This is a genomic window from Achromobacter sp. JUb104, assembly GCF_024806975.1.
In the GTDB taxonomy this organism is placed as follows: Bacteria; Pseudomonadota; Gammaproteobacteria; order Burkholderiales; family Burkholderiaceae_B; genus Achromobacter; species Achromobacter spanius.
Genome location: NZ_JANUEY010000003.1, coordinates 628,725 through 685,628, shown reverse-complemented (window position 1 = coordinate 685,628; position 56,904 = coordinate 628,725). Strand labels below are relative to the sequence as shown.

Below are 56,904 nucleotides of genomic sequence, written 5' to 3'. Positions count from 1 at the left end.
TTGGGCATGGCGGCGGGCTTGTTGGTGACCTTCGCCTATATGACCTACACGCATCCGTGGCTGCGCGAATCGGTGCTGGGCATCTCGCGCATACAACCGGTGGATTTGTGGTGGGGCATACAGCCGATCGCGGCGGGCGTGTTCGGCGCGCCGGTGGCTTTCCTGACGATCATCGTGGTGTCTTTGCTGACCCCGCCACCCGACAGCGCGACGGTGGCGCTGGTGGATTATCTGCGCCGCCCCGGTGCGACCCGGCCGCCGGCCGAAAGTACCTAGGAAGCACCTGGGACGCGGCTAAGGAAATCCTAGGGCGCCTGGCAGGCGTTCGCCTGCCGGTTCTCGGGGTCGATGCAAGCCTGCCAGACCTTGTCGGGCAGGGCTTGCAACAGGGTATGGATCTGTCCGGGCGCCCATAGCCATTGCACGCCGCCAGGGTGCTGGCCCGCCGCCTCCCAAACCTTCCGGCGCTGCGCGTTGCTTAGCGTGAAGCGGCCGTTCGGGCCGCTGTTGCCCTGCGCAAGCACGGCGGTGGGATCCCGGCGGGCGGCGTAGACCTCGCGGCCATCGCCCTTGGGCTGCACGATGGCCCAGTCATAGTGATACGACTCCAGCGCCGGCGCCGCCCAGTTCGGGCCGGGCAGCACCAGGATGGAATATTCCGATGCGCGCTCGGGGTAGGGCAAGCCCAGCACCACCTTATCGTTGTCCCAATCCAGCCGTTGGCGCAGAGTGCGCTGGCCCGGCTTGCCTTGCGTGTCGAACTCCCTGACCTCGATCACGTCGCCTTGTCTTTCCAAGTAGGAAATCGTGCGCAGCAGGCGGCCTGCCGAATCGTGCACGTAGCGCATCAGCGGCTGCGAGGGCTTGTCGCAGGCGTTGGCCCCCTGTTCGGCCAGCCAGCCGTGGCGGTCATAGCGCAGGCAGAAATGCTGCGTGGGGTTGGCTCGGCCCGCTGCATTGCGTGACCGCAGTTCATAGCCGGCAAGCCGCCCCGCGTCGTCGTAAAGAAAGCGGGTTTCGTTGTCCGGCATGGGCAGCGAGGACTGCCCGGATTCCGTCACCTCGTGCACGGCGCGGGCGCTGTATTCGGCGATGCCGCAGACGTGCCTGACGCCATCCGGGCCGCGCTCGAACCGCAGCAGGGTAGGGCCGATGGTGGCGCCCGGTTCGGCGGCGTACACGGACCAGTCCACCGCTTCGGCCCAGGCGTAGGGCGTGGCGCGTTGGCCGGTTCGTACGTTAACGGGGGGCTCCCACGTCTTGATGCGCGAGCCATCCAGCGCCAGCAGCGTGTTGGTGTCGTCCAGACGCACGTCGGCGACCACGGTTTCCCGTTGGCCGGATGCCGCCATGGGCTGGCATAGCGCATGCGCCCAGGTGGAGACAAGCGGTAGCGTGGCCACGGCCAGCAGGCGCAGGGCGGACTTAATACGCGGCATTGTGCAAATAGACGATCAGGCCCCAGAGTTCACTGCTGACGCCGCCCAGGCGCAAGGCGCCGTGATCGGCCTGCATCAACAGGAAGGGGTAAGCCTTGCGTTCCAGCTTGCCGGGCGGGGGCAGCCGGTAGGGTGTGAAATGTTCGCCCGATAGCAGGTACGTACTGGTCATGTCGCCCACGTCCACGTGCAGGTACCAGACGGTCAGGTCGGTGACATCCAGGGCTGGATCCGTCTCGGGGTAACGCCCGCCCTGGCCCGCTGGAATGCCGCTGTTCAAGACGCCCAGGAGCACGCGGCGCGGCCCGGTTTGGGCAGTGTAGGTGCCGTCCGTGCCGCGCCGCGCGAAGGTCTGGCGGATGAAACCGGCAGCCCGGGAACCCGGCACGACCGTGCGCGCGAACATCTCGTCCAACTGGGCGTCGCTAAGCGGGCGGCGCGTGGCGGACAGCGTGTCGAGATCCTGCGTGAAGTCCTTCAGCCACGAGCGGTAGCGGGCCAGCTCGGCGGCGCGGTTGAAGTCCTGTGCGGCAGCGTTGGCGTTGGCGTTGGCGTTGGTGGCGTCGGCGTTGGCGGCCGGCAGGTAGCCCAGGCAAGCCAGCCCGGCCAGGCAAGCCAGGCAAAGCCAGGCCGCCTGCCTGCGCCACGACGCGGGCCACCCAAACCGCCCGGTGCGCGCCGTCAATGCGAGACCGATTTCGAAAACACGTTCATCACCACCACGCCGGCGATGATGAGGCCGATGCCGATCAGCGCGGGCGTGTCCAGATGCTGCTTGAACAACACGGCGCCCACGATGGAGATCAGCACGATGCCCACGCCCGACCAGATGGCGTAGGCAATGCCGACCGGAATTTCGCGCAGCGTCAGCGACAGGAAGTAGAACGAGATCAGGTAGCCGAACACGGTGATGATGGACGGCATCAGGCGGGTGAAGCCTTCCGAGCCCTTCAGGGCGCTGGTGGCGAAGATCTCGGCGATGATCGCCACACCCAGGTATAGCCATTTCATTTGCGCGATCCTTCGGATTGCCGCAGCAGCACCAGCAGCGCACCGGCGCCGCCTTCGCGTTCGGGCGCTTCGGAAAACGCCAGCACCTCGTTCTTCTGCACCAGCCAGGTGCGCGCCTTGTCTTTCAGCACGGGTTCCAGGCCTTCAGAGCCATAGCCCTTGCCATGCACGATACGCACGCAGCGGATGCCGTGGTCCTGGCATTCATCCAGGAACGACAGCAGCGCATGGCGCGCCTGCTCCACGCGCAAGCCGTGCAGGTCCAGTTCGGCGCCCGCGCGCCATTGACCGCGCCGCAGATTGCGGGCGGTGTCGGGCGCGGCGTCGCTGCGCACGAAAGCGGTGCCGCCTTCGGAAAGCAGATGGGTGATTTCGCCGCCGTCGGACACTCCGATATCGGCGCGTGACGGCGTTTCGCCCAGCGCGTTGGCCCGACGCAGCGCAGGCGCGGGTTCCGCGACGGGCTTGTGTTCCACCCGGGCGGCCTGCTTGATCGGCGTGACGGACTTCATGGTGCGCTGAAACGCCGCCATGTCGTCCATGGGGGCGGTTTCAGGCTTCTTCAGTACGGCAACCCGCTTGGCGAGCGCTTCGCGTTCGCGCTCGGCTTGCAGGTCTTTCTTCAGGCGTTTCAGGTCGGCCAGGCCGACCTTACTGCCCCGCATTCTCCAACCACCGTTGCGCGTCCAGGGCGGCCATGCAGCCCGTGCCGGCGCTGGTGATGGCTTGGCGGTAGACGTGGTCTTGCACGTCGCCGGCGGCAAACACGCCCGGAACGGAGGTCATCGTGGCCATGCCGGACAAGCCGCTCTTGGTGACGATGTAGCCGTCTTTCATTTCCAGTTGGCCCTGGAAGATTTCCGTGTTCGGCTGATGGCCGATGGCGATGAAGGCGCCCGTGACGGGCATGTCTTCGGTAGCGCCAGTGTCCACGTGGCGTACGCGCACGCCGGTTACACCGCTGTTGTCGCCCAGCACTTCTTCCAGGGTGTGGAAGAGCTTGAGTTCCATGTTGCCGTTCTCGACCTTGGACATCAGCTTGTCGACCAGGATGGGTTCGGCGCGGAACTTGTCGCGGCGGTGGATCAGGGTGACCTTGCGGCAGATGTTCGACAGGTACAGGGCTTCTTCGACGGCGGTGTTGCCGCCGCCCACCACGACCACGTCCTGGTTGCGGTAGAAGAAACCGTCGCAGGTGGCGCAGCCCGACACGCCGCGGCCCATGAAGGCCTCTTCGGAGGGCAGGCCCAGGTACTTGGCCGATGCGCCGGTGGCGATGATGAGGGCGTCGCAGGTGTAGATCTTGCCCGTGTCGCCGGTCAGCGTGAAGGGGCGCTTGGACAGATCAACCTTGGCGATGTGGTCGAACAGCATTTCGGTGTTGAAGCGTTCGGCATGCTTCTGGAAACGCTGCATCAGGTCGGGGCCCTGGACGCCATCCGCGTCGGCGGGCCAGTTATCGACGTCCGTGGTGGTCATCAACTGGCCGCCTTGGGCCAGGCCGGTCACCAGGACGGGGCTCAGGTTGGCGCGTGCCGCATAGACGGCCGCCGTGTAACCGGCGGGGCCGGAACCGAGTATCAAAACTTTAGCGTGGGTGGGCGTGGACATGGGCGGGTATCTTTAGGTTAACGCCCAATTATAATGAGCCGCATGCCGCGTATCTCGACTGCTTCCCCGCGCGCCTCGCGCAACACCCGCAACGGTCCTTCGCCGCTACAAACGCGTATCTCCGCGTTGCTGCGCGAAGCCCGCTGGATCCTATTTGCCGCCCTGGCGGCCTGGCTCACCCTGGTGCTGGCCACCTGGAGCGCGTCCGACCCTGGCTGGTCGCACTCCGTGCCCGGCGACGTCGTGCGCAACCATGGCGGCCGGCTGGGCGCCTACTTAGCGGACATCCTGCTCTATCTCTTCGGTTTTTCGGCCTGGTGGTGGGTCATCCTGCTGCTGCACCGGGTTCGGGCAGGCTACCGGCGCTTGGCCAGCCAGCTTAAAGTAACTAATGGTAAACAGCCGGAAGTGCTGCCGCGTGTCCATTGGGAAGAGGGCATCGGCTTTTTCCTGCTGCTGGTAGGGTCGCTGGGCATGGAAGCCCTGCGCCTGGCCAGCCACGGCACGCATCTGCCCGGCGCGTCCGAGACCGCCAGCGGCGCGGGCGGCGTCATCGGCCACATGTTGGCCGATCTGATCAGCCGCAGCATCGGCTTCACCGGCAGCACGCTGGCCTTTCTGGTGATGTTGGCCATCGGCCTTAGCCTGTTCTTCTCGTTTTCGTGGCTGGCCGTGGCCGAGCGCGTGGGCGCATGGCTGGAAGGCCTGGTGCGCCGCGTTCGCGATTCCTACGCCGCGCGCGAAGACCGCAAGGTGGGCCAGGTGGCGAAGGCCGTGCGCACCGAACAGGTGGTGGCCAAGCAGGAAAAGCTGGTGCACGAGCAGCCGGTGCGGATCGAACCCGCCATTACCGTCGTGCCGAAGTCCGAACGGGTGGAAAAGGAAAAGCAGCAGTCGCTGTTCTTTGCGCCTTCCGGTGGGGCCGAGGGCGACCTTCCCGCCATCAGCCTGCTGGATCCGCCGCTTACCAACCAGGAAACCGTCTCCGCCGAGACCATCGAATTCACGTCGCGCCTGATTGAAAAGAAGCTGGCCGACTTTGGCGTGTCCGTCACCGTGGTGGCGGCCCAGGCGGGCCCCGTCATCACGCGCTATGAAATCGAACCGGCCACCGGGGTCAAGGGCAGCCAGATCGTGAACCTGGCCAAGGACCTGGCGCGCGCGCTAAGCCTGGTCAGCATCCGGGTGGTGGAAACCATTCCGGGCAAGAACCTGATGGGCCTTGAACTGCCCAACCCGCGCCGCCAGATGGTGCGTTTGTCCGAAATTCTGGGGTCGCAGACCTATCACGCCAGCCATTCGGTGGTGACCATGGCGCTGGGCAAGGACATCGCCGGCAACCCCGTGGTGGCTGACCTGGCCAAGATGCCCCACCTGCTGGTGGCCGGTACCACCGGTTCCGGTAAGTCGGTGGGGATCAACGCCATGATCCTGTCGCTGCTCTACAAGGCCGATGCTTCGCACACCCGCCTGATCCTGATTGACCCGAAGATGCTGGAAATGAGCGTCTACGAAGGGATTCCGCACCTGCTGGCGCCGGTTGTCACCGACATGCGTCAGGCGTCCAACGCGCTGAACTGGTGCGTGGGCGAAATGGAAAAGCGCTATCGCCTGATGAGCAAGATGGGCGTGCGCAACCTGGCGGGCTACAACACCAAGATCCGCGACGCCATCAAGCGCGAGGAACCCATCCCCAATCCGTTTTCTCTGACGCCCGACCAGCCCGAGCCGCTGGCGCCGTTGCCCACCATCGTGGTGGTGATCGACGAGTTGGCTGACCTGATGATGGTGGTGGGCAAGAAGATCGAAGAATTGATCGCCCGCCTGGCGCAGAAGGCGCGCGCCGCCGGCATTCACTTGATCTTGGCCACCCAACGCCCCAGCGTGGACGTCATTACCGGCCTGATCAAGGCCAACATCCCGACGCGCATCGCGTTCCAGGTGTCGTCCAAGATTGATTCCCGCACCATTCTTGACCAGATGGGCGCCGAAACCCTGCTGGGCCAGGGCGACATGCTCTACATGCCGCCGGGCACCGGGCTGCCGGTGCGGGTGCACGGTGCGTTCTGCAGCGACGACGAAGTGCACCGCGTGGTGGAAAACCTGAAGGCGCAGGGCGAGCCGAACTATATCGAAGGGCTGCTGGAAGGCGGCGTCGAAGGCGACAACGGCGAAGGCGCCAGCAGCGTCACCGGCATCGGTGGCGACGCGGAGTCCGACCCGATGTACGACCAGGCCTGCGAAGTGGTGCTCAAGCACCGCCGCGCGTCGATTTCGCTGGTGCAGCGCCACCTGCGCATTGGTTACAACCGCGCGGCCCGGTTACTCGAGCAGATGGAGCAATCAGGTATGGTGTCGGCGATGCAGTCCAATGGCAATCGCGAGATCCTGGTCCCCGCTGCCGCTGCCCGAGAGGAAGCATGATGAAGACGTTTCGCCGCCTGGCCGTTGTAGCCGCCCTGAGCCTGGCGCCCGCGCTGTCGTTCGCCGCCAGCGCGCAAGAGCAGTTGAAGTCGTTTGTGGCCACGGTCACGTCGGCCACCGGTTCGTTCTCGCAGTACACGGTGAACAACCAGGGCCGCACGCAGCCCGCGCAAACCGGCGTGTTCTCGTTTCAGCGTCCGGGAAAATTCAAGTGGGCGGTGCAGAAGCCCTATGAGCAACTGGTGGTGTCCGACGGGCGCGTGCTGTTCCAGTTTGACCCCGACCTGGCGCAAGTCACCGAACGCAAGGTCGACGCCGCCATCGGCACGTCGCCCGCCGCGATCCTGTTCGGTTCGGGCTCGCTTGAGCAGTCGTTCGATGTGTCGGCCTTGCCGTCCAAGGACGGCGTAGACTGGCTGCGCGCTAAGCCGCGCACGGCAGACGCCGGCTTTTCGCGCGTGGATATCGGCATGAAGGACAACTTGCCGGTGCGCGTAGAATTGTTGGATTCGTTCGGCCAGACCACGCGCGTGGACCTATCGGCGATTAACGCCAACCCCACGCTACCCGCCAAGGAATTCCAATTCACGGCCCCCCAAGGCGTAGATGTCGTGAAAATGTAGGATGGGTGAAGCGCGGGAGATTGGTCGCAAGAACCCCGGGGTCGAACGCGCGTAACCCATCAGGCGATGGTGGAGGTATGGTGGGACCGCAGAAGAATTTTGGGGCGTTGTTTGATGGGTTACGCGCGTTGGACGCTTGCGTTCTTGCCCCCGCCCTCCCGCGCTTCACCCATCCTACGACAAGCTGGCGTTAGCCGCTTACGGCCGCTTATACGCCACGCAATCAATCTCCACCTTGGCGTCCACCATCAGGCTGGACTGCACGCAGGCGCGGGCGGGTGGGTTTTCGCCGAAGTATTCCTTGAACACCTTGTTGAACGACGGGAAATCGCGAGCGTCGTCCAGCCAGACGCCGCAACGCACCACGTGTTCCGGGCCGTAGCCGGCTTCCTTCAGAATGGCCAGCAGTTGCTGGATCGCCTTGTGGCACTGCGCGACGGTGCCGCCTTCAATCACTTCCCCGTTTTCCATCGGCACCTGGCCGGACACATGCAGCCAGCCGTCGGCGGCGACCGCGCGCGCAAATGGCATGTGCAAACCGCCTTGGCCGGTGCCGCCGGCGACGCCGTAGCGGGTGATGCCGTTGTTGTCGGGGGTGGGGGCGTTGCTCATGAGTGCACTCCTTAAATTTGGGTGGATGCGGAAGAATAGGGCGATGCGGCGGCAAAACTGGCGCGCAGGTCGCCGTTGCGTGGCAGCCAGCGGCCGGCGCGCTCGCCGGTGGATTGCCCGTGCCGATAGGACAGCGCGCCGTTGACCCACACGGCTTCGATGCCGGCTGCGGTTTGCACGGGGGCGGCGAAGGTGGCGCGGTCAATGACGGTGTCCGGGTTGAACAGCACCAAATCGGCGTGATAGCCCTCGCGCACCAGGCCGCGCTCGGCCAGGCCGAAGCGGGCGGCGGACAGGCCCGTCATCTTGTGCACGGCCTGGATCAGCGGCAGCAAGCCCACGTCGCGGCTGTAGTGGCCCAACACACGCGGGAACGCGCCCCACAGGCGCGGATGCGGCATCGGGTCGTTGGGCAGGCCGTCGGAGCCCACCATCGTCAGCGGATGCGACAGCACGCGGCGCACGTCGTCCTCGTGCATGTTGTGATAGACGGCGCCGGCCGGTTGCAGCCGGCGCGCGGCGTCCATCAAGGACACGCCCCAGTCGGCCGCGATGTCGGCCAGCTTGCGGCGGGCTTGTTCGGGATGCGGCACCGACCACGTGATGTCGATATCGAATTCGTCGGTGACCTGCTTCAAGTCCAGCGTGGACGAGCTGGCGGAATAGGGATAGCAGTCGCAGCCCACGTGCTGCATGCGGCCGGCGTTCTCCAGCGTGAACAGCACTTCCTTCGTGCGGCCCCAGTTGCCCGCGCCCGCGCATTTCAGGTGCGACACCACCACCGGCACGCGGGCGTGCTGGGCAATGTCGAAGGCTTCCTGCATGGCATCTAGAATGGCCGCGAATTCCGAGCGCAGATGCGTCGTGTACAGCGCGCCGAATTCGTCCAGCGCCTCGGCCAGCAGCTTGACCTCGTCCGTGTCCGCCTCGATGGCGGAGGCGTAGGCCAAGCCCGTGCTCAGGCCGATGGCGCCATGCGCCAGCGCCTCGCGCAGTTGCTCGCGCATGGCCAGGACTTCGTCGCGGGTGGCGACGCGGTCCAGGCGGTCCATGTGGTTGCTGCGCAGCGCGGTATGGCCCACCAACGCGGCCACGTTGACCGCGGGCTGGGCCGCTTCGATCGCGCGCGTGTAGTCGCTAAAGCTGGGGTAGGCGAAGTCGTCGCGGCTACCCAGCAGGTTCATCGGGTCGGGCGGTTCGGCGCGCAGCGACACGGGCGACGCGCTGATGCCGCAGTTGCCCACCACCACGGTCGTCACGCCCTGCGACAGCTTGGGCAGCATGCCTGGTGTGCGGATGACGTTGGTGTCGTCGTGCGTATGCACGTCGATAAAGCCGGGGGCCAGGGCAAGGTCGGTGCCGTCGATGATCTGGCGGGCTTGCGCGCCGGGCAGCGCGCCGATGGCGGCAATGCGGCCGTCGGCCAGCGCCACGCTGGCGCGGTATTCGGGGCCGCCCGTGCCGTCCAGGACACGGACGTTGCCGATAAGGGTGTCGTACATCTTGGGTTCCAGGTTCAGTCGCCCAGCGGTAAACGGTTGGGGCCGCCGCGATGCTCGTCCAGCGCCAGCTTGATGCGGCGCAGCCGTTCGCGGTTTTCCTCTTGGTTCAGCATGGCCAGTTCGGTTGATAGCAAATCAATGGCCAGCATCATCGCGTAGCGCGATGCCGAGGGTTTGTAGATGAAGTCGGTTTCGTCCGTGCGGATGGGCAGCACCACGTCGGCCAGCTTGGCCAGCTCGGACGTGGCGTCGGTGATGGCGACGATGCGGGCGCGATATTGCTTCACAATGCGCGCCGCCCCGATGATCTCCGGCGTCAGGCCCGACGCCGACAGCACCAGCACGACATCGCGCTCGTCCAGCGTGGCGGCGACCATGCGCAGCAGCACGGCATCGCTGTACACGGCGATGGGGTAGCCCAGCCGCACCAGCCGCGATTGCACTTCCTGCGCCAGCACGGCGGACGCGCCGCCCATGCCGAACACGTAGATCATCCGCGCGCCATCCACGATGGAGGCCGCCTGTTCGAAAAGCTGTTCGGTAAACGTGGGCAGGTGCGCGCGCAGCGTGCTTTCGATGTCAGCGTAAATGCGCGCGTAGAAGGTGCTTTCCTCGGCCGGTGCGCTGGGGTCCAGAAAGCGGCTGCCCACCGTGCTGGCCTGCGCCAGTTTCATTTTCAGGTCGCGGGTGTCATCGCAGCCCACCGTGCGCGCAAAGCGGGAAATCGTGGCGATGCTGACGCCGGCCTTCGTGGCCAGTTGGTCCACGGTGGCGCTGGCGCCCCAGATGATGTCGTCCAGGATGGCGTCGGCCACCTTGCGTTCGGTCACGCTCAATGCGTCCCGCCGACTGCGTATCTGGAAGACGATGTCGCGGATGATGTTCATGTGGGATTCCTGGGTCGGATCGGGTCGGGGCAGTGGCGCTAGGCCGCCAGCTCGGGGGCGTCAAGGCGCGTACAGGCCACAAAGTGGCCCGGACCCACTTCCACCGCTTGCGCCTCGATGGTGGCGCAGGCGTCGGTGGCGTGGGGGCAGCGTGTGCGGAACACGCAGCCGGACGGCGGATTGATCGGGCTGGGGATGTCGCCCTTGAGCAGAATACGCGAACGCGGCGCACGCGGATCCGGCACGGGCGCGGCCGACAGCAGTGCGCGAGTATAGGGGTGGCGCGGGCGTGCGTAGACTTCGCTGGTGGGCCCGCGCTCCATGACGCGGCCCAGATACATCACAACCACTTCATCGCACAGGTAGTCCACCACGGCCAGGTCGTGAGCCACGAACAGCATCGTCAGGCCCAGGTCGCGTTGCAGGTCTTGCAGCAGGTTCAGCACCTGCGCCTGCACCGACACATCCAGCGCCGACACGGGTTCGTCCGCCACGATGAAATCGGGCTCCACCGCCAGGGCGCGCGCAATGCCGATGCGCTGGCGCTGCCCGCCCGAGAATTCATGCGGATAGCGCCGGCTGTGGTCCGCGTTCAGGCCCACGCGCTCCAGCAGTTCGCCGATGCGGGCCGAACGGCGGTGCTGCGCCAGCTTGTGCGTGTCCAGCGCTTCGCCCAGGATCTCGGCCACCGTCATGCGGGGGTTGAGGCTGGCGTAGGGGTCCTGGAACACAATCTGCATGCGGCGGCGCCACGGCAGCATCTGCTTTTCGTTCAGGTGCGTGATGTCCTGGCCGTCGAACAACAGGCGGCCGGCGGTGGGCTTGAACAGGCGCAACAAGGCGCGGCCCGTCGTGGTCTTGCCGGAGCCTGATTCACCGACCAGGCCGACGATGGTATTGCGGGGCACGTCGAAGCTGACGCCGTCGACTGCGCGCACGACGGGCGCATGACGCGCTTGCGACGTGGGGAAGTGGACTTTCAGATCTTCAATGCGGACCAGCGGGTCTTCGGCCCGCACGGTGGCTTGGGGGCTAGTCATATCGGGTTCACCTTGATGCAGCGCGCGCGGTGTTCGGCCTGCACGGCCACCAATTCGGGCACGGCGGCGCGGCAATCGTCGGCCGCCATGTCGCAGCGCGGCGCGAATGTGCAGCCGGCCGGTAGCGACAGCACGCTGGGCACGTTGCCCGGAATGGCGCGCAGGCGCTCACCGGAAGCCAGCAGCGCCGCCGTGGGCAGACAGGACAAGAGGCCGCGGGTATACGGATGCGTGGGCTTTTCAAACAGGTCGTACACGCCCGCATCTTCCACCACGCGCCCGGCGTACATGACCGCGACGCGATGCGCAATCTCGGCCACCACGCCCAGGTTGTGCGTGATGAACAGAATGCTCATGTTCATCTCTTTTTGCAGCCGGCGCAGCAGGTCCAGGATTTGCGCCTGCACGGTGACGTCCAGCGCGGTGGTGGGTTCGTCGGCGATCAGCACCGCCGGGTTGCAGGCCAGGGCCAGCGCAATCATCACGCGCTGGCGCATGCCGCCCGACATCTGGTGCGGGTATTCATTGACGCGCCGATCGGCGGCGGGAATCTCCACGCGCTCAAGCATTTCGCGGGCACGCTTGATGGCCGCCGCGTACGACCCGCCCTCATGCTGCAACACGGCTTCGGCGATCTGGTCGCCCACGGTGTACAGCGGGTTCAGGCTGGTCATGGGCTCCTGGAAGATCATGGCGATTTCGGCGCCGCGTATCTTCTGCAGGGTGGCGGACGACGCATGGGCCAGATCGTGCTGCACGCCCTGGCGGTCGCGGAACAGGATCTTGCCCGCTTCGATGCGGCCCGCCGGCTTGGGCAACAGGCCCATGATGGACAGGCTGGTCACGGATTTGCCGGAGCCGGATTCGCCCACGATGGCCAGCGTTTCACCGCGGGCCAGGTCGAAGGTGACGCCGTCCACGGACTTGGCGATGCCGTCGCGGCTGTGGAACCAGGTCTTGAGACCTTCCACGGACAGCACGACGTCTCGGGTGCTTGCCGTCATGATTACAGCTCCTTGCGCAGGCGCGGGTCGAGTACGTCGCGTAGTCCGTCGCCCACCAATTGCAGCGACAGCACGGACAGCACAATGGCAATGCCGGGAAAAACCATGATCCAGTCGGCCGAGCCCATGTACTGCTGGCCGGCGTTGATCATGGTGCCCCAGGTAGGAATGTCGGGCGAAACGCCCACGCCCAGGAACGACAGGCCGGCTTCGGCCAGGATCGCGTAGGCGAAGATGAACGTGCCTTGCACCAGAATGGGCGACACCAGGTTGCGCAACACGTGCACGGTAACGATGCGCCAGGTGGGCACGCCCAGCGCGCGGGCGGCTTCCACGAAAGGCAGTTCGCGGATCACGAGCGTCGAGGCGCGCACGATGCGGGCCAGGCGCGGCGTGTAGACGATGCCCAGCGCGATCACCACGTTGATCAGCGACGGCCCCAGCGCCGCCACCAGCGAGATCGCCAGCAGGATGTCGGGAAAGGCCATCATGGCGTCGATCAGGCGCGACACGAACTTGTCGGCCGATCGGAAGAAGCCCGCGATGAGGCCCAGTGCAATGCCCAGCACGCTGGAGACGATCACCACGGAAAAGCCCACCATCAGCGACAGGCGGCCGCCGTAGATGACGCGGCTGAAAACGTCGCGGCCGAAGTCGTCGGTGCCGAACCAGTGGGCGGCGCCCGGCGCTTTCAGCCGGTTCATGATGGACAGCTTGAAGGGGTCGTACGGGCTGACCCACGGCGCCAGCAGCGCGGCGGCCACCAGCACGATGATCACGATCAGGCTCAACAGCACGGTCTTGCGCGACACCAGCAGGCGCAGCACCTGCCAGCGGTCGCCGCTGCCCGAGGATTGGGGAGAAGTTGCAATAGCCATATCAGTAGCGCACCCGGGGGTCGACCAGCAGGTAGAGCAGGTCGATGATCAGATTGATCAGGACGTAGATGGCCGCGATGATCAGCAGCGCGCCCTGGATGACGGGATAGTCGCGGCGCAGCACGGCGGACACCACCAGGCTGCCCACGCCGGGCAGGCCGAACACGGTTTCGGTCACGACGGCGCCGCTGATCAAGAGCGCGGTGGTCAGGCCAAGCACGGTCAGGATGGGGATCAGCGCGTTGCGCACGGCGTGCTTCAAGATGACCTTGCTTTCCGGCAGGCCCTTGGCCCGCGCGGTGCGCACGTAATCGTCGCGCAGCACGTCCAGCATGCTGGCGCGGATGAAGCGGGTGATCAGCGCGGAATTCACCAGCCCCAGCACCACGGCGGGCAGGATCAGGTGCGACAGGCGCGTGGCCAGCGATGCGTCCGGGCCGCCATAGCCCGACACCGGCAGCCAGCCCAGCTTCACCGAGAAAATCTGCATCAGCAGCAGGCCGAGCCAGAAGCTGGGCACGCTGGAGGTAAACATCGAAAACGACAGCACCGACTGGTCCAGCGTGGTGCCGCGCTTGACCGCGGACAGAATGCCCACGGGCAGCGCGATGGCGCTGGCGATCAGCAGCGACATCAAGGTCAGCAGTATCGTGGGTTCGGCGCGATCGGCCAGCGCCGACAGCACGGGCTTGTTCATGAAGATGGACTGGCCCAGGTCACCCTGCACCAGCTTGCCCAGCCACGACACATACTGCAGCGCCATGGGCTGGTCCAGCCCCAACTGCGCGCGCAGCGCGGCGATGTCCTGCTGGCTGGCCTGCGGCCCCAGCATCACCGCGGCCGGGTCACCGGGCGTGACGCGAATAATGACGAACACAATGGTCGCGACGATAAACATCACAGCCACCAGCCCGACCAAGCGGTTTAAAAGATAACGCAACACGATAAAGTCCTAAAAAGCGTCATTCGGCACGGCGACTCGTTCGGCACGGCGGCTCGTTCGGCACGTCGATTCGTTCGGCACGTCGGCTCGTAGGATGGGTGGAGCGCGGCAGGCCAAGGGCAAGAACTCCATCGCCTGCCGCGCGTAACCCATCAAGCGGTCGTCAACGCCAAACGGTTCGGCCACACGGTCAACGAATCGGCCCTTTCGAACCGGTCCGGTACAGCATCACGTTCCAATGATGGGCTGCGCGCGGCAGGCAATCGGGTTCTTGCCCAAGGCATGCCGCGCTTCACCCATCCTACTTGGGGCTTTTCCAGGCGTTCCAGAAGAACGGCCAGGGGGCGGGCTTGGTGCCTTGCAGCGACGGCGAGCGGGCGGATTGGGAGTTGAAGTCACCGACCTTCACGAACGGCACCTCGTCATACACGGCTTGCTGCACGTCGGCCCAGCGCTTGATCCGTTCTTCCTGCGTGCGGGCCTGGTTGAAGGCGTCCATGACTTGAGCGCGACGTGGCGTATCCCACCAGCCCGGTGCATCTTTCGACGGGAAGTCGATCAGCGCGGGTTCCGGCAGGAACACACTGTGGGTGATGAAGATGTCCCACACGGCGGGGTCCTGGCGGCGTTGCGTCAGCGTGGCCCAGTCCACCACCTGCATGTCCACCGTGAAGCCGGCGGCCTTCAGGTATTCGGCGGCCACCAGCGCCATCTTGTAATGGAACTCGTACTGCTGGCTGGTCAGGATGCGGATCTTCTTGTCGGCCACGTTGGCGCCGTCCAGCAGCTTCTTGGCGGCGGCGGAGTCGGCCTTGTTGTAGACCTTGCCGCCCAGCGACGTGGCCCACGGGTAGCCTTCCGGATACAGGTCGCCGTTCAGCTTGTAGAAGTCCTTGTTGCCGAAGGCGGCGAACAGCATGTCTTCTTCGTTCAGCGCCAACTGCACGGCCTGGCGCACGGCCAGGTTGGACATGATGCCTTGCTTGGTGTTGAGCACCAGGCGCGGCCAGCCGAAGGGCTTCAGCATCACCGGGTCGGAACGGCCACCCTTGAGCTTGTCCAGCGCTTCCACGGGCAGCGAGTCGACGTAGTCGAACTGGCCGGCGGCGGCGGCTTCGGAACGGGTGTTGGCGTTGCTGACCGGCACGAAGCGGATTTCGTCCAGGTATTGCTTGCGCGCGCCGCCATAACCGTCGGGCTCGCCCTCGCGTTGCTTGTAGCCCTCGAAGCGCACCAGTTGGATGTACTGGTCGGGCATGCGGGCCTTCAACTGGTACGGGCCCGTGCCGACGAATTCGCTCAGTACCGGCGCGATCTTGCTCTTGGGCATGATGACGGCCGCGGCGTTGTTCATGGCCAGCAGCGCGGTCAGCGGCGCATAGGGTTGCTTCAGCGTGATGCGGATGGTGTTGGCGTCAGGCGCTTCGATGCTGCTGATGACCTTGGCCGCGCCCTTGCCGCGCGTGGCGGTTTCGGTCCAGCGCTTCAGGGACGCCAGCACGTCCGACGAATCCATCTTCGACCCATCATGGAAGGTGATGCCCTGGCGCAGCGCGATCGTGTAGACCAGGCCATCGGGGGTGACTTCCGGCATCTTCTCGGCCAGCAGCGGCGTCAGGTTCCACTTGGCGTCGAACGTGTAGAGCGTTTCAAAGAAATGCTGCGTCAGAATGCCCACCAGGTCGGCGGTGCTGCTCATCGGGTCCAACGTCGGGGGTTCACCGATGGTGGCGACGGATATCGTGCCCCCCTTGACCGGCGTGGCACTCAGGGCGGGGGACGTCAATGCGGTCAAGCCAATAGCGCCGGCCGCGAGCAGGCTGGTCAGCCCACTGCCTCGCCGGGAGGGTCGGAAGTTCATGATTCTCTCTCCAGAGGGTCAAAAACAGGTTGTCGCGTGATTGGGTATGCGCCGGGATCCCGGTTTTTTGCAGCAGCCCCCTCGGGCCTGGCGCGATGCGGCGGGCGGGGGGCGGTCAGAAAAAGGTTTCGGCCACGTCGGTGACGCGGTACTGCTCGTCCACCAGCAGCACCTGGCGCCACTTGTCGAATGTCAGGCAGGGGTGGGAAATGTCGAAGGCGATCATGTCGCCGACCTGGATGTCGTCGCCGTCGGCGATCTGCATGAAGGCATGCTGGTCCATCATGGCGGTCAGCTTCCAGGTTTGCGGCGCTGCGGCCGGCGTGTCTTGGTCGGGCCGCGTCAGGCCGGGCCGCGTCAGGCCCGGCCTGAAGTGCAGGGCGGGCGTGGGCAGGCCGGCGTCGAACGCGGCGTCGCGCTTGCCCAGCGCAATGATTGCGCGGCCGGGTTCGGGCAGCGATTGCACATAGGCCCAGACCTGCAAGGCGGGCAAGAGGCCCGGTTCCATCTTTTGCGCTACGGGGTTGTGGGCGTTGATGCGTTCAGCGGCCGAACGGTAGACGCCGACGTCGTGCGACAGGTAGCAACCGGGGCGCAGCACCACTTCCAGCGGCGTGCCGATGTCCAGTTGCGAGAATTCCTCGGCCACCACGTCAAACCAGGCCGAACCCGCGCCAGAGATGACGGCGGGGCCGTTCTTGCGCAGGCGACCCGAGGTGGCCAGACCGCGCAGAGCGTCGGTGGCGCGGCGCAGGAAGGCGCGGATGGCGCTTTCTTCCTGCAACACGCCTTCGTAGACTTCAATGCCGGCCAGCGCCAGGCTAGGCCAGCGGCCGATCTCGTCGACCACGGCCTGCAACTGCGCGTCGTCGCGTACGCCCGTGCGTCCGCCCGTGGGACCCAGCTCGATCAGCACGGGCAGGGTCAGGCCTTGCTCGCCGAAGAACTGGCCCAACTGGGCGGCGTTGGTGGGCGAATCGACAATGCAGAAGAACGTGAATGCGGGGTCTTGCAGCAGGCGCGCAATGATGGCCATGTTGGCGCGGCCCACCAATTGGTTGGCCATCAGCACGCGGCGGATGCCGTGTTGATACGCGGCCAGCACTTGCGGCGCGGTGGCCAGCGTGATGCCCCACGCGCCGTTGTCGATCTGGCGCTTGAACAGGGCGGGGCTCATCGTGGTCTTGCCGTGCGGCGCCAGCTTGACGTGGTACGCCTCCATGAACTGCTGCATCCATTGCAGGTTGTGGCGCACGCGGGCTTCGTACAGCACCGCTACGGGCAGGCTGACATCTTCGTTCAGCAGATTCCAGTTCAGCGCGGCCACACCGGCCGTCGTACAGGACTCGGGGAACGCGCCCAGGCCTTTGCCGTTCACATCCAACAAGGCGGCGGGGGAAGAGGAATTGGTCATGGCGGGCGCTCGAGTCTGGAAAATATTTACGTGAAAGTTTGTTTTTTTCATTATCGTGAAAGAAATTTACAAGCGGCAGCTAGGGCTTACCCGTAGGCTGTGTCAGGGGCAGGTTGGCGCGACAATAGGAAATCCGCGAAACACCGCGCGCCATGAAGGAAAAGCCATGTTGAAAGTCGCTTTGGGCCAGTTCGCCGTCAGCCGAGTCTGGGAAGAAAACGCGCAGGTCTGCATTGACCTGATGGAGCGCGCCAGCGCTGGCGGGGCGGGGCTTTTGGTCTTGCCTGAAGGCATCCTTGCCCGCGACATTACCGACCCGCAAATCGTGCTGAAATCGGCCCAGCCGCTGGACGGCCCGTTCATGACCCGGCTGCTTGAAGCCAGCCGCGGATCGTCGCTTGCCACCATGATGTGCGTGCACGTTCCGACGGGCGAAGGGCGGGTCTGGAATACTTTGGTTACCGTGCAAGACGGCCAGATCGTGTCGCAATACCGCAAGTTGCACCTGTATGACGCCTTCACGATGAAGGAATCCACCAACGTCACGGCCGGCACCGAACTTCCGCCGCTGCTGGACATTGGCGGCCTGCGCGTGGGGCTCATGACCTGCTACGACGTGCGTTTTCCTGAACTGGCGCGCCGCCTGGCGCTGGATGGCGCTGACCTGCTGGTACTGCCGGCGGCCTGGGTGCGCGGCCCGCTGAAGGAAATGCACTGGGAAGTGCTGGTGACGGCACGCGCGCTGGAAAACACCTGCTACGTGGCCGCCACCGGGGAATGCGGTGAACGCAATATCGGTTGCAGCATGGTCGTGGACCCGCTGGGCGTGGTGACGGCGCGCGCGGGCGAGGGGCCGGCGCTGGTGTTTGCCGATATCGACCCGGAACGCCTGGCGCATGCACGCAAGGTGCTGCCGGTGCTGGCCAACCGCCGCTTCGCGCCGCCCGAACTGGCCTAGGCGACGCCGCCCGCTCCCCGGGGCAAAGGCGGCGGTCATGGTGTAATGCTGACTTGTATTTCTTGCCGTCTTCCCCCATCTGCTGCCAATGAGCAACGATCTCTTCGCGGCCGATCCTGCGCATCGGCCCTATGTGCCCCTGGCCGAGCGCCTGCGCCCGCGTTCCTTGTCCGACGTGGTCGGGCAGTCGCACCTGCTGGGCCCTGACAAGCCGCTGCGCGTGGCGTTTGAGTCGGGCCGTCCGCATTCCATGATCTTCTGGGGGCCGCCCGGCGTGGGCAAGACCACGCTGGCGCGCCTGATGGCTGATGGCTTTGATGCGCAGTTCATCGCCATTTCGGCGGTGCTGGGCGGCGTCAAGGACATTCGCGAAGCGGTCACGGTGGCGCAGGTGGCGCAAGGCCAAGGCCGCCGCACCATTCTTTTCGTGGACGAGGTGCATCGCTTCAACAAGGCGCAGCAGGATGCTTTTCTGCCCTACGTCGAAAGCGGGCTGTTCACGTTCATCGGCGCCACTACCGAAAACCCGTCCTTCGAAGTCAATTCGGCGCTGTTGTCGCGGGCGCGCGTGTACGTGTTGCAATCGCTGTCGCCCGAGGAATTGCAGCAACTGGTCGACCGCGCGGTACACGCACTGAACGAAGGGCTGGATGACGGCGAAGCCATTCGCATCGAGCCCGACGCGCGCGAGCAATTGGCCGCCTGGGCCGACGGCGATGCGCGGCGCTTGATCAGCGCGGTGGAAGTCGTGGCGGAATCCGCGCAGTCGGCGGGCCGCGATACCGTGGATGCGGCCTGGCTGGAAATATCGCTGTCGCAGAACCTGCGCCGTTTCGACAAGGGCGGCGACGCGTTCTACGACCAGATCAGCGCGCTGCATAAATCGGTGCGCGGCTCCAATCCCGACGCCGCGCTGTATTGGTTCTGCCGCATGATCGACGGCGGCGCCGATCCCAAATACCTGTCGCGTCGCCTGGTCCGCATGGCGGTGGAAGACATCGGCCTGGCCGACCCGCGCGCGACCGACCTGGCCGTGAACGGCGCCGATATCTACGAGCGCCTGGGCTCGCCCGAAGGCGAGCTCGCGCTGGCGCAAGCGGTGGTCTACATGGCATGTGCCGCCAAGTCCAACGCCGTCTACAACGCCTACAACCAGGCGCGCCAGTTCGCGGCCGAACATGGCAGCGCGCCGGTGCCCATCCACCTGCGCAACGCTCCCACCAAACTGATGAAGCAGTTGGGCCACGGCAAGGCCTACCGCTATGCTCACGACGAGCCGCACGGCTACGCCGCCGGCGAACAATATTTCCCTGATGGACTCAAGCCTTCCTTCTATCGGCCGACCGATCGCGGCCTGGAGGCTAAAATCCAGCAAAAGTTGGCATTCCTGCGCGAGCTGGACGCACTGGAACGCGCCAAGAACCGGTAACGGGCCACGCCCATTGCCTTCACTAGAACCTCAACCGACATCAACATGCTAGACCCGATACTGCTGCGCAAAGACCTGCAAACCGTCGTCGACCGCCTCAAGAGCCGTGGCGTGTCCTTCGACACGGAACGGTTCAACGACCTGGAGTCTCGCCGCAAGGCCGTCCAGACCGAAACCGAGTCCCTGCAAGCCCGCCGCAACGCGCTGGCCAAGCAGATCGGTCAGTTGAAGGCCAAGGGCGAAGACGCCAGCGCCGTCATGGCGGAATCGCAGGCGGTGCCTGTCCGCCTGAAGCAGTTGGAAGAAGAGCTGGCCGCCTTGCAGGCGCCGCTTAACGACCTGCTGATGTCGGTGCCGAACTTGCCGCACGCCAGTGTGCCCTTGGGCGAATCCGCCGACGACAACGTCGAAGTCCGTCGCTGGTTGCCGGGCGAAGCGGGTGCTGACGGCAACCCGCCGGCGCTTGCGTTCGAGGCGCGCGACCACGTCGCCATCGGCGAACCGCTGGGCCTGGATTTCGACATGGCCGCCAAGCTGTCGGGCGCGCGCTTCTCGTTCATGCGCGGCCCCATTGCCCGCCTGCACCGCGCGCTGTCGCAGTTCATGCTGGACTTGCAAACGGGCACGCACGGCTATACCGAGTGCTATACGCCTTACATCGTCAACGCGTCCACCTTGTACGGCACGGGCCAGTTGCCCAAGTTCAAGGACGACATGTTCGCCGTGTCCAAGGGCGGCGGCGATGACGATCCCAAGGTTGATGCCGCGGGCAACCCTTACGTGCGTGAAGACCAATACCTGATCTCCACGTCGGAAATCACGCTGACCAGCGTGGCGCGCGACACCATCCAGGCCGCCGCAGACCTGCCGCTCAAGCTCACCGCGCATACGCCGTGCTTCCGTTCCGAAGCCGGCAGCGGTGGCCGCGACACCCGCGGCATGATCCGCCAGCATCAGTTCGACAAGGTCGAAATGGTGCAGATCACGCAGCCGGACCAGTCTTACGAAGCCCTTGAAGACATGGTCGGCCACGCCGAGCGCGTCCTGCAATTGTTGGGCCTGCCGTACCGCGTCATGCTGCTGTGCACCGGCGACATGGGTTTTGGTTCTGCCAAGACCTATGACCTGGAAGTGTGGCTGCCGGCGCAAAATACCTGGCGCGAAATTTCCTCGGTGTCCAATTGCGAAACCTTCCAGGCCCGCCGCATGCAGGCGCGTTTCCGCAATGCCCAGGGCAAACCGGAATTCGTGCACACGTTGAATGGTTCGGGTTTGGCAGTGGGCCGCGCGTTGGTCGCCGTGCTGGAAAATCATCAGCAGCCTGACGGCAGCGTATTGATTCCCGAGGCGTTGCAGCCGTATATGGGTGGTTTGACGGTGCTGAAACCCTGAAGCACGCCGCGCGTCCATCGGCCAAATGGCTGATAAGAAAACGGAGCCTTTGGGCTCCGTTTTTTTTTATCATGTCGACATATTGCTGTCGTTTTTGCTCATTATCCTACGCGGGTGAGTGCATGATTTTGATGTGAGCAATTGTGTATTTTTAATAAAAGGGCCGGATAGATGCGGCACAATACACCCGCGTTCTACACGCTTCATTCACTTATATAACAAGGAGTTGTCCATGACTTCAAGAATGATTGGAGATTTTCGTGTGAGATGCTCTGTCGCTCGTGAAGATGAACAGGGCTACCGCGTGCAGATATGGACCCGCCGAGTTGGCGGAACCGCGCCGGAAAAATGCTGGACAGTGCCGGGACAGGCACCGTTCTCAGACTTGCACGAAGCAGAACAGGAAAGCCGTCAATTGTTCCAAGAAATCAATGGTGTGCGTTTTAACGGTGAGCCGGAGTTTGCCCATGCGTCCGCATAATGGTTGGTGGAGGGCGTCCAGTGCGCCCCGCAGATGGATTGATCTTGTTCAGGAATCCCCGCGTTGGGCAGATGGCAAGCCCGCGCAGGTATCCCAAAAATCCGCCGTGGTGGCGGAAAAGCCGGTACGGGTCCCCGCGGCCTGATCGTCATTCCAATGGGGCACCGGACAATGTCCCAACGGAAAAAAAAGGCCACTCGTCAGAGTGGCCTTTGCTTTTAACGATGCCAATCGCCGCGGCCCTTGCCGTGGCCGTGGCCTCGATAATGACCGGGGCCCGGACCGTAATAACGCGGAGGCGGACCGCCGCGCCAGTGCGGGCCGCCACGGTAATAGACCGGAGCGGGGTAGACCACCGGGGGCGCCACATACACGGGCGCCGGGCGGTAATACACGGGCGGTGGCGGCGCCACATAGACAGGGGCGGGCGCCACGTATACCGGGGCTGGATAAACCACGCCGGGCAAGCCGATTGAGATACCCACGTCCACCCGGGCGAGGGCCACGCTGGAAATCAGCAGACCCGCGGCACCGACACCAGCAATTAGCCATTTTTTCATGTTGCACCTGCCTGCTGCGCGACACAGCAAAGTTGAGTATTCGACGCCCCTATTTTCGGGCTTTTCGGTCGCGGATTCGTAAGCGCGGCTCGCTCAATAGCGACAATCCGCAACCGTCCCCGGGCTGGGCAACGCGCGCGTGCTGCGGCGCGGGATAGTACTTGCGCCCTGGTAAACGTAGACCTGAAATCGATTGAAATGAAGTGGAATCAGATGAAGTCAGACCGGTGCGTTACAGACGGTCACCATCATCGCGGCCTGCGCGGCCCGGATTGGATCAGATCGATTGTGCGCCTCGGAATTCCACCACCCATACCCAAGGGTTGGCCGCCCAGGCGTGCGAGCCATAGCGTTCGCACCACGTTAATGCAAACGCTGTTTGAAGTGGAACGCCAGGCAAGAGCGCGGAAGATTGGTACAAGGCTTCGGTGCCTTCGGCACGCGCATCGGCTTCGGTCAGACTTTGCAGCCGTTGGATGCGCACACCCACGATAAGCGCGGTGGCGAATGCGTTGCCCGCTTCGTCGGTCAGGGTGATGCTTTCGCCGGTTTTGCCATAGGGGCATCTGACCCAACTGGATGTACGCCGCAATTCTGAAGGGTTATCGCGAACGGGACCCATTGCCACCCAGCGTCCGGAATCGGCGGCGTCCGCATACCAAACCGTCGTGGGCTTGCTGGGTTGCGGCTTCAGAATGCGGCGACTCTGCACTTTCAAGCCCGCCAGGACGGCTTGCTTGAGCGGCTCGCTGAATTGAAGTGACTGCCGTTTCATGCGCTCGCTGTTCTCCTCTCGGCAGAAGTCCGCGTATTACGTCCGCGTACTGCGTTTCGCTTCCAAACCGATGTGTGTCAAATGCACCAGCTAATTCAGATCAGGAGCAGGCAGTATGACGTGTCGTGTTCCCGCTGTCAGGCAGGCTTTGTATTTGTGTTGTCTTTTTGTACAGGCGGTGTTGTTTGTATACTCAAGCAATGACTACTGACCTGCATAATCTCAAGCCCGGGTACTACTGGTACACCATGGCCAATGACCCGCTGGCCGTTATCCACATCCATGAAGACGGCGGTGCATCGCTGATGGGTTCGGACTACCGCATCGGCGCCGAAGGCGTCGCCGACATGGTCCGCCAAGGCGAACGCTTCTTCTGGATCGAACCGCCGCAAGTCTGAACTTTTGGGCTGATACGTGGCCGGCCTTTCGGGCCGGCCGCTTTCGTTCGCCCGGGGAAAATCCATGACCGACCTGCTGTTGAAAAACGTCCGCGTAGCGGCGAACGACGCCGCCGACGCTGTCGACGTATTGGTGCGGGGTGGGCGCATCCTGCAAATACAAGCGGGTATCCAGGCGCCGGCCGACGTCCCTGTTGAGGATGGCGGCGGCGCCTTGTTGTTGCCGGGGCTGGTTGAAGGCCATACTCACCTGGACAAGACCAACTGGGATTCACCTTGGTATGTGAATACGGTTGGCCCCGCCCTGACCGACCGCATTGAAAACGAACGCACCTGGCGCGCCAATACGGGCCACGATGCGGCCAGCCATGCGCGCGCGTTGGCGCTGGCCTTCCTGCGCGAAGGCGCTACCCGCATCCGCAGCCATGTCGATGTGGACACCGACGCGGGCCTGCGTCACCTGGATGGCGTGCATGCCACGCGCGAAGCCTTGGCCGGCCGCGTGGAAATTCAAACCGTGGCCTTTCCGCAGTCGGGGTTGTTGGTGCGACCTGGCACGGCCGACCTGTTGGACCAGGCGTTGGCGCAAGGCGCTGATGTGTTGGGTGGGCTGGACCCGTCCGCCATCGACCGCGATCCCGCCCAATCACTGGGTGTGCTGTTCGGTCTTGCCGAGAAGCATGGCAAGCCGGTCGACATCCATCTGCACGAGCCCGGCGAACTGGGCGCGTTCACGCTGGACCTGATCCTGGACCGCGTCCAGGCGCTGGGCATGCAAGGCAAGGTGGTCATCAGCCACGCCTTCTGCCTGGGCGGCGTTGACGCCAAGCGCCTGGACGGGCTGCTCAAACGCCTGGCGACGCTGGACGTGGCTGTATTGACCACGGCGCCGCCCTCGCGGCCGGTGCCCGGCGTGCGTGCTTGCCGCGAGGCGGGCGTGACGATCTTCGGCGGCAACGACGGCATCCGTGACACCTGGACGCCGTATGGCAGCCCCGACATGCTGGCGCGCGCCATGATGATCGGCCTGCGCAACGACCTGCGCCGCGACGACGAAGTGGAATGGGCGTTTGATTGCGTCACCGGCGCCGCCGCGCGCGCCTGTGGCTTTGCGGACTACGGCCTGACGCCGGGCGCGCGGGCCGACCTGGTGCTGGTCGACGCCAGTTGCGTGGCCGAGGCCGTGGTGACGCGCAAGCCGCGCCGTCTGGTCGTGACCCATGGCGTGGTCGTTGCCCGCAATGGCCAGGACGCCATCGCCTAAGCCTGATCGCGCGTCAAACCCAGCTGCGATTCGGTCAGCGCGACGAACGCCCGCATCAGTTCCGAACGCACACCGGCGCGCTGCCAGATCGCGCCCACTGTGCGCACCGGGCAGGGCGCCGGCAAGGGCCAGCGCGTCACCCGCGCGGCCGGTTCGCCGGTGACGGCCCAGTCCGGCAACACCGCCACCCCCAGTCCCTCGGCCACCAGCTTCGCAATGGAATCGATGCCGTCCAACTCAAAGCGCACGTGTGGCCGCAGGTTGTGCATGCGCAGGTAGTCGTCGGCCATCTTGCCGCCCACCACGCTGCGGTCATAGCGGATGTAGGGCTCGCGCGCGAGGACGGCCAACGGGTCGCGCACCTTCATGTCGGCCGGCGTCACCAACACCAGCGGTTCGTGGCGCAGGTCGCGCCAGTCGCACGTCTTGGGTAATGCAAACAGCGGGTGCACCAGCAACGCGCCATCCAGCTCGCCGGACAGCACCTTGCTGTAGAGCAGGGTGGTGGGCGCGGGCTCGATGTAGATCTCGATATGGGGATGGCGAGCCACCCAGGTGCGCAGCACCGGCGGCATGATGCCGGTCAGCGCCGTGGGCGTGGCGCCCAGGCGCAAGGGGCCGGCCGGAAGCTCCGTGTCGCTGGCCGCCGAGCGCAGGTCGCGCACGTCGCGCAGGATATGTCGGGCGCGTTCAAGAATGCGGATGCCGGCAGGCGTGGGTTTGACCGTGCGGCCAGACCGGGCGATCAGGGCGCTGCCCACGTCGCCCTCCAGCGCGCGCAGTCGCTGCTGCACGGTGGCTGGCGTCAAGCCTTGGTGGCGCGCGGCCTGGGCAATGGAGCCCAGCTCCACCACATGCACATAGGTTTGAAGAAAGCGGGAGTCCACGGCGCTTGCCCCTGGTGAAGATGGATTTTCCGTATTCTAAAGATGGGTGAAGATAATTGTTGTTTTCTTTGGTGGCGGGAAGAATACGTCCAGAGCGATCCGCCCGCGCACAAGGCGCCGGCGTCGCCCGTTGGAACCCCGCCATCAAGGAGCTTGCCGTGCCCATTATTGAATCCATCGACGTTTGCGCCGCTGCGGTGCCCCTGGATAAAGTCACATCGTTTTCGAACCGCAGCGTATCCACTCGCCACTACGGCCTGGTCAAGGTCCGTTCAAGCGACGGCGTGGAAGGCATCGGCTTTTGCTATGTGGGCAGCGCCGGCGGCGCCATCTTCGAAGCAGCCGTGCAAAGCCTGTTGGCGCCGGTGCTGCTGGGCCGCGATTCACACGCCGTTGAAGGCTTGTGGCAAGCCATGTACCAAGAGGCGCTGCTGCAAGGTCGGCAGGGCACGGTGATGCGCGCGCTGAGTGCGCTGGACATCGCACTGTGGGACCTGAACGCCAAGACGGCCGGCCTGCCGCTGCACAAGTTCCTGGGTGCGATGGAACTCGAAACCGTGCCTGCCTACGCCAGCGGCGGCTACTACCTGGACGGCAAGACGCCCCAGCACCTGGGCGAGGAAATGGCCAGCTATGTGGACAAGGGCTTTCGCGCCGTCAAGATGAAGACCGGCCGCCTGTCCCCGCGCGAGGAAGAGGCGCGCTTGAAAGCGGCGCGCGAAGCCGTGGGCCCGGATGTCGAGCTGATGATGGACTGCAACAACGCCTGGCAGGACGTGACCCAGGCCATGCAGTACATCCGCCGCTTCGAACAGTACGAGCCGTATTTCATCGAAGAGCCCTTTGGGCCGGACGATATCGACAGCCACGCCAAGCTGGCGCGGTTGACGCATCTGCCGATCGCCACGGCCGAAATCGGCTATGGCCGCTGGTATCACAAGGAACTGCTCGACAAGGGCGCGGCCGGCATCCTGCAGACCGACGCGGCGGTGTGCGGCGGCATCACCGAGTGGAAGCGCATTGCGGCCACGGCCGCCAGCTACGGCGTGGTGGTTTGCCCGCATTGGTTCCACGACGTGCATGCGCCGCTGGTTGCGGCGACGCCGAACGCGCGCTACGTCGAATTTTTCTGGGATGACCAGGTGTTGAATTTCCGCAAGCTGATCGATCGGCAACTGACTCACAAGCTGGGCCGCGTGGTCTTGCATCAAGAGCCAGGGCTGGGCTTCGGCTTCGAAGAGCGCATGGTCGAAAAGTTTGGCAAGTGGGTCCGCATCAGTCGTTGAACGCCACCCGCAACAGGCGGCGCCTTTTCAAAACAAGCAGCCGGCCCTCGAGGCCGGCGCGAGGAGACAAGCATGCAACGCAGGCAATTCATGACCGGCGCCGCGGCGCTGGGGGCGGCGCTTGTGCTGCCCAACGCGGCGCGGGCGCAGCAGGACATGCCGTCGGGTCCGGTGAAAATCGTGGTGGGCTTTCCGGCGGGCGGCGGCACCGACGTGCTGGCGCGCCTGTTGGGGCAAAAGCTGGGCGTGATGTGGAATATTCCCGTCATCGTGGAGAACCGCGCCGGGGCAGCCGGCGTCATCGCGGCCGAGCAGGTGGCGCGCCAGCCCAACGATGGCAACACGCTGCTGATGGCGCATGTGAACAGCCACGGCATTGCGCCAGGCTTGCAGCCCAAGCTGGCCTATTCCGTGGACCGCGATTTCTCGCCCATCGCGTTGGTGGGCAAGACGCCCACCATCCTGATCGGCGGCGCGTCGCAGCCCGCCAAGACGCTGCCTGACTTGGTCAAGCTGTGCCGCGCGCAGCCAGGAAAGATCGTGTTCGGGTCGGCGGGAGCGGGCTCGGCCCAGCACCTGGCGTTGGAAATTTTCAAGGCGCGCGCCGGCATCGACGTGCTGCATGTGCCGTACAAGGGGTCGGCGCCGCTGATGAACGATCTGTTGGGCGGCCATGTGCAGTACTGCTTCGAAGGCATGACGACGGCCACGCCACTGGTGCAGTCCGGCAAGGTGATCGCGTTGGCGCAGACCTTGCAGCAGCGCTCGAAAAGCCACCCCAATGTGCCGACGGTGGCGGAACAAGGCTATCCGGGCTTCGAGGCCAGCATCTGGTTCGGCATGGTGGGCCCCGGCAAGATGCCCGACTCCATGGTCCAGCGCATGAACCGCGATATCGATCAGGTCTTGGCGATGGCGGACGTGCAGGAAAAGCTGGCGCAGGTGGGCGCGGAAGACGGCGGCGGCAGTGTGCAGCGCTTTGCCGACTTCATGGTCCAGGAACAGCGCAAATACGCCAAGACCATCAAAGACGCGAAGATCATCGTGGAAAGCTGATGCGTGCGGCGCGCGCGGTCGTCGTCCGGCAGCCCAGCAGCGCCGAGCACGGGCGGCCCGAACCGCCATTGCTCGCCGGACGCGACGCGTTTTAGCCTGCGGCCGGGGCCGTGTTCGGCTCCGACCCTTCCCACCCCGCCATCGCCGAGATCGACCGCGCCTTTTCACGCAGCAGACGCGCGGTGTCGGAATCCAGGTCGTCGTCGATGGCGCCCACCGGCCCCATCAGGGTGATGGCCGCTGTCATCTCGCCCAGCATGTCGAAGATGGGCGCGGACAGCGACGTGAAGTGCGGCAGCAGCGCATGGCGGCAGCGGCTGATGTGGTGCTTCTGCACCTCGTCGCGGATGGCCTGCACGTCTTTCGCCGTATAGGAATTGCCGGGGGCGCCGCCCTGGCTTTCGGGAATGGATGACGCCATCTCGCGGTCCAGCAGGTCGCGGGTCAGCGCGTCCGGCAAATGCGCCAGGAAGTTGCGGCCCAGCGCCGACGACAGCAGTGGCATCACCGTGCCCACGCGCAATTCCAGCAAGGGCCGGCTGCGGCTGCCTTCCACCCGATACACGATGGTCGGCCCCTTGTTGCCCCACACCCCCAGGAACACGGTGTGCCCGGTTACCGCCGCCACCTCCGCCATGATGGGCCGCGCCGTGGTGAACACATCGAACTGCTCCAGCGCCGCCAGCCCCAGCCGCAGTGCGTACGGACCCAAGCCGTAGTGGCCCGTGTCGGCATGCTGCTGCACCACGCCCACCTTCTGAAAACTGACCAGGTAGTAGTGCACGTTGGGCACGGTCAGCTCACAGGCGTCGGCAATTTCCTTCAGCGGTAACGGCCGGCCCGTCTTGCGGATCAGGTCCAGGATCCGGAAGCCCACTTCAATGGATTGAATCCCCCTGCGCGCTGCGGTCGGCGTCTTTTCCGTGTTCTTTTCTACCTTGCCGGCGGGCCTTGCCATTGCTGCCTCCAGTGTGTGTTTGGCGGCAGTGTAGCAGCGGCCAACAGGGGCTTGCGGCCGCTTGCCGGACCCGGTTTCGGGTTTCCCCCAGCTTTGTCCGGGCCGGTTTTAAGTTTGATAATAGTTAATGCATACAGCAGTATCAATCTAAAAACACAGGGGAAAGCAAGCATGGAAGCAAACGTGGCAGCAGTGGGGCGGATCGGCGACGCGCCGACGCTAAGCAGGAAAGAGGAACGTCAGGTGGTCGTGGCGTCCACCTTGGGCACCTTGTTCGAGTGGTACGACTTCTTCATCTACGGGACCCTGGCGGTGTTCATGAGCCAGGTGCTGTTCCCGCAGGACAACCCCACCGTGGCACTGCTGGCCGCCTTGGGCGCACTGGCGGTGGGCTTCATCATTCGCCCCTTGGGTGCCGTGATGTTCGGCTACCTGGGTGACAAGTGGGGCCGCAAGTACACCTTCCTGATCACGGTCGTGATGATGGGCGGGGCCACCGTGCTGATCGGCTGCCTGCCCACCTATGAATCGGCCGGCCATTTGTCGTGGATCCTGCTGCTGACGCTGCGCGTGGTGCAGGGTCTTGCCGTGGGCGGCGAGTACGGCGGCGCGGTGATCTATGTGGCCGAGCATTGCGAGCCCAAGCGCCGTGGCTTGCTGACCGGGTGGATCCAGATCACCTCGTCGGCCGGCCTGATCCTGTCGCTGGTTGTCATCCTGTGCACCCAGGCAGCGATGAGCGCTGAGGACTTCCGCCAATGGGGATGGCGCCTGCCGTTCATCCTGTCGATCGTGATGCTGGCGATTTCGATTTACGTGCGCGCCAAGCTGCATGAATCGCCCGTCTTCACGCGCATGAAGCAGCAGAACCGCCTGTCGAAGAATCCCATCAAGGAAACGTTCGGCCAATGGTCCAGCCTGCGCCTGGTGGTGCTGGCGCTGATCGGCGTCACCGCCGGCCAGGGCGCCACCTACTTCACGGGCCAGTTCTACGTCATGATCTTCCTGCAGCAAGCCGTGCAGTTGGATCAGACCAGCGTCTACACGCTGATCCTGATCGGCTTCATCATCGGCGCGCCCACGTTCGTGCTGTTCGGCTGGCTGTCCGACCGTATCGGCCGCAAATGGATCATGATGGCGGGCCTGTTCATTGCCGCCATCGGCTATCACTCGATGTTCGAGGTGCTGCTGAAAGCCGGCAACCCGGCGCTGGCCCAAGCCATGCAGAGCACGCCGGTCCGCGTGCATGCCGATACCAGCGGCGGCGCGTGCGACTTCGGCTTGCAGGCCGCGATGGTCGGCAGCCATGCCGACCACAAGAAGGTGTGCGTGCAGGCCAAGAAATTCCTGGTCGGCAAGGGCATCAACTTTGAATACGCCGCGCCGCTGCCGGGCCAGACCATTGCCATGAGCGTGGGCGGCGTCACCGTCAACGGCTTTGACCGCGCGGGCTATGCGAAGGCCTTGAGCGCGGCCGGCTACCCGGACCGCGCCGACCCAGTCCGCGTCGACCGCGCCACCATCATCCTGATCCTGGTGCTGATGACCGCCGTGGTCGCGATGGTCTATGGCCCGGTGGCGTCCTACCTGGTTGAACTGTTCCCGGCCCGCATCCGCTACACCGCGCTATCCTTCCCGTACCACATCGGCGCGGGTATCTTCGGCGGTATCGTGCCCTTTACCGCCACCTACCTGGCGCAGGCCAGCGGCAATATCTTTGGCGGTTTGATGTATCCGGTCGTCGTGATGGTGGTGGTGGGCATCATCGGCAGCTTGTTCCTGCCGAACACCCGCGCCAAGGCCATCGACGAAGACCCCATCCACTAAAAAAGCGAGGAGAAACATGTCCGTGCAAGCGAGTTTCAAGGCCGCCGTCATCCAGGCGGCGTCCATCCCGACCGACAGCGTCGCCTGCGCCAACAAGGCCGCGTCGCTGATCCGGCAGGCCGCCGAGCAGGGCGCCCGGGTGCTGGTGTTTCCCGAGGCCTTCCTGGGTGGCTACCCCAAGGGCAATTCCTTTGGCGCGCCCATCGGCGTGCGCAAGCCCGAAGGCCGCGACGCCTTCGCCAGCTATCACCGGCAGGCCGTGCGGCTGGATGGCGAAGAGGTCGGCATCGTGGCGCAGGCGGCCGCCGATACCGACAGCTTCGTCGTCATGGGCTGCATCGAAGCCGACGGCGGCACGCTGTACTGCACCGTGCTGTACTTCAATGGCCGGGAAGGCCTGGTCGGCAAGCACCGCAAGCTGATGCCCACGGCGGGCGAACGGCTGATCTGGGGCTTTGGCGACGGCTCCACCATGCCCGTCTTCGATACGCCCTACGGCAAGATCGGCGCGGTCATCTGCTGGGAAAACTACATGCCCATGTTGCGCATGTACATGTACAGCCAGGGCGTGGCGCTGTACTGCGCGCCCACGGCCGACGACCGCGATAGCTGGATTCCCAGCATGCGCCACATTGCGCTGGAAGGCCGCTGCTATGTGCTGACCGCCTGCCAGCACCTGCGTCGCGATGCGTATCCGGAAGACTTCGAATGCTCGCTGGGCAACGCACCCGACACGGTGTTGATGCGCGGCGGCAGCGCCATCATCGACCCCTTGGGCGAAGTGCTGGCCGGCCCGGATTTTTCCGACGAAACCATTCTGTACGCCGACATCAACCCCAACCAGATCCTGCGCGGCAAGTACGACTTTGACGTGTCTGGCCACTACGCGCGCCCGGACGTGTTCCAGCTTCAGGTCGACACCCGCGAAAAGCGGGCGGTTTCCGCCGTGTCCGCCGTGTCCGCCGTGTCCAGCGCCCAGGCGGGCGGCGCGCAGGAGCCTTGAAACATGCATTTTGACTTCAGCGCCTTGCCTTCGCAGACGGTCTACAAGCTGCTGACCTCGACCGTCACCCCCCGCCCGATCGCGTGGGTCACCACGATATCGGGCGACGGGTGCGTCAACGCGGCGCCGTTCAGCTTTTTCAACGTCATGGGGCACCAGCCGCCCACCGTCGCCATCGGCCTGATGCGCCGCGCCAACGGTGAATTGAAAGACACCAGCGCCAACATCATCGAAAACGGCGAGTTCGTGGTGAACCTGGTGCCCGAAGCCCTGATGCAGCAAATGAACCAGACCTGCGCGGACTATCCGCCCGGGGTGGATGAGCTGAGCAAGGCGGGCCTGACGGCGCTGCCCGCCGCGCATGTGCGCCCGCCCTTGATCCAGGGCAGCCCGGTGTCGCTGGAATGCGTCAGCCAGGCCACCATCGTGACCGGCCCGCACCAGGTCGTCGTGATTGGCCGGGTGCTGGGCGCGCACGTGGCCGATGCCTATGTGCAGGACGCCGAGCGCGGCTATGTGAACACCGCCGAGATGGGGCTGGTGGCGCGCATGCACGGCAGCGGGTGGTACGCTCGCAGCACGGATTTGTTCCAGTTGGCGAGGCCCACCGACCCTTAGCCAGTCACTGAAAGGAGAAAAGATGGTTGCTCGTTGGCGCTGGGCGCTTAAGCAATTGACCAAGCGCCTGTGGTTCAGGGCCAGTCTTTTCTCGCTGCTGGGCGTGGCAACCGCCTTGCTTGCCGTCATATTCAAGGGCGCCATTCCCGAAACCCTGCCCGCCCGCATCGGTGCGGACGCGGTGGACAAGATCCTGGGCATCATCGCGTCCAGCATGCTGGCGGTGACCACCTTTTCGCTCAGCACCATGGTGGCGGCCTACGGCGCGGCAAGCAGCGGCGTGACCCCGCGCGCAACCACCCTTGTGATGCAGGACACCACCACGCAGAACGCCTTGGCGACCTTCATCGGCTCGTTTCTGTTCAGCCTGGTGGGCATCATCGCGCTGAGCACGGGCGCCTATGGCGCGCAAGGGCGGGTCTTGCTGTTCGCGGTGACGATCGTGGTGGTGATCCTGATCGTCTACACGCTGCTGCGCTGGATTGATCATCTGTCAAAGCTCGGCCGGGTCGGCGAAACCATCGACCGCGTTGAAACCGCCACCATCGACGCTATCCGGCACCGCGTTCAGTGGCCTTGTCTGGGCGGCACTCCTTATCCGGCATCCGGCGTGCCCCCCGCGTCGGCGCTGGCCGTGGCAAGTGACCAGACGGGCTACGTCCAGCACGTCGACGTGCAGGCCTTGGGCCAGATCGCGCGCGAACATCAGGCCTTGATTTATCTGGATGTGCTGCCCGGCGCCTTTGCCCATGTCGGCATGGTGCTGGCGTGGATCGTGCCCGAATCAAGCAGCGCACCGGCCACGCGCCAGGCTCCCACCGAGGCGATCCTGGGCGCCATCACGATGGGCACCCATCGCACGTTCGAGCACGACCCCCGCTTTGGTTTGTCGGTGCTTTCCGAAATTGCGTCCCGCGCCTTGTCGCCTGCCGTCAATGACCCCGGAACGGCCATTGACGTCATCGGCAGGGGCGTAAGAAGCCTGACCTGCTGGGGGCAGCCCCCTTCGTCGCAACCCGATGCCGAACCCGACTGCCGGCGGGTCTACGTGCAATGCCTGGACGTGGACGATTTGTTCGACGACTTTTTCGGCCCTATCGCCCGAGATGGCGCGGGCTTGCTGGAAGTGGACATGCGCATGACCAAGGCGCTGTTGAGCCTGGCGGAGATCAACCCGACGCTATTCAAGCCGGCCGCTTCCCGGCATGCCGCGCGCTTGCTCGGATACGCAGAGAATGCGCTGGGCCTGGATGAAGACAAGCGCCGGCTTCGCGAGCTGGCTCAGCCCCTGCTGCGCTGAGGACGGGCGTGCCCGAGAGGGGCGCGGCTGTTGGTGTGGCGGACGCGCCCAAAGCGGCGGTCCGGACCCGATTTTGCAAAGTGACGAGCTTGCGCCAATTCGTTCTCCAGTTCCTTGGATGCGGCGTAAATCGCCGCTGCTAGCATCTGCCCGACCACTGCGAGAACCCTCGGTTCACGACTTCTCCGCTGGCACTTTCATCATCTTTGAACACCATATTGGGGGCAGATCCATCCAGGGGCTGGCGGGCGTCTGGCTTGCGTGGGCGGCGGTTTGCGCGGCCGCACGCAACTGCCGAATCCGCATTCGCGCGCCTGTCTGGATGGCTGGACGCGGCATGAATAATCTGAAACTTGGAACCCGCCTGGCGGGGGGATTCGGCATTTTGCTGGCCATGATCATCATCATGTGCCTGGTTGGGCTGGTCAGCCTGGCCAACATCAATGAATCGGTTGAAACCGTGACCCAGCGTTCGCTGATCAAGGAACGCTGGATCAGCGATTGGGCCCGCAATATCCAGGCCGGCGTCACCCGCACCACCGCCATTGCAAAAAGCACCGACGCCAGCCTGGCGGCGTTCTTCACGGAAGAGGCCGCCGCGTCCACGCGGAATTCTTCCGCCTTGCAAAAGCAGATCGAGCCGCTGATACAGACGCCCGAGGAAACGACGTTGTGGCAAGGCATCGGCAAGTCCCGAGGCGATTACCTGCGCACGCGCGACGCCATCTTCAAGGCCAAGCAGAGCGGCGACGTGGACACGGCCAACCGCGTCTTCACCCAGGAATTCCTGCCGGCCACGCGCCAGTTCATTGATCAGATCACCAAGCTGTCCGCCTTGCAGCGCGCCGAGATTGATGCGCGCGCGGCCGACATTCAAAGCGCTTATCGCACGGCCAATTTCTGGATGATCGTCATCGGCTCGGTGGCGCTGATCAGCGGCTTGCTGCTGGCCGTGTTGCTGACGCGCGGCATTACCCGCCCGCTGTCGGCCGCCGTGCGCGTGGCGCGCACCGTGGCCGCCAATGACCTGACCAGCACCGTTACCGTGACATCGCGCGACGAGATCGGCCAGTTGATGCAGGCCCTGGCGTCCATGAACGCCAACCTGGCGGGCACCATCGCCCACATCCGGACCGGTGTGGACAGCATGGCGTCCGCGTCGGGCGAGATCGCGGCGGGCAACACTGACCTGTCCTCGCGCACCGAGAAGCAGGCCGCATCCCTGGAAGAAACCGCGGCATCCATGGAGCAGCTCTCGTCCACGGTGAAGCAGAATGCCGACAGCGCGCGCCAGGCCAACCAGTTGGCCGCCACCGCCTCCGACACCGCGGCCCGTGGCGGCGCGACCGTGTCCGAGGTGGTCAGCACCATGAGCGCGATTTCGTCGAGCTCGGTGAAGATCGCCGACATCGTGTCGGTGATCGATGGCATTGCCTTCCAGACCAACATCCTGGCGCTGAACGCCGCGGTGGAAGCCGCGCGGGCAGGCGAGCAGGGCAAGGGTTTTGCGGTGGTGGCGGCCGAAGTCCGCACACTGGCGCAACGCAGCGCGCAGGCCGCCAAGGAAATCAAGACACTGATCGAAGACACGGTGCAAAAGATCAGCCAGGGTTCCATCAGCGCCGAGCGCGCCGGCACGACGATGCAGGAAATCGTCAGTTCAGTGCAGCGCGTGACCGACATCATGGGCGAAATCGCGGCGGCATCCGCCGAGCAGGCCGACGGCATCGAACAGGTCAACCGGGCGGTGTCGCAAATGGACGAGGTAACGCAGCAGAACGCGGCGCTGGTAGAAGAGGCCGCCGCCGCGGCCGGCTCAATGCAGGATCAGGCCGCCGACCTGACGCGCGCGGTCAGTGCGTTCAAGCTGCTGGGGGGAGGAAGTGTGGGGCGGGCTCCAGAACGGATCGCGATCGGCCACGCGCTTGCTACCGTGGGGCAGTAGGACAGCGGAGGGGAAGTAGTCCAGGCGCAATCTGGGCTACGGCCATGAGCCCATGGCCGGGGTCATAGTCATGGGTCATGGCTTGGCCCATGCCCACCCCGCGCCACAAAGAAAAAAGCCCCTGATTTCTCAGGGGCTTCGTTCTTGAATACTTGGCGGAGAGGGTGGGATTCGAACCCACGGTACGGGGATACCGTACGCCTGATTTCGAGTCAGGTACATTCGACCACTCTGCCACCTCTCCGTGGCTGGGTTCCAAAACGGTGATCACTTATTTGAAGGGTTCCTTTTTGAGGATTTCCCTTCACGTTTCGTTTTCACTTCAAGATCCCTGGTCGGAAGGATCTTCGTTGTTGGAGCAGCGAAGCCCGCAATTCTACAGGAATTTTTTCCTGTGTGTAAAGGGGGTCGAAAAAAATCCTTGAAAGGGTGCATCGCGCACTTCCGGCGGCGCCGATCTTTGTCCAGAATTCGCCCATCCGGGCATCGCGCGCCCAGGCCTACACCCCTACCCAAGGCGGCATCCCGTTTCATGGACCTGATTCTTATCCTCTTGCTTGCCGCCGTGCTGTGCGTGCCCATCACGCAGCGGCTTGGGCTGGGCGCCATTCCGGGTTATCTGATTGCGGGCGTGCTGATCGGGCCATCTTGCTTGAAGCTGGTGACCAATGTCGACACCATGATCAACGTGTCGCAATGGGGCGTGGTGATGATGCTGTTCATCATCGGGCTTGAGCTGTCGCCCAGGCGCCTATGGGCGATGCGCAGCGAGGTCTTCCTGTTGGGAAGCTTGCAGATGCTGGTCTGCGGGTTGCTGCTGGGGCTGGTGTTCGGCGCGGCGCTCAGGCATTTGGCCGGGATGGAGTGGCAGGCGGCGGTGTTGTGCGGGCTGTCGCTTGCCTTGTCGTCGACGGCGGTGGCGCTGCGGCTGTTGGATGAGCGCAGCTTGACCCGCACGCCGCTGGGCCGTTCGGCATTGGGCGTGTTGCTGTTTCAGGACATGGCGGCCATTCCGATGCTGGTGGCGGCGGGCTTGCTGGGGTCTGACGGTACGTCGGCCCCGTCGTTCAAGGAAGCGCTGATCGCCGTGGCGGTGGTGGCGTTGGCCTACCGGCTGCGGCTGCTGGGCTGGGCCGCCAAGGCGCAATTGAATGAACTCTTCACGGCGGCGGCATTGCTGATGGTGGTGGGCGCCGCGCAATTGTTCGATTATGCGGGCCTGTCGGCGGGCTTGGGCGGCTTTCTGGTTGGGGTGTTGATGGCGGAATCCCGCTACCGGCACGATCTGGAAAAGGCCATCGACCCGTTCAAGGGCTTATTGCTGGGCCTGTTCTTCCTGGCGATCGGCATGTCCGTGAACCTGAAGGTGGTGGCTGATCACTGGACGTTCATCATCGGCTGCGTTGCCGCCTTGCTGGCGATCAAAGCCCTGGTCCTCTATGGCTTCGCGCGGTTCATGGGCCTGCCGCGCTACCACCGGCTGCTGTTCGCCATGGTGCTGGCCCAAGGCGGGGAATTCAGCTTCGCCATCTTCAATGAAGCCTGGGACAACCACTTGATCAGCCTGGAGCATCGCGATGTGCTGTCCGTGGTGGTCGCCATATCCATGGGCGTGGTGCCGGTGCTGATCAAGCTGCTGGAACGCGTACCGGAAAACCGTGGCGGCATGGCGGATCTGCCTTCGGCCGCCGATGCGGGGCTGGGGTCGGACTCGTCCGACAAGCCTCCATCCGCTTGACCCCGCCGGACGTGGGGTCATGGCATGATTGCCGTCGGCGCGGGCGGCTACACTTGTCTTCGTTTCGCTTTTCATCCCTATGCCAGACCACAGGAGAATGCTCATGCTCAAAGGAAAAGTTGCCCTTGTCACCGGTTCCACCAGCGGTATCGGCCTGGGGATCGCCACCGCCTTCGCCCAGCAAGGCGCTGATATCGTCCTGAATGGTTTTGGCGATGCCGCCGCGATCGAAAAAGAACGCGCCGGTTTGGCCGAGAAGTACGGCGTGAAAGTGATCTACGACGGCGCCGACCTGTCCAAGGGCGATGCCGTGCGTGGCCTGGTCGACAACGCGGTGCGCCAGTTGGGCAGCATCGACATTCTGGTCAATAACGCCGGCATCCAGCACACCGCGCTGATCGAAGACTTTCCGGTTGAAAAGTGGGACGCGATTCTGGCGCTGAACCTGTCGGCCGTGTTCCATGGCACGGCGGCCGCGCTGCCGCACATGAAGAAGCAGGGCTTTGGCCGCATCATCAACATTGCGTCGGCGCATGGCCTGGTGGCCTCGGCCAACAAGTCGGCCTATGTGGCGGCCAAGCATGGCGTGGTGGGTTTCACCAAGGTCACGGCGCTGGAAACGGCCGGGCAGGGCATCACCGCCAACGCCATCTGCCCGGGCTGGGTCCGCACGCCGCTGGTGGAAAAACAGATCACCGCGCTGGCTGAAAAGAACGGCGTTGACCAGGAAACCGCCGCGCGCGAACTGCTCAGCGAAAAGCAGCCGTCGCTGCAATTCGTGACCCCGGAACAACTCGGCGGCACCGCCGTGTTCCTGGCATCCGACGCCGCGGCGCAAATTACCGGCACGTCGGTTTCGGTCGATGGCGGCTGGACGGCGCGTTAATAGAGGAACTCTGGAATGTTGTTTTTGCTTTCCCCCGCCAAGAAGCTGGACTACGACTCGCCCCTGCATATCGAGACGCACACCCAGCCGCTGTTCGTGGATCAGGCCGCCGGCCTGATCAAGGTGTTGAAGACGAAGTCGGCAGAAGACATCGCTGACTTGATGAGCCTGAGCCCGGCGCTGTCTGAGCTGAATGCGCAGCGTTACGCGCATTGGAAGCGCAGCTTCACCCAGGCGAATTCACGCCAGGCCGTGTTGGCGTTCAATGGCGATGTGTACGAAGGGCTGGATGCGTCCAGCCTGTCGGCCAAGCAACTGGATTGGGCGCAAGAGCACGTGGCCATCCTCAGTGGTTTGTACGGCGTGCTGCGCCCGCTGGATCTGATGCAGCCGTATCGCCTGGAAATGGGCACACGCCTGGAAACGTCCAAGGGCAAGAACCTGTATGAGTATTGGGGGTCGACGATTGCCGATTACCTGAATGAGCGTCAGGAAGGCAAGAAGTCGCCGGTGATCGTCAACCTGGCGTCCGAGGAATATTTCAAGTCGGTTGATTTGAAAACGCTGAAGGCGCGCGTGGTGCAATGCGTGTTCCAGGACTGGAAGAACGGCGCCTGGAAAATCATCAGCTTCCACGCCAAGCGGGCGCGCGGGCTGATGGCGCGCTACGCGATCCAGCATAAGGTTGCCAAGCCGGAAGGCTTGCAGGGCTTTGACCTGGAAGGCTACGCCTACGACGCATCGGTTTCAACGGAAGACAAACTGGTGTTTCGTCGCAAGGTGGGGTGATTGTGATGGGTTCCGCGCGATCGGCTGTGTTTTTGCCGGAGCCGATTCGCGCTGCACCCATCCTGCGTTCGTGGCGAATTGGCACGATCGTGATGGGTTCCGCGCGGTCGGCGGTGTGTTCTTGCCGGGGCCGATTCGCGCTGCACCCATCCTACGTTCGTGGCGAATTGGCACGATCGTGATGGGTTTCGCGCGATCGGCGTTGTGTTTCTTGGCCGGGGCCAACGCGCGCTGCACCCATCCTACCTATCCGTCCGCATCATTTACGCCGCCGCCGCCACGGGCGGGGCATGCGTGGGGTCGGCCAGCGCTTGCAGTTCCTGGCGGATCATGTGCGATGCCTTCAGCATCTGCTTCAACGGATACGCCAATGCCGCCTGTTCGCCGGCCGTGTCGAACTGCGTGGGCAGGGTCGTGGCGATCTGGGGGCGCTTCTCGTCCAGCAGGTCGACCATGCCGTTCAGCGCTAACTGTACGGCTTCAGGCGTTCTAGGTAGCGCCGCCAGAATGGGTATCGCCGCTGTGATCTGCGAGGCCAGCACATGGTTCTGGATCAGCAGGTTGTTCAATTCCGGCACGCTGAGCTGGTGCGATTTGGGTTCGCTCATCATGCGGTAGAACGCTTCGGCGAAATTGCTGAATGCAATGTGCACGTTCTTGCGCGCCAGGCGCCAGGCCAGGTCGGCATCGATGACGGCGGGGGTGTCCGCGGCGGTGGTGGCGTTCGTTGTAGCGTTCGCGGCTGTCGTCGTGGCTGTATTCGTACCCGCAGTCGTACCCGCATTTGCGCCCGTATTGGTGGCGGACCCCGCGTGTGTTTGCATGGCTTCCACGTAGCGCAGCCCGGCCAGCAAATATTCCCGGTTGGCGCGGGTGGCGGCGGCGGCCAGCGGTTTCAGATAGCGCGCTTCCCACCACGGCAGGATGTAGCTGCAGATTAGCGCCAGCGCGCAGCCCAGCAATGTGTCGATGGCGCGTTCGCCAATCACCGCCATCGACACCGTGCCCGGCGACACGAAGTGGAACACCAGCACCACGAAGAGCGTGTTGAAAATGGCGCTGGCCATGTAGTTCAGTTGCACCAGGCTGTTGCCCATGATGCAGGCGCCCAGCAGCACGGCGAACAGGATCTCGGGGCTGTCGGTCAGGTTGAACAGCAGCAGCGCGCAAATGCAGCCGATCAAAGTACCGCCCAACCGCCAGCCATTGCGCTGCCGCGTCAGCGCGAAGCCGGGCTTCATGATGATGACGATGGTCAGCATGATCCAGTAGTTGTGCGCGGAAAATTCCGGCGACAGCCAGCGGCTGGCCAGCGTCATGGCAATGGCGGCGGCCGCCGTCACGCGCAGCGCATAGCGGAAGTGTGGGGAATCCAGCCGCAGGTTGCTGGTCAACAGCCCAAAGCGGAATTCCTGGCGCGAGATAAAGCGCGTCAACGACTTGTTGATGCGCAGCACGTCGGTGGGCTTGGCGTCCGGTGATGCCGCCGTGTGGTCGGCCAGGCGGTCGACGATGCGGGCCGAATTGCGCAGGCGGCGCAGCACCTGGATGATCAGCGCCAGCATCTCGGGTTCGCGCTCGCCCAGGCCTTGCTGCTTGAGCTGTTCAATTTCGTATTCGATGGCGCGCAGTTCCGCCTTGGCGCTGCTGCGGTACTGCACCTGACGGCCACGCGACACGTCCAGCGCGATGCGGTTGAGTTCCAGCGACATCTTCACCAGCGCGTCGCGCATGAACATCAGGCAGTCATTGCCCGCCAGCGTGCGGCGCAGCGCGGCGTAGTCGGTGTGGGTGGCGACCAGCGTGTCCAGCAGTTGCAGCATGTCGACGAACATGTTCCAGATCATCACGCGCTGGCGGTCGCCCACGCCCTTGCCGCGCGGCAGGGCACGCAGCACCATGTCGCGCGCCGCCTGGTGTTTTTCCGTCATGACGGACTGGCGTTGGATCAGGGTGCGATAGGCCTCGTCCAGATCGGCCGTCTCGTCGTAGAAGGCGGCGCGGGCGGCTACGTAGTCTGCGGTGGCGAACAGCGCCACCGACATGGCCTGCTGTTCCTCGCGCAGCCAGAACAAGCGCGAAAATCCCAGGCTGAACACTACATAGAAAAGCGCTCCGCCCAAGGTGGCGACCGCGTGCGCGAATACTTCGTGCGGCTGTAGCGGTGAATGCATCGTCAAGGTCATCAGCAGCAGGCCGGCAAAGCCGATCAGCCCGCCGCGCTTGCCGAACACGGTGAACATCGAATAGACGAAGCACTGCGCAATCACCACCAGCCAGATCAGGATGGGATTGGTGGACGCCAGCCCCGTGATGATGACGGTCACGGTGCCCAGCGCGGCCCCGCCCAGCATTTCATTGGTGCGATGACGCTGCGGCCCGCCCGGTTGGTCGATGATGGCCAGGCACTGCGCACCGAAGGTCGCGACCAGCCCGGTGGTGTAGTTGCCGAACAGCCCGCCCAGCACCAGCACGGGCAACAGCATGCCAACACCCTGGCGCACCCCTCCGAAGAAGTAGTGGCTGTAGAGGAAACGGCGAATGCTGGCAATGCGCAAATCCATGGGGGCGGGTCTGGGTTCGAGGCGACGCAACAAGTATAGAGAGACCGAAGGATTTTTAGGGGTCAGATGGTTACCGGACTTTCCCGCAATTCGCACTGCATCGCGCGCGCAACGGTCGTTTCACGTCGATTTGCTACCTTTGACGCAACGCGGTAAATTCCACCTCTTGCGCCGGTCTGCCTATCCGATACCGGCGCGTTGAGGCGGATGGTACGGGTCACCTCCCCAGCCATCCTGCCGCAGTGATACTTGCTGTTGGCCGCGCCACAAGCGTGTGTTGCCAAAGCTTCCATTTCGACCTCCAGCGTCCCCAAGGGGCGTTTGCACTGCGTTCTGTCGAGCGTGTGCCGGGTCGGCAGGGTGTCCGGGTGGCGTGGCTCCGTGAGCCGCTAAGCGCCGGATCATGTTGTCGTAGCCGGTATGGGTTCCGTTGCCGCCGTATCCGGGCGAGCAGCAGTCAGGGTTGCAGGGCCGGTACTGAAAGGAAATAAACATGGAAATGAATGGCGCCGATATCGTCGTGCGCTGCCTGGCCGATGAGGGCGTGGAACACGTTTTCGGCTACCCCGGCGGCGCAGTGCTTTACATCTACGACGCGATCTTCAAGCAAGACAAATTTCAGCATATCCTGGTTCGTCACGAGCAAGCCGCCGTGCACGCCGCCGATGCCTATTCGCGCTCGTCGCAAAAGGTTGGCGTCTGCCTCGTGACCAGCGGCCCGGGCGTGACCAATGCCGTCACCGGCATCGCCACCGCCTATATGGATTCCATCCCCATGGTCATCATCAGCGGGCAAGTGCCCACTGCGGCCATCGGCGAAGATGCATTCCAGGAATGCGACACCGTCGGCATCACGCGCCCCTGCGTCAAGCACAACTTCCTGGTGCGTGACGTCAAGGACCTGGCCGAAACCATGCGCCGCGCGTTCTACATCGCGCGCACGGGCCGCCCCGGCCCGGTGCTGGTCGATATCCCCAAGGACATCACCGTCGCGCAGTGCAAGTACACGCCGCCCAAGGGCGAGATCTCGATGCGTTCCTATGCGCCCGTCAACAAGGGCCATCAGGGGCAAATCAAGAAAGCCGTGCAGATGCTGCTGGCCGCCGAGCGGCCAATGATCTACACCGGCGGCGGGGTCATCCTGTCGAACGCCGCGCCCGAACTCAACAAGCTGGTGTCGCAACTGGGCGCGCCGTGCACCAGCACCCTGATGGGTCTGGGCGGCTACCCGGCCAGCAGCGGCCAGTTCGTGGGCATGCCCGGCATGCACGGCACCTACGAAGCCAATATGGCGATGCAGCACTGTGACGTGCTGCTGGCCATTGGCGCTCGTTTCGATGACCGCGTGATCGGCAACCCGAAGCACTTCGCGCAGAACGCCCGCAAGATCATCCATATCGATATCGATCCGTCGTCGATCTCCAAGCGCGTGCGCGTGGACGTCCCGATCGTCGGCAACGTCAAGGATGTGCTGGCCGACCTGTCCGCCCAATTCGAAGTGGCGGCCGCCGAGCACAAGCCCGCGTCCATCACCAAGTGGTGGGACCAGGTCGAGACCTGGCGCGGCAAGGAATGCCTGAAGTTCGCCAACTCGGACGAAGTCATCAAGCCGCAGTACGTGGTGGAAAAGCTCTGGGAAGTGACGGGCGGCGACGCCTTCGTCACGTCCGACGTGGGCCAGCACCAGATGTGGGCGGCCCAGTACTACAAGTTCGACAAGCCGCGCCGCTGGATCAACTCCGGCGGCCTGGGCACCATGGGTGTGGGGCTGCCGTACGCCATGGGCGTGCAGATGGCCAACCCTGGGCACGACGTCGCCGTTATCACCGGCGAAGCGTCGATCCAGATGAACATCCAGGAACTGTCGACCTGCCATCAATACCGCCTGACGCCCAAGATCGTCTGCCTGAACAACCGTTTCCTGGGCATGGTCCGGCAATGGCAGCAGATCGATTACGGCTCGCGCTATTCCGAGTCCTACATGGATTCGCTGCCCGACTTCGTCAAGGTGGCCGAGGCCTATGGCCACGTGGGTCTGCGCATCGAGCGTCCGGCGGATGTCGAACCTGCGCTGCGCGAAGCCTTTGGCAAGCACAAGGAACGCCTGGTCTTTCTGGACTTCATCACCGACCGCACCGAAAACGTGTGGCCGATGGTCAAGGCCGGCCGTGGGCTGACCGAAATGCTGCTTGGCTCTGAAGACCTGTAAGGAGGCCACCATGAAGCACGTGATTTCCGTCCTCCTCGAAAACGAACCCGGCGCGCTGTCGCGCGTGGTGGGTCTGTTTTCCGCGCGGGGCTACAACATTGAAACCCTGACCGTGGCGCCCACCGAGGATTCCACGCTGTCGCGCATGACCATCGTGACGACGGGTTCCGATGAAGTCATCGAACAGATCACCAAGCACCTGAACCGCCTGGTGGATGTCGTTAAAGTGGTGGACCTGACCGAAGGCGCCCACATCGAGCGCGAGCTGATGCTCGTGAAGGTGCGCGCAGTTGGCAAGGAACGCGAAGAGATGAAGCGCATGGCGGATATTTTCCGCGGCCGCATCATCGACGTGACCGACAAGTCCTACACCATCGAATTGACCGGGGTGCAGGAAAAAGTACAGGCCTTCCTGGAAGCCCTGGACCGCAGTGCCATCCTTGAAACCGTACGCACCGGCGTGTCCGGCATCGGACGCGGTGAACGGATTTTGAAGATTTGACCGGCCTTCCAGGCCACGCCACACCCTACATCTGAACTAATCGAATATCCAAAATACTGGAATCTGGAGCACAACCATGAAAGTTTTCTACGACAAAGACTGCGATCTGTCCCTCATCAAAGGCAAGACCGTTGCCATCATCGGCTACGGTTCGCAAGGCCACGCGCACGCGCAGAATCTGCATGAATCGGGCGTGAAGGTCATCGTCGGCCTGCGCAAGGACGGCGCTTCGTGGAACAAGGCCGCCAACGCCGGCCTGGAAGTCAAGGAAGTGGCTGATGCCGTGAAGGCCGCCGACATCGTCATGATGTTGCTGCCCGACGAGAACATCGCCTCGGTCTACAACAAGGAAGTGCACGGCAACATCAAGGCCGGCGCTGCCCTGGCTTTCGCCCACGGCTTCAACGTCCACTACGGCCAGGTCGTGCCGCGTGAAGACATCGACGTCATCATGATCGCCCCGAAGGCCCCCGGCCACACGGTGCGCAACACGTACAAGCAAGGTGGCGGCGTGCCCCACCTGGTGGCCGTGTACCAGGACAAGTCGGGCGCCGCGCGTGACGTGGCCCTGTCGTACGCCAGCGCCAACGGCGGTGGCCGTGCCGGCATCATCGAAACCAACTTCCGCGAAGAAACCGAAACCGACCTGTTCGGCGAACAAGCCGTGCTGTGCGGCGGTACCGTCGAACTGATCAAGGCCGGTTTCGACACGCTGGTGGAAGCCGGCTACGCGCCCGAAATGGCGTACTTCGAATGCCTGCACGAACTGAAGCTGATCGTCGACCTGATCTATGAAGGCGGCATCGCCAACATGAACTACTCGATTTCGAACAACGCCGAATTCGGCGAGTACGAAACGGGCCCGAAGATCGTCACCGACGAAACCCGCAAGGCCATGCGCCAGTGCCTGACGGACATCCAGACCGGCGAATACGCCAAGAAGTTCATCCTGGAAAACACCGCCGGCGCCCCGACGCTGACCTCGCGCCGCCGCATCAACGCGGAATCGCAGATCGAGCAAGTGGGTGGCAAGCTGCGCGCCATGATGCCCTGGATCGCCGCCAACAAGCTGGTGGACAAGTCCAAGAACTGATCGACGCCCGGCGCGGGCTGGCCCCGCGCCCCGTCCGACAAGACGGCATGCCTCCAAAGGGCATGCCGTTTTTTATTGCCTTTTCCTCAGGCATGGCACTTGCTGTGTCCCGCAAGCGGGGCCATATGAGTTAACCTTTCACAGTCCGTTGTAAGTTATTGAGACTATGCCCAATTTTTCCATGCGCGATTCCGAGAACCGCCACCGAAGCATCTACTTGCTGCCCAACGCATTCACCACCGCTGCGCTGTTCGCGGGGTTCTATGCCGTTGTGCAGGCAATGAATGATCGCTTCGAAGTTGCCGCCATCGCCATTTTCGTGGCCATGGTGCTGGATGGCATGGATGGCCGGGTGGCTCGCCTGACCAACACGCAGTCGGCATTCGGTGAGCAATATGACTCTTTGTCCGACATGACGTCGTTCGGCGTGGCGCCCGCGCTGGTCATGTACGAATGGATCTTGAACGATTTGGGCCGCTGGGGTTGGCTGGCCGCCTTTGTCTATGTGGCAGGCGCCGCGTTGCGGCTGGCGCGGTTCAATACCAATATCGCTGTCGTCGACAAACGTTATTTCCAGGGCTTGCCCAGCCCGGCCGCCGCCGCGCTGGTGGCGGGTTTTGTCTGGCTGGCGGTGGACAACAAGCTTCCCATCCACGACAGCTTGATGGCTTGGGTGGCGTTCACGCTGACCATGTACGCGGGCATCACCATGGTGTCCAACGCCCCGTTCTTCAGCGGCAAGAGTTTTGCGCTGGGCCGTAGCGTGCCGTTCTGGGGCATCTTGCTGGTGGTGGCCGTATTCGTATTCGTGTCCAGCGACCCCCCGGTCGTGCTGTTCGGGCTGTTCGTGCTGTATGGCTTGTCGGGTTGGGTCATGTGGGGCTGGCGCTGGAACAAGGCGCGCCGCCTGACGCAAGAGCGCCGCAGCCACTCGTCCTGATCCGCTGATCGCTGCTTTTCAACGCGCAGCCATTAAAAAACCCGCCAAGCGATTGCTGGCGGGTTTTTTGTTGATGGCGGGTTCAGCGCCACATGAATCTGTCGTCGTCGTACATGGGGTCGGGGCCGGGGTGGAAGTGCGTCACCTTGCTGCCGTCGCGGCTCATGTAGACGTACATCAGGGAATTCCACACGCCGTTTTCCTTGTACCGGTACGACCACACGACTTCGCGCTTTTCGCCCAGGCCCGTTTGATCGATTTGGGCGGGCGGCCCGAATTCGCAGCGTACGCGCTCCGGTCCCCAGTCGCCGGTTTCCAGCACTTTGAAGTGCGCGTCCGTCAGCAGGGGCAGCACCTGGCCCACGCGGCCGTCGGTGCCGACGTTGGTGCCCCAGGCGTATTGGCCCATGGGCTGTTGCGTCCAGATGACGCGGCGCCCGCCACCGGCTTGCGGGCATTCGAAGTTGGGCTGGCCGAATTGGGTAAGCACTTCCCCGTAGGGAGTACCGGGCGGGATCTGAGTCATGTTGGCGCAAGCCGCCAAGCTGGCGATCGTCAGGGTCGCCAGGGCCGCGCGCGCGGGCCTGAAATATTTAGACATGTGTTTGCTCCTCAAGGGCGCCGGTCGGGCGCTGCAGGCCGGTACCGGCCCCCAAAACCACCTGTGGGGTAATTCTAGCGAATCAGCTATAATCGCCGAGCTTTATCAAGTGTATTGATTTTGCAAGATGCTTTGCGCCGGCAGTCCGGCTGCAGGGTGACCCCCAACCCAGAGCAATCCGTGTGTGGTGGGCCATTCTGGCAGCTATTGAAGCAGCAGTGAGAAAGCAAAAACGCTTATCGCCGGAATTCACGCAAATTTTTTCCCAACCACGTCAGGGCACCTCGGCCCTGTCGCATGTCCGAAGAGGTCATCAATGTCTGTAGCTGACATCAAGAAATCCGATATCGTTGCGCAATTCCAACGCGCTCAAGGCGATACCGGCTCCCCCGAAGTTCAGGTGGCTCTGCTCACCGCCCGTATCAACGAACTGACCGGTCACTTCAAAGAACACATGAAGGACCATCACTCGCGCCGCGGTCTGCTGCGTATGGTCAGCCGTCGCCGCAAGCTGCTCGACTATCTCAAGGGCCGCAATCCCGATTCGTACCGCGCTCTGATCGAAAAACTCGGTCTGCGCAAGTGATCGACGGGGCTGGCTCCCCATGACGCAATAACCGTGGTCGGTGCGACGTATTGTCGCAGCGGCCACGGTTTTTCATTTGTAAGGAATAATCGTCATGTTCAACAAAGTGACAAAATCGTTCCAGTACGGCCAGCACACGGTCGTCCTGGAAACTGGCGAGATCGCTCGCCAGGCCTCCGGCGCCGTTGTGGTGTCGATCGAGGACACCGTTGTCCTGGCCACCGTTGTGGCTTCCAAGAAGGCCAAGCCGGGTCAGACGTTTTTCCCGCTGACCGTCGACTACATCGAGAAGACCTACGCCGCCGGCCGTATTCCGGGTGGGTTCTTCAAGCGTGAAGGCAAGCCCTCCGAAAAGGAAACGCTGACCTCGCGCCTGATCGATCGTCCGCTGCGTCCGCTGTTCCCGGAAGACTTCTACAACGAAGTCCAGGTCGTCATCCACACGCTGTCGGTCAATCCCGAGATTGATCCGGACATGGCCGCCATGATCGGCGCCTCGGCCGCGCTGGCCATTTCGGGCATCCCGTTCAACGGCCCGATCGGCGCTGCGCGCGTGGGCTACATCGACGGCCAATACGTCCTGAACCCGACCGCATCGCAACTGAAGTCGTCCAAGCTGGACCTGGTGGTTGCCGGTACGGAAAACGCCGTGCTGATGGTGGAATCGGAAGCCCAACAGCTTTCCGAAGAAATCATGCTGGGCGGTGTGGTTTACGGCCACGAGCAGATGCAGGCCGTCATCAACACCATTCACGAATTGGTCAAGGACGCTGGCAAGCCCGAATGGGACTGGCAAGCTCCGGCCAAGGACGAAGCCCTGATCGCCGCCGTGACCGCGGCTGCCCAGGAAGGCCTGAACGCCGCCTACCAGATCCGCGACAAGCAAGCCCGCACCGCCAAGCTGCGCGAAGTGTCGGCCGACGTGTCGGCCAAGCTGGCTGCCGCCGCTGCTGAAAAGGGCGAGTCCGCGCCTGATGCCGTGACCGTCGACAACATCATGTTCTCGCTGGAATCGGCCATCGTTCGCGGTCAGATCCTGAACGGCGAACCGCGTATCGACGGTCGCGACACCCGCACCGTTCGTCCCATCAGCGTGCGTCTGGGCGTGCTGCCCCGCGCACACGGCAGCGCGCTGTTCACCCGTGGTGAAACGCAAGCGCTGGTCGTGGCCACGCTGGGCACCAAGCAAGACGAGCAGATCATCGACGCGCTCATGGGTGAATACCGCGACCGCTTCATGATGCACTACAACATGCCTCCGTTCGCCACCGGCGAAACGGGCCGCATTGGTGTGCCCAAGCGCCGCGAAATCGGCCACGGCCGTCTGGCCAAGCGCTCGCTGATTCCGCTGCTGCCGGCGCCGGAAGACTTCCAGTACACGATCCGTATCGTGTCGGAAATCACCGAGTCCAATGGCTCGTCGTCGATGGCTTCGGTCTGCGGCGGCTCGCTGGCCATGATGGACGCCGGCGTGCCGGTCAAGGATCACGTGGCCGGTGTGGCCATGGGCCTGATCCTGGACGGCGGCAAGTTCGCCGTGCTGACCGACATTCTGGGTGACGAAGACCACCTGGGCGATATGGACTTCAAGGTTGCGGGCACCGAAAACGGCGTCACCGCACTGCAGATGGACATCAAGATCCAGGGCATCACCAAGGAAATCATGCAAGTGGCGCTGGCTCAAGCCCGCGAAGGCCGCCTGCACATCCTGACCAAGATGAAGGAAGCGCTGGACGGTTCGCGTGGCGAGCTCTCGGCTTTCGCCCCGCGCATGCTGACCATCAAGATCAACCCCGAGAAGATCCGCGACGTGATCGGCAAGGGCGGCGCCACCATCCGCGCGCTGACCGAAGAAACCGGCACGCAGATCGACATCTCCGACGACGGCACGATCGTGATCGCCAGCGTCGACGAAGCGCAGGCCAAAGAAGCCCAGCGCCGCATCGTCGAACTGACGGCCGATGTCGAAGTGGGTCAGATGTACGAAGGTTCGGTCCTGCGTCTGCTGGACTTCGGCGCCATCGTGCAAGTGCTGCCGGGCCGCGACGGCCTGCTGCACATCTCGGAAATCGCCAACTACCGCATCGCGAACATCAACGATGTGCTGAAGGTCGGCCAGCAAGTCCGCGTCAAGGTCATCGAGGCCGACGACAAGGGCCGCCTGCGCCTGTCCATCAAGGCAATCGGTGGCATCGAAGCGCAGCAACCCGCTGCCGCTCCCGACGCTACCCCCCAATCGGAACCGCAAGCTGAATAAGCTTGCTGCCTGATTGAACGAAGAACGGCGCCGCAAGGCGCCGTTTTTTTTGGGGGCCAAGCCGCCTTTCCTGTAAAGTCTTGCGCCAGACGGAGGGAAAATCGGATGATCCAAGCATGACGGGCCGGGCGGCGGGCGCCACCGCCGTGGCGCTGCTTGCCGCGCTGCTGACTGGCTGCATGAGCAGCCCCGGTCCGGGCCAGCGCGGCCCCAAAGGCGAAGCCATGTCCGCCGACCAGTTCGGCCAGACCGATTTCAACCGCACGGTCACGCTTGAAGTGCGCGACAACCTGGACAGCCTGTATTCGTTGCTGGACAAGCTCTACCGACGCAACCCCCGTGAATGGCGCAAGACCGGCGCGGCGGACCACAAGGCGGCCGTCAACCGCGTCAAGCACGCCATCGAAGTCCGCGTCCCTCCCGGCGACCTGACCGGCCTGCGAGACATCCAGATCCTGGCCGTGTCGCTGGACCCGAACTACTCCGGCGACCGCGTCGGCGCCTTTATCTACGGCATGGCCGACACCATCATCGCGGCGCACAACGGCAAGACCCGCCTGTACGCCACCGACGCGCTGGATGGTCAGCGGGTCTACAATGCCGCACGGAATGTCGAGGCCGCCGCCTGGCTGCTGGCGTCGCGCCGCAACAATCAGGGCGAACTGCTTTTGCTGGCCAATGAAATGTCTCCCACCGCCACGAATCTGAGCTTCGAGCGCGAGTTCGGCGCCATCATCGGCCGACTGGACCTGATCGCCAACCTGCTTGGCGAAAATTCGCGCCGCATCGGCATCAACTATGCGCAGGGTCTCCTGCTATTCAATTTTCTGCCTGTGCGCTAACAGGATCTTCCCATCGTGATCGATATCGTTTCCATCCAGACCGCCCGCGACAACCTGCGCGGCCAGGTGCTGAAGACCCCCTTTACCCTGTCGCGCACGCTGTCCGACATCTTCGGCGCCGAGATCTGGCTGAAGTTCGAGAACCTGCAGTTCACGGCGTCCTTCAAGGAACGCGGCGCCCTGAACCGCATGTTGACCCTGACGGCCGACGAGCGGGCCAAGGGCGTGATCGCGGTGTCGGCCGGCAATCACGCGCAGGGCGTGGCCTACCATGCCCAGCGCATGGGCGTGCCCGCAGTGATCGTGATGCCGCGCTTCACACCCACGGTCAAGGTGGCCAACACCCGCCGCTTCGGCGCCGAAGTGGTGCTGGCCGGTGATTCCTTTGACGACGCCAAGGCGCACGGCTACGAACTTGCCCAGGCGCGCGGCCTGATCATGATCCATCCCTACGATGACGAAGCCGTCATTTCGGGGCAGGGCACCGTGGCGCTGGAAATGCTGGAAGACCAGCCGCAGTTGGACACGCTGGTGATCGCCATTGGTGGCGGCGGCTTGATTTCCGGGATGGCCACCGCGGCCAAGGCCTTGAAGCCCGGCATCGAGATCGTGGGCGTGCAGACGGAACGCTTTCCGTCCATGTACGCGGCCGTCAAGGGCGTGGCCATGCCGCAGGGGCAATACACCATCGCGGAAGGTATTGCGGTGAAGTCGCCCGGCACGCTCACCCAGCCCATCGTCACCAAGCTGGTCGATCACATTGAGTTGGTCAGCGAAAGCGACATCGAGCACGCCATTGTCGTGTTGCTGGAAATTGAGAAGACCGTGGTCGAAGGCGCCGGCGCCGCCGGGCTGGCGGCCTTGCTGCGCGCGCAGGAAGCGGGCAGCGACCGGTTCAAGGGCAAGCGCATCGGCCTGGTGCTGACCGGCGGCAACATCGACCCGCTGATGCTGGGCGAACTGATCGAACGCGGCATGGTGCGCGCCGGCCGTCTGGCCCGCATCCGCGTGGACCTGCGCGACCTGCCCGGCGCCCTGGCGCATGCCACCAAGCTCATCGCCGACGCCCAGGCCAACATCACCGAAGTGCATCACCAGCGCGCCTTTACGTCGCTGCCGGTGCGCAACGTTGAAGTGGACTTTGTGCTGCAAACGCGCGGGCCGGAACACATTCTTGAAGTGATCGATGTGCTGAACGCCGCGGGCTTCGCGGCCAGCAATCACGACCATTGACCTGGGCGGCTCAAGGCCGCACTGCTGCTGACCACATGGACCCCGGACGCCCGCACTTTGCGGGCGTTTTTGCTTGCGTCCGCCCCGTTCAGACGGAAGCCGTTGCAAAAAAAATGCGTGGCGTCGACAAGGCTAAAAATTTTTATTTGCCACCCACGGAACTTTTTTCAAGATCGAAAACACCCCCGTGCCGCCTGGCTTGAAAGCGAATTGAAGGTATTCCGAAAGCCGTCCTTCCCGTCAACGGCGAAAAATCTGTCCAATATCTGGACTAGGGATATCCCCGAAAAAGTTATGGTTCATACGGATATTCGATATGTCGTCATGCGATTTAGCATCTCCAACTTCGCTTTTTTGCCAACGGCTTGCCAAGGGTGGGAAGGCGTAGAGATAAGGGCGCGCCACTTTTTCCAGCGATGTTCCGGCGCGTCAGACTAGGGAGACTGCAGCTTGATAAGAAACAGACAGGACTTTTGGTCCGGAGCCATGTTTATTGCTTTAGGGGGGGCCTTCTCGGTACAGGCCACCGAATATTCCATGGGAAGCGCCGCCCGCATGGGACCGGGATATTTCCCGTTCTGGCTGGGCATCGTGCTGGCGCTGATGGGCGCGGTCGTGCTGATCAGCGCACTGGCCAAGAAGGCCGACACCACCACCATCAGCCGCTACGATTTCCGCATCCTCTTCCTGGTGGTCGGATCCGTGGTGTTCTACGGGTTCGCGCTGCGGTACCTGGGGCTGTACATCTCGGTATTCCTGCTGGTTCTCATCAGCAGCCTCGCCAGCCATGAATTCAATTGGAAAGTCGCCGTCGCCAACGGCCTGTTCCTCGTGGCGTTCTCCTACCTTGCGTTCATACGGGGCCTGGGTTTGATCTTCCCGCTGTGGCCCAGCGCATTCGGCAACTAGGAGACAACAATGGAACTTCTACAAAACCTGATGCTGGGTTTCTCGGTGGCGTTCACGCCGGAAAACCTCAGCTATGCATTCCTGGGCTGCCTGCTGGGCACGCTGGTCGGCGTCTTGCCGGGGTTGGGGCCCGTCCCCACCATTGCCATGCTGCTTCCCATCACGTATGTGTTGCCGCCCACGGCCGGCCTGATCATGCTGGCCGGCATTTACTACGGCACTCAGTACGGCGGTTCCACTACGGCCATTCTGGTGAATTTGCCGGGTGAGACGTCCGCGGTGGTGACCGTGCTGGACGGCCACCAGATGGCGCGTAACGGCAGAGCGGGCGCCGCGCTGTCCCTTGCCGCCATTGGGTCATTTTTCGCGGGTAGCGTCGCCACCGTGCTGATCGCGGCGTTTGCGCCGCCCCTGGCGGAAGTGGCGTTCGCATTCGGCCCGGCCGAGTACTTTTCACTGATGGCACTGGGCTTGATCGGCGCGGTCGTGCTGGCGTCGGGCTCGTTGCCCAAGGCCATCTGCATGATCTTGCTGGGCCTGCTCTTGGGCATGGTGGGCACCGACGTCAATTCCGGGGTCGCCCGCTACGACTTCAGCATTCCGGAATTGCAGGACGGTATCGATTTCGCGATTGTGGCGATGGGTGTGTTCGGCCTGTCGGAAATCATGGCCAACCTGGAGCAGAAAGAGAACCGCGTCGAAATCACCGACAAGGTGGGCTCGCTGTATCCCAGCCGCCAGGAATTCCGCGAAGCGGCGCCCGCCATCGTGCGGGGCACCGCCCTGGGTTCGGCGCTGGGCATCTTGCCGGGCGGCGGTTCGGTGTTGTCGGCGTTTGCCTCGTACACGCTTGAGAAAAAGCTGTCGAAAGAGCCCGAACGTTTCGGCAAGGGCCACCCCGCCGGTCTGGCGGGGCCGGAGTCGGCCAACAATGCCGGCGCACAAACCTCGTTCATTCCCTTGTTGACGCTGGGTATTCCTGGCAACGCGGTGATGGCGCTGATGGTCGGGGCAATGACCATCCACAACATCCAGCCCGGTCCGCAAGTGATGACCAGCCACCCCGAACTCTTCTGGGGCCTGATCGCCTCGATGTGGATCGGCAACCTGATGCTGGTGATCCTGAACCTGCCGCTGATCGGCATCTGGGTGAAATTGCTGCGCGTACCCTACCGCATGCTGTTCCCGGCCATTCTCGTGTTCTGCACGATCGGGGTGTATTCACTGAACTACAACGTGTTCGACATCTTCATGTTCGCCATCTTCGGCATCATCGGGTATGTCTGGAGCAAGTTGGGTTGCGAGGGCGCGCCGCTGTTGCTGGGCCTGGTGCTGGGTCCGATGATGGAAGAGAACTTCCGTCGGGCGCTATTGCTGTCGCGCGGTGAATTCAGCACGTTCGTCACGCGCCCGCTGTCGGCGACGCTGTTGGCCCTGGCCGCCATCCTGCTGGTGCTGGTGATGCTGCCGGCCCTGCGCAAGAAACGTGAGGAAACGTTCGTCGAGGTCGACTGACCTCGGGGAACAAGATTGGCTCCGGGCCTGGTGCGGCGCAAGCTGCCCGGGCCCGCTTTTTTTGAGTCTGCCTTGCTGACACGTCCCGAATTTTCGTCCGGCGAACTCGACTCTCAGGATGCTGTCAGATTGCTTTCAGCTTTCTTTCAGGCTGTCTCGCGCGCCACCAGGCTCTTCAAGCCATACAAGCGTTCACGATGCAAGATCGTGGACAACGGCAGCGGCTCGCGGTCCAACGCGACGTAGTCGGCCGGAATCTGCGCCACCGCCTCGCGCATGCGTGCCGGGTCGGCCTGCCACCATTGCACCAGCATGCGGTCCGGGTTGTAGACGTCCAGCCCCTGGCGGCGCAATTCCGAACGGTTGAAATCCTTCAGGTTCCAGGTCAGCACCTGCACCACGGGCGGCTGCTGCAAGCCACAGCGCGCACGCCGCGCCAACCCGGCCGCAATCACGTGGAAGTCCTTCGGGTCGCTATAGCGCAACGACGCTTCGTACACCTGCGTGTCGACCTCGTTGGCCTGGGGAAAGCTTGCGTTCATCTCGGCCCAGAAATCGGCCAACACCTCGGGCGGAATATCCCAGATTCGCGCCGCGTTGCGCCGCCATTCCTCACCGATGCGTTCGGTCCAGACGGGCGTGAATACGCCAGCCTCGGCCAGGCGCAACAACAGCCGGCGCAGGATGCCGGACATCAGGACGCAGGCGTCCAGGACGATGAAGGGGGCGGGGGCGGAAGGAGCGTTCAAGTGTGGTCGTCCGGCCAAGCGCAATCGCCTGGCCTGTGCAAGCTGCGGGCGCAGCAGGTGGTGCCCGAGACCGGAATCGAACCGGTACGGCCTTGCGGCCGAGGGATTTTCTTACCACTTCGGCTTTCGCCGCCAGCGCGGGTGCGCTGTTCGTGGTCTGGAGCACGCCTTCACCATAGCCTTGCGGCCGTAGGTGCCCGCCGTCTGCTCTCTACACCTTCCCCGGCTTTTCAGTCGGGGCTTGGCTCGGCGTTGGCTCGGAACAGGTCCAGGGCGTTCGCCGAGTTTGACGGGCTACACCTTTGGAGTTTCCCCCAAAGGGCTCAAATTTTTTAAGTCCCTTGTGTCTACCAATTTCACCACTCGGGCAATGCGCGACGCTTTGCAGGGGTCGGCAGCGGGCGTGACTATAACATCCCGCTGCCCACGCCCCGGCTACTTGCGGCCGAACAGCCGGCCAAGAAAGCCGGCGGGTTTGGCGGCGGCCGCTTCCGCTTCCAGCGCGTTCTTCATCGACAGCTCTTGAAAATAGGGTTTGCCGTTTTGCTGGTAGGACGCGGACGCTTGGCGGTAGGCCACGGCCGATTCAGCGTGGCGCTTCATCTGGCCGAAGATCCTGCCACGCGCGAACAGCGCCCAACTGCGATAGTCCGGGTCCAGCGCAAGCAGGCGGTCGCAGGCTGCCAGCCCTTCGTCATGGCGCTTGGCGGCGATCAGTGCGTTGATGCGTTCGGCATGCAGGGGGCCGCTGTCTGACCAGCGTTCCAGGGTGGTGTCGGCATAGGCCACGGCCTCGTCGGCGCGGTCCAGGTGCGTCAGCGCTTCAATGCGCACGCGGCGCCATTTCAGCCAGTCGGGGTCCAGTGAAATCGCCACTTCCGCCAGGGGCAACGCTTCGTCGTGGCGTTCCAGGTAGTTCAGCATGTCGGCGGCGTTGCCGGGCAGGAAATCGTCGCCGGGCGCGAGTTCATAGCCTTTCAGGTAGTACGTCAGCGCGGCTTCCCAGTTGCGCTGGTCGCGCTGGGCGTTACCCGCCACGAACAGCAACTGGGCGTCGCCGCTATCAAGCGGATCCAGGCCTAGCAGCGCCTGTTCGGCCAGTTCGGGTTTGCCGCCGCGCACGTATTCGCGGGCTTGTTCCTTGCGGCCTTCCCAGCCGTTGTCGGACAGCGCGTCCAGATGGCGCCACAGGGGCACGGCTTCGTCCGCGCGGCCCAGTCGGTGTAGCGAGCGCGCCTTGCCCTCCAGCGGCCAGTCCCAGTCGGGTTCGCGCCGCAGCAGGCTGGTCCATTCTTCCACCGCGTCGGCGTCGCGGCCCATGGCTTGCAGGCAGGACGCGCGGTTGTGCTGGATGGCGTTCTCTTCGCCCAGGATGGCGCGGGCGCGGTCGAACATGGCGATGGCGTTGTTCAAATCACCCAGGCGGCGGTAATTGTTGCCGGCGTCGTACAGAAAGCCGCCATTGTTGGGGGCCAGGGCGACAGCGCGCTGGTGGTAGGGCAGGGCGTCCGCGTAGCGGCCGGCGTTGTGCAGGTTTGAGCCGATATAGCAATGGGGCGCCGCGGCGGCCGAGCGGATCTGAGAGGCTCGCGTCCAACTGGCGATGGCGTCTTCCAGGCGGCGATCGTTGATCAGCAGGTAGGCTTCAGCCATCAGCAAGCCGTAGTGGGAGGGGGCGCGTTGGCGGGCGTCGCGCACGGCTCGCCAAGCTTCCTGTTCGTCGCCTTCGTCGTAGCGCACCACGGCCTGCACGGCAATGGCGTCGCTGCATTGCGGGTCCAGCGCCAGGGCGCGGGCCACGTCGGCGTCACGCTGGGCGTAGGCCTTGCGCTGGGCGTGGCAGCGGGCACGCAAGCCCCAGACGGTGGCTGAACCAGGCTGTTCGCGTACGGCCTGTTCGCATAGCGACAGCATTTTTGGCAGGTCGCTGCCGTCTTCGGCGCGTTGGATGGCTTCGATCAAGGCGGACATGCGTAGGGTTCCGTCGTGGGGTTATTTCGCGGGGGTTCTGCCGCGGGGTTCTGTCGTTTTACAGGGCAGCTTGTGACCAAGGCCGGGCGGCTTAGCGCGCGAAGGCGCTGGCGTCGTGGCGGCAAGAGTAGGTG

At 63.9% G+C, this 56,904-nt stretch carries 52 protein-coding genes and 1 tRNA gene (2 of these 53 running past the window's edge); 29 read left to right on the top strand and 24 right to left on the bottom strand.

What is annotated here, in order from left to right; translation table 11 throughout:
• On the top strand, positions 1-276 hold the 3' portion of the coding sequence (locus tag M2361_RS23610) for a sodium:solute symporter family protein (protein ID WP_259252127.1). Its footprint begins 1,815 nt before the window's first position; only the last 276 of its 2,091 coding nucleotides appear in the window; the start codon falls outside the window, past its left edge; the stop codon is at positions 274-276.
• A gap of 29 nt (positions 277-305) precedes the next feature.
• Here M2361_RS23610 and M2361_RS23605 read toward each other — a convergent pair whose 3' ends face one another.
• The 5 genes from M2361_RS23605 to trxB are packed head-to-tail and all read right to left on the bottom strand — an operon-like array spanning position 306 to position 4,061.
• The gene (locus M2361_RS23605) at positions 306-1,439 is read right to left on the bottom strand and encodes a hypothetical protein (protein WP_259252126.1); all 1,134 of its coding nucleotides are present in this window, start codon (positions 1,437-1,439) and stop codon (positions 306-308) included.
• Positions 1,426-2,124 (bottom strand): hypothetical protein, encoded by a 699-nt coding sequence (locus tag M2361_RS23600; RefSeq protein WP_259252123.1) that lies wholly within the window; start codon positions 2,122-2,124, stop codon positions 1,426-1,428. The genes M2361_RS23605 and M2361_RS23600 overlap by 14 nt, the downstream gene beginning before the upstream one ends.
• A complete protein-coding gene (locus M2361_RS23595; protein ID WP_259252121.1) occupies positions 2,121-2,450 on the bottom strand; it encodes a multidrug efflux SMR transporter in 330 nt (109 codons plus the stop codon). Before M2361_RS23595 ends, M2361_RS23600 begins: the two co-directional genes overlap by 4 nt.
• The gene (locus tag M2361_RS23590) at positions 2,447-3,115 is read right to left on the bottom strand and encodes a Smr/MutS family protein (RefSeq protein ID WP_259252118.1); all 669 of its coding nucleotides are present in this window, start codon (positions 3,113-3,115) and stop codon (positions 2,447-2,449) included. Before M2361_RS23590 ends, M2361_RS23595 begins: the two co-directional genes overlap by 4 nt.
• Positions 3,102-4,061, bottom strand: a complete 960-nt coding sequence (gene trxB / locus M2361_RS23585) for a thioredoxin-disulfide reductase (RefSeq protein WP_100852828.1) — start codon at positions 4,059-4,061, stop codon at positions 3,102-3,104. Before trxB ends, M2361_RS23590 begins: the two co-directional genes overlap by 14 nt.
• 42 nt (positions 4,062-4,103) lie before the next feature.
• Here trxB and M2361_RS23580 point away from each other — a divergent pair, with 42 nt between their 5' ends.
• The gene (locus tag M2361_RS23580) at positions 4,104-6,485 is read left to right on the top strand and encodes a DNA translocase FtsK (protein ID WP_259252116.1); all 2,382 of its coding nucleotides are present in this window, start codon (positions 4,104-4,106) and stop codon (positions 6,483-6,485) included.
• Entirely contained in the window at positions 6,485-7,108 is a 624-nt protein-coding gene (lolA, locus tag M2361_RS23575) for an outer membrane lipoprotein chaperone LolA (RefSeq protein ID WP_259252656.1), read from the top strand. Before M2361_RS23580 ends, lolA begins: the two co-directional genes overlap by 1 nt.
• A gap of 198 nt (positions 7,109-7,306) precedes the next feature.
• On the opposite strand, the gene M2361_RS23570 is transcribed toward lolA, so the two are convergent.
• The 9 genes from M2361_RS23570 to M2361_RS23530 all read right to left on the bottom strand — a co-directional run bounded on the left by M2361_RS23570 (position 7,307) and on the right by M2361_RS23530 (position 17,249).
• Entirely contained in the window at positions 7,307-7,720 is a 414-nt protein-coding gene (locus M2361_RS23570; protein WP_259252114.1) for a RidA family protein, read from the bottom strand.
• A gap of 11 nt (positions 7,721-7,731) precedes the next feature.
• Complete coding sequence (locus M2361_RS23565; protein WP_259252112.1) at positions 7,732-9,222, bottom strand: amidohydrolase family protein; 1,491 nt, start codon at positions 9,220-9,222, stop codon at positions 7,732-7,734.
• A 14-nt stretch (positions 9,223-9,236) separates the two neighbouring features.
• On the bottom strand, positions 9,237-10,109 hold the full coding sequence (locus M2361_RS23560) for a MurR/RpiR family transcriptional regulator (RefSeq protein ID WP_100852824.1): 873 nt from the start codon (positions 10,107-10,109) through the stop codon (positions 9,237-9,239).
• Positions 10,110-10,147: 38 nt separating this feature from the next.
• Positions 10,148-11,149, bottom strand: a complete 1,002-nt coding sequence (locus M2361_RS23555) for an ABC transporter ATP-binding protein (RefSeq protein ID WP_230693423.1) — start codon at positions 11,147-11,149, stop codon at positions 10,148-10,150.
• Entirely contained in the window at positions 11,146-12,153 is a 1,008-nt protein-coding gene (locus M2361_RS23550; RefSeq protein WP_100852822.1) for an ABC transporter ATP-binding protein, read from the bottom strand. Before M2361_RS23550 ends, M2361_RS23555 begins: the two co-directional genes overlap by 4 nt.
• A 2-nt stretch (positions 12,154-12,155) precedes the next feature.
• Entirely contained in the window at positions 12,156-13,031 is an 876-nt protein-coding gene (locus M2361_RS23545) for an ABC transporter permease (RefSeq protein ID WP_259252111.1), read from the bottom strand.
• A 1-nt stretch (position 13,032) separates the two neighbouring features.
• Entirely contained in the window at positions 13,033-13,974 is a 942-nt protein-coding gene (locus M2361_RS23540) for an ABC transporter permease (protein WP_046803377.1), read from the bottom strand.
• Positions 13,975-14,275: 301 nt separating this feature from the next.
• Positions 14,276-15,835, bottom strand: a complete 1,560-nt coding sequence (locus M2361_RS23535) for an ABC transporter substrate-binding protein (RefSeq protein WP_259252107.1) — start codon at positions 15,833-15,835, stop codon at positions 14,276-14,278.
• Between the two features lie 115 nt (positions 15,836-15,950).
• A complete protein-coding gene (locus M2361_RS23530; RefSeq protein ID WP_259252106.1) occupies positions 15,951-17,249 on the bottom strand; it encodes an amino acid deaminase in 1,299 nt (432 codons plus the stop codon).
• Between the two features lie 166 nt (positions 17,250-17,415).
• On the opposite strand from M2361_RS23530, the gene M2361_RS23525 reads away from it, so the two are divergent.
• From M2361_RS23525 to M2361_RS23510, 4 genes are all read left to right on the top strand, one after another.
• Positions 17,416-18,207, top strand: a complete 792-nt coding sequence (locus tag M2361_RS23525) for a deaminated glutathione amidase (RefSeq protein WP_259252105.1) — start codon at positions 17,416-17,418, stop codon at positions 18,205-18,207.
• An 88-nt stretch (positions 18,208-18,295) separates the two neighbouring features.
• The gene (locus M2361_RS23520) at positions 18,296-19,636 is read left to right on the top strand and encodes a replication-associated recombination protein A (protein ID WP_259252102.1); all 1,341 of its coding nucleotides are present in this window, start codon (positions 18,296-18,298) and stop codon (positions 19,634-19,636) included.
• Positions 19,637-19,681: 45 nt separating this feature from the next.
• Entirely contained in the window at positions 19,682-21,028 is a 1,347-nt protein-coding gene (gene serS / locus M2361_RS23515; RefSeq protein ID WP_100852816.1) for a serine--tRNA ligase, read from the top strand.
• Between the two features lie 232 nt (positions 21,029-21,260).
• Positions 21,261-21,509 (top strand): hypothetical protein, encoded by a 249-nt coding sequence (locus M2361_RS23510; protein WP_082134366.1) that lies wholly within the window; start codon positions 21,261-21,263, stop codon positions 21,507-21,509.
• A 218-nt stretch (positions 21,510-21,727) separates the two neighbouring features.
• Here the strand turns inward: M2361_RS23510 and M2361_RS23505 are convergent, their stop codons facing one another.
• Entirely contained in the window at positions 21,728-22,069 is a 342-nt protein-coding gene (locus M2361_RS23505) for a virulence factor (protein ID WP_259252095.1), read from the bottom strand.
• A 277-nt stretch (positions 22,070-22,346) separates the two neighbouring features.
• On the bottom strand, positions 22,347-22,844 hold the full coding sequence (locus M2361_RS23500; protein ID WP_259252093.1) for a hypothetical protein: 498 nt from the start codon (positions 22,842-22,844) through the stop codon (positions 22,347-22,349).
• A 200-nt stretch (positions 22,845-23,044) separates the two neighbouring features.
• Here M2361_RS23500 and M2361_RS23495 point away from each other — a divergent pair, with 200 nt between their 5' ends.
• The gene (locus M2361_RS23495) at positions 23,045-23,242 is read left to right on the top strand and encodes a hypothetical protein (RefSeq protein WP_082134365.1); all 198 of its coding nucleotides are present in this window, start codon (positions 23,045-23,047) and stop codon (positions 23,240-23,242) included.
• Between the two features lie 64 nt (positions 23,243-23,306).
• On the top strand, positions 23,307-24,506 hold the full coding sequence (locus M2361_RS23490) for an amidohydrolase family protein (RefSeq protein ID WP_259252089.1): 1,200 nt from the start codon (positions 23,307-23,309) through the stop codon (positions 24,504-24,506).
• Here M2361_RS23490 and M2361_RS23485 read toward each other — a convergent pair.
• Positions 24,503-25,393, bottom strand: coding sequence for a LysR family transcriptional regulator (locus M2361_RS23485; RefSeq protein ID WP_259252087.1), 891 nt, complete (start codon positions 25,391-25,393; stop codon positions 24,503-24,505). The two genes, M2361_RS23490 and M2361_RS23485, sit on opposite strands and share 4 nt — an antisense overlap.
• 158 nt (positions 25,394-25,551) lie before the next feature.
• On the opposite strand from M2361_RS23485, the gene M2361_RS23480 reads away from it, so the two are divergent.
• Both M2361_RS23480 and M2361_RS23475 read left to right on the top strand, forming a co-directional pair.
• Positions 25,552-26,679: a mandelate racemase/muconate lactonizing enzyme family protein gene (locus tag M2361_RS23480; RefSeq protein WP_100852810.1), complete on the top strand. Its 1,128-nt coding sequence runs from the start codon at positions 25,552-25,554 to the stop codon at positions 26,677-26,679.
• Positions 26,680-26,751: 72 nt separating this feature from the next.
• Positions 26,752-27,735 carry a tripartite tricarboxylate transporter substrate binding protein gene (locus M2361_RS23475; RefSeq protein WP_259252082.1) on the top strand — a complete coding sequence of 328 codons (984 nt, stop codon included), beginning with the start codon at positions 26,752-26,754 and terminating at the stop codon, positions 27,733-27,735.
• 91 nt (positions 27,736-27,826) lie between these two features.
• Here M2361_RS23475 and M2361_RS23470 read toward each other — a convergent pair whose 3' ends face one another.
• Entirely contained in the window at positions 27,827-28,693 is an 867-nt protein-coding gene (locus M2361_RS23470) for an IclR family transcriptional regulator (RefSeq protein WP_259252081.1), read from the bottom strand.
• 171 nt (positions 28,694-28,864) lie between these two features.
• On the opposite strand from M2361_RS23470, the gene M2361_RS23465 reads away from it, so the two are divergent.
• The 5 genes from M2361_RS23465 (at position 28,865) to M2361_RS23445 (ending at position 35,386) form a co-directional block, all read left to right on the top strand.
• Positions 28,865-30,520 carry an MFS transporter gene (locus tag M2361_RS23465; protein ID WP_259252080.1) on the top strand — a complete coding sequence of 552 codons (1,656 nt, stop codon included), beginning with the start codon at positions 28,865-28,867 and terminating at the stop codon, positions 30,518-30,520.
• Between the two features lie 16 nt (positions 30,521-30,536).
• A complete protein-coding gene (locus M2361_RS23460) occupies positions 30,537-31,523 on the top strand; it encodes a carbon-nitrogen hydrolase family protein (RefSeq protein WP_259252077.1) in 987 nt (328 codons plus the stop codon).
• Positions 31,524-31,526: 3 nt separating this feature from the next.
• A complete protein-coding gene (locus M2361_RS23455) occupies positions 31,527-32,141 on the top strand; it encodes a flavin reductase family protein (RefSeq protein ID WP_259252072.1) in 615 nt (204 codons plus the stop codon).
• Positions 32,142-32,163: 22 nt separating this feature from the next.
• A complete protein-coding gene (locus M2361_RS23450; protein WP_259252069.1) occupies positions 32,164-33,441 on the top strand; it encodes a DUF2254 domain-containing protein in 1,278 nt (425 codons plus the stop codon).
• 337 nt (positions 33,442-33,778) lie between these two features.
• Entirely contained in the window at positions 33,779-35,386 is a 1,608-nt protein-coding gene (locus M2361_RS23445) for a methyl-accepting chemotaxis protein (RefSeq protein ID WP_259252068.1), read from the top strand.
• Positions 35,387-35,539: 153 nt separating this feature from the next.
• On the opposite strand, the gene M2361_RS23440 is transcribed toward M2361_RS23445, so the two are convergent.
• Positions 35,540-35,630: transfer RNA gene (locus M2361_RS23440), tRNA-Ser, on the bottom strand.
• Between the two features lie 288 nt (positions 35,631-35,918).
• On the opposite strand from M2361_RS23440, the gene M2361_RS23435 reads away from it, so the two are divergent.
• The 3 genes from M2361_RS23435 (at position 35,919) to yaaA (ending at position 38,799) form a co-directional block, all read left to right on the top strand.
• Complete coding sequence (locus M2361_RS23435; RefSeq protein WP_259252066.1) at positions 35,919-37,124, top strand: cation:proton antiporter; 1,206 nt, start codon at positions 35,919-35,921, stop codon at positions 37,122-37,124.
• A gap of 103 nt (positions 37,125-37,227) precedes the next feature.
• The gene (locus M2361_RS23430) at positions 37,228-38,010 is read left to right on the top strand and encodes a 3-hydroxybutyrate dehydrogenase (protein ID WP_259252064.1); all 783 of its coding nucleotides are present in this window, start codon (positions 37,228-37,230) and stop codon (positions 38,008-38,010) included.
• Positions 38,011-38,025: 15 nt separating this feature from the next.
• Positions 38,026-38,799, top strand: coding sequence for a peroxide stress protein YaaA (yaaA, locus tag M2361_RS23425; RefSeq protein WP_259252063.1), 774 nt, complete (start codon positions 38,026-38,028; stop codon positions 38,797-38,799).
• 263 nt (positions 38,800-39,062) lie between these two features.
• Here yaaA and M2361_RS23420 read toward each other — a convergent pair whose 3' ends face one another.
• Positions 39,063-41,363 (bottom strand): FUSC family protein, encoded by a 2,301-nt coding sequence (locus tag M2361_RS23420; protein ID WP_259252062.1) that lies wholly within the window; start codon positions 41,361-41,363, stop codon positions 39,063-39,065.
• A 493-nt stretch (positions 41,364-41,856) separates the two neighbouring features.
• Between M2361_RS23420 and M2361_RS23415 the strand changes: the two genes are divergently transcribed.
• The 4 genes from M2361_RS23415 (at position 41,857) to pssA (ending at position 46,107) form a co-directional block, all read left to right on the top strand.
• A complete protein-coding gene (locus tag M2361_RS23415; protein ID WP_259252061.1) occupies positions 41,857-43,572 on the top strand; it encodes an acetolactate synthase 3 catalytic subunit in 1,716 nt (571 codons plus the stop codon).
• A 10-nt stretch (positions 43,573-43,582) separates the two neighbouring features.
• Positions 43,583-44,074, top strand: a complete 492-nt coding sequence (gene ilvN, locus M2361_RS23410; protein WP_006223608.1) for an acetolactate synthase small subunit — start codon at positions 43,583-43,585, stop codon at positions 44,072-44,074.
• A gap of 76 nt (positions 44,075-44,150) precedes the next feature.
• Positions 44,151-45,167 carry a ketol-acid reductoisomerase gene (gene ilvC, locus M2361_RS23405; RefSeq protein WP_046807014.1) on the top strand — a complete coding sequence of 339 codons (1,017 nt, stop codon included), beginning with the start codon at positions 44,151-44,153 and terminating at the stop codon, positions 45,165-45,167.
• A gap of 166 nt (positions 45,168-45,333) precedes the next feature.
• On the top strand, positions 45,334-46,107 hold the full coding sequence (gene pssA, locus M2361_RS23400; RefSeq protein ID WP_050447173.1) for a CDP-diacylglycerol--serine O-phosphatidyltransferase: 774 nt from the start codon (positions 45,334-45,336) through the stop codon (positions 46,105-46,107).
• A gap of 82 nt (positions 46,108-46,189) precedes the next feature.
• Here the strand turns inward: pssA and M2361_RS23395 are convergent, their stop codons facing one another.
• On the bottom strand, positions 46,190-46,708 hold the full coding sequence (locus M2361_RS23395; protein ID WP_259252059.1) for a hypothetical protein: 519 nt from the start codon (positions 46,706-46,708) through the stop codon (positions 46,190-46,192).
• A gap of 316 nt (positions 46,709-47,024) precedes the next feature.
• Here M2361_RS23395 and rpsO point away from each other — a divergent pair, with 316 nt between their 5' ends.
• The 6 genes from rpsO to M2361_RS23365 all read left to right on the top strand — a co-directional run bounded on the left by rpsO (position 47,025) and on the right by M2361_RS23365 (position 54,050).
• The gene (gene rpsO, locus M2361_RS23390; protein ID WP_006223612.1) at positions 47,025-47,294 is read left to right on the top strand and encodes a 30S ribosomal protein S15; all 270 of its coding nucleotides are present in this window, start codon (positions 47,025-47,027) and stop codon (positions 47,292-47,294) included.
• A 94-nt stretch (positions 47,295-47,388) separates the two neighbouring features.
• Positions 47,389-49,551: a polyribonucleotide nucleotidyltransferase gene (gene pnp, locus M2361_RS23385; RefSeq protein ID WP_259252051.1), complete on the top strand. Its 2,163-nt coding sequence runs from the start codon at positions 47,389-47,391 to the stop codon at positions 49,549-49,551.
• Positions 49,552-49,667: 116 nt separating this feature from the next.
• On the top strand, positions 49,668-50,393 hold the full coding sequence (locus M2361_RS23380) for a hypothetical protein (protein ID WP_259252046.1): 726 nt from the start codon (positions 49,668-49,670) through the stop codon (positions 50,391-50,393).
• A gap of 15 nt (positions 50,394-50,408) precedes the next feature.
• Entirely contained in the window at positions 50,409-51,626 is a 1,218-nt protein-coding gene (locus tag M2361_RS23375; RefSeq protein ID WP_259252044.1) for a threonine ammonia-lyase, read from the top strand.
• Positions 51,627-52,112: 486 nt separating this feature from the next.
• On the top strand, positions 52,113-52,535 hold the full coding sequence (locus M2361_RS23370) for a tripartite tricarboxylate transporter TctB family protein (protein ID WP_100852791.1): 423 nt from the start codon (positions 52,113-52,115) through the stop codon (positions 52,533-52,535).
• Between the two features lie 9 nt (positions 52,536-52,544).
• Positions 52,545-54,050, top strand: coding sequence for a tripartite tricarboxylate transporter permease (locus tag M2361_RS23365; protein WP_259252038.1), 1,506 nt, complete (start codon positions 52,545-52,547; stop codon positions 54,048-54,050).
• A gap of 146 nt (positions 54,051-54,196) precedes the next feature.
• On the opposite strand, the gene M2361_RS23360 is transcribed toward M2361_RS23365, so the two are convergent.
• The 3 genes from M2361_RS23360 to M2361_RS23350 all read right to left on the bottom strand — a co-directional run.
• Positions 54,197-54,745 carry a PIN domain-containing protein gene (locus tag M2361_RS23360; RefSeq protein WP_404976450.1) on the bottom strand — a complete coding sequence of 183 codons (549 nt, stop codon included), beginning with the start codon at positions 54,743-54,745 and terminating at the stop codon, positions 54,197-54,199.
• A gap of 489 nt (positions 54,746-55,234) precedes the next feature.
• A complete protein-coding gene (locus M2361_RS23355) occupies positions 55,235-56,770 on the bottom strand; it encodes a tetratricopeptide repeat protein (RefSeq protein WP_259252036.1) in 1,536 nt (511 codons plus the stop codon).
• 91 nt (positions 56,771-56,861) lie between these two features.
• A protein-coding gene (locus tag M2361_RS23350; RefSeq protein WP_259252034.1) for an RDD family protein crosses the window boundary here: on the bottom strand, positions 56,862-56,904 show its end. 827 nt of this gene lie beyond the right edge of the window; only the last 43 of its 870 coding nucleotides appear in the window; its start codon lies beyond the right edge, outside the window; its stop codon occupies positions 56,862-56,864.

Excerpts from the sequence above, each read along its gene's own strand:
- M2361_RS23560 (WP_100852824.1), bottom strand. The coding sequence starts at position 10,109 with ATGAACATCATCCGCGACATCGTCTTCCAGATACGCAGTCGGCGGGAC.
- M2361_RS23370 (WP_100852791.1), top strand. The coding sequence starts at position 52,113 with ATGTTTATTGCTTTAGGGGGGGCCTTCTCGGTACAGGCCACCGAATAT.
- M2361_RS23355 (WP_259252036.1), bottom strand. The coding sequence starts at position 56,770 with ATGTCCGCCTTGATCGAAGCCATCCAACGCGCCGAAGACGGCAGCGAC.
- pssA (WP_050447173.1), top strand. The coding sequence starts at position 45,334 with ATGCCCAATTTTTCCATGCGCGATTCCGAGAACCGCCACCGAAGCATC.
- M2361_RS23475 (WP_259252082.1), top strand. The coding sequence starts at position 26,752 with ATGCAACGCAGGCAATTCATGACCGGCGCCGCGGCGCTGGGGGCGGCG.
- M2361_RS23365 (WP_259252038.1), top strand. The coding sequence starts at position 52,545 with ATGGAACTTCTACAAAACCTGATGCTGGGTTTCTCGGTGGCGTTCACG.
- M2361_RS23555 (WP_230693423.1), bottom strand. The coding sequence starts at position 11,149 with ATGACTAGCCCCCAAGCCACCGTGCGGGCCGAAGACCCGCTGGTCCGC.
- M2361_RS23420 (WP_259252062.1), bottom strand. The coding sequence starts at position 41,363 with ATGGATTTGCGCATTGCCAGCATTCGCCGTTTCCTCTACAGCCACTAC.
- M2361_RS23455 (WP_259252072.1), top strand. The coding sequence starts at position 31,527 with ATGCATTTTGACTTCAGCGCCTTGCCTTCGCAGACGGTCTACAAGCTG.
- M2361_RS23465 (WP_259252080.1), top strand. The coding sequence starts at position 28,865 with ATGGAAGCAAACGTGGCAGCAGTGGGGCGGATCGGCGACGCGCCGACG.
- pnp (WP_259252051.1), top strand. The coding sequence starts at position 47,389 with ATGTTCAACAAAGTGACAAAATCGTTCCAGTACGGCCAGCACACGGTC.
- M2361_RS23605 (WP_259252126.1), bottom strand. The coding sequence starts at position 1,439 with ATGCCGCGTATTAAGTCCGCCCTGCGCCTGCTGGCCGTGGCCACGCTA.
- M2361_RS23470 (WP_259252081.1), bottom strand. The coding sequence starts at position 28,693 with ATGGCAAGGCCCGCCGGCAAGGTAGAAAAGAACACGGAAAAGACGCCG.
- M2361_RS23495 (WP_082134365.1), top strand. The coding sequence starts at position 23,045 with ATGACTACTGACCTGCATAATCTCAAGCCCGGGTACTACTGGTACACC.
- M2361_RS23525 (WP_259252105.1), top strand. The coding sequence starts at position 17,416 with ATGTTGAAAGTCGCTTTGGGCCAGTTCGCCGTCAGCCGAGTCTGGGAA.
- M2361_RS23395 (WP_259252059.1), bottom strand. The coding sequence starts at position 46,708 with ATGTCTAAATATTTCAGGCCCGCGCGCGCGGCCCTGGCGACCCTGACG.
- ilvN (WP_006223608.1), top strand. The coding sequence starts at position 43,583 with ATGAAGCACGTGATTTCCGTCCTCCTCGAAAACGAACCCGGCGCGCTG.
- M2361_RS23595 (WP_259252121.1), bottom strand. The coding sequence starts at position 2,450 with ATGAAATGGCTATACCTGGGTGTGGCGATCATCGCCGAGATCTTCGCC.
- M2361_RS23520 (WP_259252102.1), top strand. The coding sequence starts at position 18,296 with ATGAGCAACGATCTCTTCGCGGCCGATCCTGCGCATCGGCCCTATGTG.
- M2361_RS23490 (WP_259252089.1), top strand. The coding sequence starts at position 23,307 with ATGACCGACCTGCTGTTGAAAAACGTCCGCGTAGCGGCGAACGACGCC.
- M2361_RS23460 (WP_259252077.1), top strand. The coding sequence starts at position 30,537 with ATGTCCGTGCAAGCGAGTTTCAAGGCCGCCGTCATCCAGGCGGCGTCC.
- M2361_RS23500 (WP_259252093.1), bottom strand. The coding sequence starts at position 22,844 with ATGAAACGGCAGTCACTTCAATTCAGCGAGCCGCTCAAGCAAGCCGTC.
- M2361_RS23505 (WP_259252095.1), bottom strand. The coding sequence starts at position 22,069 with ATGAAAAAATGGCTAATTGCTGGTGTCGGTGCCGCGGGTCTGCTGATT.
- serS (WP_100852816.1), top strand. The coding sequence starts at position 19,682 with ATGCTAGACCCGATACTGCTGCGCAAAGACCTGCAAACCGTCGTCGAC.
- M2361_RS23380 (WP_259252046.1), top strand. The coding sequence starts at position 49,668 with ATGACGGGCCGGGCGGCGGGCGCCACCGCCGTGGCGCTGCTTGCCGCG.
- M2361_RS23565 (WP_259252112.1), bottom strand. The coding sequence starts at position 9,222 with ATGTACGACACCCTTATCGGCAACGTCCGTGTCCTGGACGGCACGGGC.
- M2361_RS23360 (WP_404976450.1), bottom strand. The coding sequence starts at position 54,745 with ATGTCCGGCATCCTGCGCCGGCTGTTGTTGCGCCTGGCCGAGGCTGGC.
- rpsO (WP_006223612.1), top strand. The coding sequence starts at position 47,025 with ATGTCTGTAGCTGACATCAAGAAATCCGATATCGTTGCGCAATTCCAA.
- M2361_RS23445 (WP_259252068.1), top strand. The coding sequence starts at position 33,779 with ATGAATAATCTGAAACTTGGAACCCGCCTGGCGGGGGGATTCGGCATT.
- trxB (WP_100852828.1), bottom strand. The coding sequence starts at position 4,061 with ATGTCCACGCCCACCCACGCTAAAGTTTTGATACTCGGTTCCGGCCCC.
- M2361_RS23430 (WP_259252064.1), top strand. The coding sequence starts at position 37,228 with ATGCTCAAAGGAAAAGTTGCCCTTGTCACCGGTTCCACCAGCGGTATC.
- M2361_RS23435 (WP_259252066.1), top strand. The coding sequence starts at position 35,919 with ATGGACCTGATTCTTATCCTCTTGCTTGCCGCCGTGCTGTGCGTGCCC.
- M2361_RS23580 (WP_259252116.1), top strand. The coding sequence starts at position 4,104 with ATGCCGCGTATCTCGACTGCTTCCCCGCGCGCCTCGCGCAACACCCGC.
- yaaA (WP_259252063.1), top strand. The coding sequence starts at position 38,026 with ATGTTGTTTTTGCTTTCCCCCGCCAAGAAGCTGGACTACGACTCGCCC.
- M2361_RS23450 (WP_259252069.1), top strand. The coding sequence starts at position 32,164 with ATGGTTGCTCGTTGGCGCTGGGCGCTTAAGCAATTGACCAAGCGCCTG.
- M2361_RS23545 (WP_259252111.1), bottom strand. The coding sequence starts at position 13,031 with ATGGCTATTGCAACTTCTCCCCAATCCTCGGGCAGCGGCGACCGCTGG.
- ilvC (WP_046807014.1), top strand. The coding sequence starts at position 44,151 with ATGAAAGTTTTCTACGACAAAGACTGCGATCTGTCCCTCATCAAAGGC.
- M2361_RS23570 (WP_259252114.1), bottom strand. The coding sequence starts at position 7,720 with ATGAGCAACGCCCCCACCCCCGACAACAACGGCATCACCCGCTACGGC.
- M2361_RS23535 (WP_259252107.1), bottom strand. The coding sequence starts at position 15,835 with ATGAACTTCCGACCCTCCCGGCGAGGCAGTGGGCTGACCAGCCTGCTC.
- M2361_RS23510 (WP_082134366.1), top strand. The coding sequence starts at position 21,261 with ATGACTTCAAGAATGATTGGAGATTTTCGTGTGAGATGCTCTGTCGCT.
- M2361_RS23550 (WP_100852822.1), bottom strand. The coding sequence starts at position 12,153 with ATGACGGCAAGCACCCGAGACGTCGTGCTGTCCGTGGAAGGTCTCAAG.
- M2361_RS23530 (WP_259252106.1), bottom strand. The coding sequence starts at position 17,249 with ATGACCAATTCCTCTTCCCCCGCCGCCTTGTTGGATGTGAACGGCAAA.
- lolA (WP_259252656.1), top strand. The coding sequence starts at position 6,485 with ATGAAGACGTTTCGCCGCCTGGCCGTTGTAGCCGCCCTGAGCCTGGCG.
- M2361_RS23415 (WP_259252061.1), top strand. The coding sequence starts at position 41,857 with ATGGAAATGAATGGCGCCGATATCGTCGTGCGCTGCCTGGCCGATGAG.
- M2361_RS23590 (WP_259252118.1), bottom strand. The coding sequence starts at position 3,115 with ATGCGGGGCAGTAAGGTCGGCCTGGCCGACCTGAAACGCCTGAAGAAA.